Here is a 57,671-nt window from a genome sequence, read left to right on the forward strand (position 1 = left end):
GATGGCGTAGTCACGAATCTCTTTCAGCTTTTGCTCACTCATGGTGGCAAAAAATGCATTATCGTTACTGCTGTCATCAATGTATACGTTAAGTGGGTAACGAGATTCTAAAAAGCGCTCTGCAGCATTTTTATCTTCTTCATTACGCATTTCAACACGCATACGGTCAGAGCCAGCCACGCGACGAACGCTGCGATAACGAAGTTTTTCTTCGCGTAGATCGCTACGGAAATCTTGCTCCATTTGCTCAAGCTGGTTATCAACCGCTGTTGCCATGTCGATTTCCATGGTGAAATGTACGCCACCACTTAAATCTAGACCTAACTTCATTGGATTTCCGCCAAGGGATTTTAACCAAAGAGGTTGAGCCGGCGCCATATTAATGGCTGAAATGTAATCGTCACTTAGCGAGTCACGCAATAAATCTTGTGCTTTTAATTGCTCTTCAACATTTTTAAAACGAACAAGTATTTGCCCGCCTTCAAGCTTGGTTGATTTAACTGCTACGTTATGTTTTTTAAGGGTTGCGTTTACTTTGTCTACTACACTGAGATCAACATCAGCACCTTTAGCGCCCGAAACTTGTATAGCCGGGTCACGGCCATACAAGTTTGGAGAGGCATATAAAAGGCCAATGGCAACCACAGCTAAAACAAGTAAATACTTCCACACTGGAAACTTGTTTAACACGGGGTCGTCCTTATTATTTTTATAGCGACTTCATTGTGCCTTTTGGCAATACAGCAGATACAGACGCTTTTTGAACTGTAACTTCTGCTTGCTCATTTAAAGAGATAACGATGAAATCTTTATCTTCTGCAATTTTAACAATTTTACCTACTAAACCACCTTGGGTTAGTACTTCATCGCCTTTAGCCATCGCATTCATTAAGCCTTTATGCTCTTTAACACGCTTAGCTTGTGGGCGGTAAATTAAAAAGTAAAAAACTAAACCGAAAATAGCTAACATGATTAGCATTTCCATGCCGCCACCGGCTGCAGGTGCGCCAGCTGATGCGTGTGCGTTTGAAATAAATAAACTCATAATACTTCCTCTTTAAATTTAAAGTTTAATTTTTTATATCTGCAAGCTCTGGCACTTCTTGGCCGCGGCGAGCGTAAAAATCTTTTACAAATTCTTCTAGTTTACCTTCGCTAATTGCATTGCGCAGGCCTTCCATAACACGCTGATAGTAACGTAAGTTATGTATTGTGTTTAGTCGTGCACCTAAAATTTCGTTACATTTATCAAGGTGATGTAAATAAGCACGCGAGTAATTTTTACACGTATGGCAATCACAATCAGGGTCGAGTGGACCGGTATCTGTTTTGTGCACTGCGTTACGTATTTTAATAATACCAGTGGTAATAAATAAGTGACCATTACGTGCATTACGCGTCGGCATAACACAGTCAAACATATCTATGCCACGACGTACCGATTCAACCAAATCTTCTGGCTTGCCAACACCCATTAAGTAACGCGGCTTATTTTCAGGCATTTTGTACGCACAATGATCAAGAATATTCATCATTTCGTTTTTAGGTTCACCAACTGATAAACCACCAAGTGCATAGCCGTCAAAGCCAATTTCTTCTAAACCGGCTTGTGATTGTGCACGTAATTCTGGGTACATACCACCTTGAATAATACCAAATAACGCAGAAGGGTTATCGCCGTGGCCTTCTTTTGAGCGTTTAGCCCAACGAAGAGACAGCTCCATAGAGTCCTTAGCTTCTTTTTCAGTAGCAGGGTATGGTGTACATTCGTCAAATATCATTACAATATCTGACCCTAAATCACGTTGCACTTCCATTGATTTTTCTGGTGACATCATTATTTGGTCACCGTTTACAGGTGACTGAAACAAAACACCTTCTTCGGTAATTTTACGCATTGCGCCAAGACTAAATACTTGGAAGCCGCCTGAGTCAGTTAAAATTGGGAAGTCCCAATTCATAAAGTCGTGCAAATCGCCGTGCTGCTTAATAATTTCAGTACCAGGGCGAAGCATTAAGTGAAAGGTATTACCTAAACAAATTTGCGCACCTGTTGCTTTAACTTCATCAGGTGTCATGCCTTTAACAGTACCGTAAGTACCTACTGGCATAAATGCAGGTGTTTCTATTACACCACGGTCAAAAATCAAGCGGCCACGACGCGCTTTACCGTCGGTGCGGTCTAATTCAAATTTCATATCATCCTCAATGTCGGAAAAACAGTCCAACAAGCTATAATTTAACCGCTCGATTCTACCCTTTTTGCACTGCTAATACTATTAGCTGCGGTAAATTCGCTCGTTATAATCATATGCAACTAAAAACCCCAGCAAGTATGCTGGGGTTGAGTGTTAGTTATATTTGATAATAAATAAAACAGCGCTATTTACGTGTTAAAAACATAGCATCGCCATAACTAAAAAAGCGATATTTTTGTTCTATTGCTGTGTTGTAGGCACCCATTATGCTGTCTTGTCCGCTGAACGCACTCACCAACATAATTAACGTTGACTCAGGTAAATGAAAATTAGTGACCATGGCATCAACGACATTAAATTGGTAACCCGGAAAAATAAAAATATCGGTATCGCCAAAGTAAGTATCTAATTTACCGCCATGTATTTTTGCAGCTGATTCAAGCGAACGCATAGATGTGGTACCAACAGCAATCACTCGCCCACCGCTCGCTTTAGTCTGTGCTACAGCGTCCACAACATCTTGTGGTACTTCAATGTATTCTGAGTGCATGACGTGTTCGTCAATGGTCTCTACACGTACCGGCTGAAATGTACCTGCGCCTACGTGTAACGTGACAAAGGCCATGTTTACACCTTTATTTTTAAGCGCAGCCATAAGCGGCTCGTCAAAATGTAAGCCCGCTGTAGGTGCTGCCACAGCCCCTGGTTTTTCACCATATACTGTTTGATAACGTTCGCGGTCAGCTTCGTCATCTGGTCTATCGATATAAGGCGGTAACGGCATATGGCCAATATCGTTAAGTGTGTCGAGTACATTTTTGCTGTGATCAAATTCCAGCTCAAATAAGGTGTCGTGACGGGCAATCATAGTGGCTTTAGCTTTGCCTTCTAAAATAACCTCATTGCCTGGTTTTAATGATTTACTTGCACGAACATGAGCAAGCACACGGTGTTCATCCAATACTCGTTCTACAAGTACCTCAACCTTACCGCCCGATGCTTTTTGGCCAAACATACGTGCTGGTATTACTCGCGTATTATTAAAAATGAGTAAGTCGTTTTCGTTAACTAGCTCAAGAATATCACTAAATACTTTATGGCTTATCTCCCCTGTTGGACCATCGAGGCTTAATAAGCGGCTACTCGTACGATCTTTTTTTGGAAAGCGAGCAATTAATTCATCGGGTAAGTCAAAACTAAAGTCAGCTACGCGCATAGTTGGTAATCCACATCATTAAAAATCGCGCCAAGTGTATATCTATCGTCAATTAAGCTCAAGAAGCCAATCCAACTACTGTAAACCTGAGCATCCTTCTATTCGGGGGGATTATTCAAATCTACTTGTTCTTACTAACAAAACTTATTACCCTTAGTAATGGTAGTAAATTACGATTTTTAGGATCTCCTGCGTGGCAGAACAATTAAATTTGCTGATTTTAAATGCAAGCCGTGCTGAGCGCAGGGTGATTAAAGATACTTTAAAAAAGCTTAACGTATTTAGCTTTATTGAAGCAAATGATAGCCAGGAAGCTCTTAAAACTCTTAAGCAACAACCGGTTGATATTATTATCACTGGATTAAATGTGGGTAAAATAGACGGTTGGCGTTTTTCTCGTATGATTCGCTCAGGGCTATTAAAAACCCCTAAAAACACCCCTATTTTGTTGATGCCCCCGACTTACTGCGAACGAATTGCAGAAACAACTGCCCGAAGTTATGGAATCGATGCTGTTTTACCGTTTGAAAACCAAGATATGCTACCGCAAGTTCTGGCTAATGTTTTATCTACACATTTAGAAAAAAGCAGTCGACTAAACCTACTTTTGTTAGAGCCCCACGCAAATAAAGCGGAGTCGATAACTGAAGAACTAAAACTAAATTTTGCTATTACACATGTCACAACGTGTAAAGCCGCACTGAACCAGTACAACCAACAACAATTCTCAATCGTTCTACTTGATACCACACAAGAAAAAGCAGATGAATCTAGCCTACTTGTCGAAAATATTTTACAACATAACTCAAAGCAAGCCATTGTTACTATTATAGATAACCCTGATGCAGATTATGCAGAACAGCTTTTGTTATCGGGTGTAACCGATTTTATTCGCGCCCCATACGAACCTTCATTTTTAAATAAGGTATGCGATCATGCCGCTCGCCGAGAAGACTTTATGGTGAGCTACGCTGAATTTGCTCAAAAAGTAGAGCAGTTAAGCGTAAGCGAAGTGAAATACAAAGAGCTATTCTCAGCTCATCAGCGCATATTATTGCATCTTAATACTGTTGTTCTTGAGCTCGACCAGTTAGGAAAAATTCGCTTTATAAATCCAGCTTGGGAAACCTTAAGTGGTTTTGGCGTTAAAACAAGCCTGCAAAAAAGCCTAACGCAATTTTATACTGGTGAATGTCAGATAAAGCTCAAAGCAACCATCGACGATATACTCGGTGGTGGGAACGATCATCAGCAAATAGAAATAAAACTCCAACATAAAAACGGTGGCCAAATTTGGGTTGAATGTAGGTTGCAGCTAATTAAAAACAGACGCAATAATGCAACGATCACTGTCACTATTGATAACATTCACGAGCGTAAGCAAGCCGAACTTCAATTACGCCACCTTGCGCTGCATGACCCATTAACTGGCCTACACAACCGATACCATTTTGACCAAGAGCTAAGTCGTATTTGTAAACCCAAACACACTCACAGCGATGTTGAGCATGCCTTGATTTACATTGACCTTGATCATTTTAAAATTATTAATGATAGCCAAGGCCATCATCAAGGCGACTTGGTGTTAAAAGATGTGGCACAGCTGTTTAAAGACAACATTGAAAAAGAACACTTAGTATGTCGCATTGGTGGCGATGAATTTGCCGTCATTCTAAAAAATATGAACCTACTCGATGCGCACCTTATTGCAGAAGGTGTCTGTAGTGCCATAGAGCAGCATACCTTTAAGTCAAACGAGCAAAGCTACACAATAAGCTGCTCTATCGGCTTAACGCAAATTACAGTAAACAATAACGACCCTAATGAGTGTTTAAAACAAGCCGACATTGCTTTGTATATTGCAAAAAACTTAGGCCGTAACTTAGTACATTGCTATTCAAAAGAAGATGCGCAAAACAATACACTTCAAACAGGTCTTGAGTGGGGACACGAAATCCGCCAAGCACTTCAACAGAATAATATTGAATTGCATTACCAGCCTATATGGGATTTTAAAGCAGAAAAAGTTGCTTACTTTGAGGCACTATTGCGCTTAAAGCATGAAGGCACTCTTATTTACCCTAATCAGTTTATTCCGTCTCTAGAAATGCTTAACGACACCTTTTTAATGGATCAGTGCGTAATTAGAAATGCAATTGCCAGTGTTGCAAAATACCCTCAACTTAGCCAAGTTGCTATTAATCTATCTGCACAATCATTCTTAGATGAACGGCTGCTACCACTCATTGAATCGAACCTTGAAAAGTACAATGTTCCCGCCACACGGATTATTTTTGAGATCACCGAATCCGCAAGCATAAATAACATACAAGCTACACGTAAGATGATTGATAAACTTAACTCTTTAGGGTGTCACTTCTCAATAGACGATTTTGGGACTGGCTTTAGTACCTTTAGTTACCTAAAACAGCTGCCTGCTCAACATGTGAAAATAGATGGCTCGTTTGTTCGCGACATGCTTAATGACCCCATTGACCTTGCTTTGGTAAAAGCAATTAACGACATTAGTCGCTCACTCGATAAATATTCTGTTGCGGAATACGTTGAAAATAAAGAATTATTTACTACTTTAAGGGACATTGGTGTCGACTACGGGCAAGGTTACTTTATTGCTCGCCCCGTTCCTGTTGAAAAAATAAATGATGAGCTTGAAAAAATTTATCAAAATAAAAGTATTTACCAACAGTAGCCTAGGTTAAAACTAACAAATTCGAACAACTTAACGTCACTTTTTTCTTCCATTATTTTCTTTCTTGCCTATACTTTCTTTATCAGATAAAGAGGATGTCATGCAATTTAAAGGATTACGCTGTATAAACATGACATAAACCCCCAGTCAATACATGGTTGATTACAAGTTACAAGGGTTTTAGGGAGGAAGGTATGGCGCAACTAGTTATATTATTACTGATAATTCACCTTATTATTGCGTACCAATGTTACAGGTATTCAAGTTTAAAAGGTTACCCCGTCAAAGTATTTACCGTATTAGGATGCGTGCCCTACTTTAATGTAGTGGTATGGATTTACTTACTTTTTTTACCTGAACTGGAGCCATTTGAAAGCCATGTTCAACGTCAAAAGCAGCCATTGTAGGCTGCTTTAATTTTTTAATAGCGGTTAACTTTAATTGCTTGGCTCATTAAAGTTTAAACTACATTGGCGTTGTAAAAACACCTCAAGCTGCTGGCTAAACAATTTAAAATCGCGAATACGTCCTGTAGTTTTTCGCCAAAGAATACCAATATCTCTGTAAGCATCGCTTTGCGACGGTGTGGCTACCATCTGTTTATTTTCTAAAATACCGGCATTAATGGCCATTTGAGGTAAAAAGGTCACCCCGAGCTGGTGTTCAACCATACTGAGTAATGTATGTAAGCTGGCCGCTTCAAATGGATTAATACAGCTTGAGCGGTTTAAATGGCACGCACTCAGCGCGTGACCCGTCATACAGTGCTCTCGCTCTAGCAAAAACACACTGGCATCAGGTAATAGGTTAAAGTCTTCTACGCCCTTTGCAGGCATATAATCTTTATGGTGCACTAAGCTAAAATGATCTTTTGCTAAAATTTGGGTATGAAACTTGTCGGTTGCATACGGTAATGCCAGTAACGCTAAATCAATGTATCCATGCTCTAGCTTATCCAGTAATTTGTCGCTGGTATCCTCAATTAGTACCAACTCTAATTCACAAAAAGTTTGCTGACAAAAGTGATACAAAGGCGCTGCAATAAAGCTTGCAATAGTAGGGATTACGCCAACGGTTAACTTACCGCTGAGCGGCGTTAAAAAGCTTTTTGTGAGCTCTTTTAAACTGATAGTGTCGTTAATTATTTTTCGTGAACGCTCAACAACCTCTTCACCTATGCTTGTAAACATAAGGCTTCGGTTTTCACGCTCAATAAGTTGACAACCCAGCGTTTCTTCAAGATTTTGAATGGCACTGCTTAGTGTCGACTGGCCAATAAAACAGGCACTGGCTGCACGGCCAAAATGCTGATGCTGATGAACAGCGAGTAAATACTGAAGCTGTTTAATACTTGGAAGATTGGTCATTTTTTCTTTCCACAAATAAAAAGACCCCAATACCTAGGGCATTGAGATCTTTTCAAGCTAAAAGTCTTTTAGTACTTTTTTGTTAAACCCCAAATGCGGTTCTCAGTACGTAGAAGATAACAATAGCAAGGGCAGCACCAACTGGCAACGTTATTACCCAAGAAACTACAATGTTTCTGATAACGCTCATGTTAAGTGCACCAATACCACGTGCCATACCTACACCTAGTACCGCACCCACTAAGGTTTGAGTAGTAGAGATTGGCATACCAGTTCCTGATGCAATAACAACAGTAGAAGCAGCGGCAAGTTCTGCAGCAAAACCACGGCTAGGCGTTAAATGTGTAATGCCTTCACCAATTGTTTTAATTACTTTTTTACCTAAAATGGCAAGACCTGCAACAATACCAAAGCCACCTAGTGGAAGAATCCACCATGCAATTGCTGCTTTCTTAGCAATTTCACCGTTGTTTTCAACAATATTTACAACAGCAGCTAGTGGACCAATTGCATTAGCAACATCGTTAGAACCGTGAGCAAATGCCATACAACAAGCGGTTAACACCATTAATACCGCAAACACTTTTTCTACGTTATTAAATTGCATTTGCTTATCAGCTTTAGGATCGATGTTTAAGCGAGAAATAGCAATTTTACCAATGATGGCAACTAAGACTGCAACACCAATTGAAAGCGCATAGCCTTCAACAGAACCTAGGTTAATACCAACGTGCTTTAAACCTTTTTTGATTGTAACTAAAGCCATGATAAAACCCGCTAAACCCATGTAGATTGGTACGTAGCGTTTAGCGTTCTTTAATGGTGCATCTGTATCAAATATAAGCTTTTGCGCGCTCATGAATATTAGATACGCAATAAAGCCGGATATAGCTGGTGTAATGATCCAGCTTCCTACAATGCCGCCTACTTTATTCCACTGGATTGCTTCTGTACCCACAGCTACTAGCGCAAAACCAATGATTGCACCAATAATAGAGTGAGTTGTTGATACTGGCCAACCTAAAAATGAAGCGATTAGTAGCCATGAACCCGCGGCAAATAGCGCGGCAATCATACCTAAAACCATCAGTTCAGGAATATTCGCAAACGGTGCAGCATCAATTATTCCTTTACGAATAGTTGATGTAACTTCACCACCTGCCAAATAAGCACCTGCAAACTCAAAAATCATAGCTATTAAAATAGCTTGTTTGATTGTTAATGCTTTTGAACCTACAGATGTACCCATGGCGTTCGCAACGTCGTTCGCGCCAATACCATAAGCCATGAAAAAACCAACAGCTGCGGCAATTAAAACTAATACCGTGCCGTAAGATGCAATGATATCCATTGTATAACCTTAATCTTTCGTGTTTGAACTGATTTTAAATTAACGAGCTAACATCAGCTCAAGACGTGATCCTACGCGCTCTGCAATATCTGCAAGCTCACCAACCCATTCAATAATGCTGTATAAAAACATTACATCTACAGGGTTAAGTTCACTTTCTACTTCACGTAGTTGGCGGCGTACTTTAATTTGCATGTCATCCGTGTCTTGTTCTATTGCATCCAATTCAACGAGCATTTTTTCTACTAAGGTCACTTCGCGACCTTTAAAGCCTGTTTCTAATAGCTCTTCTAACTCGTTTATTGCTTTAGATGCTTGTTTTGTCGCATCCACACAACGAGTTAAGTAAGCCAAGAAATCAGCTTGCATTACTGCTGGTATGGTCATTTCACGACCGATTACGCGCCCAGCAATGTCTTTTGCTTTATTAGCAATTTTGTCTTGTTGGGTTACTAACTCGAGCAGATCCGTACGTTCTACCGGCATAAATAAACCGCGTGGTAACTGTAAACGTATGTCTCTTTTCATGTCATCGGCTTCACGCTCTAAATTACGAATAGTGATACGAAGCTCTTCTGCTTGTGTCCACTCTTCTTTAAAAACGTGATTAAAAAAAGGTATCAAAGCTTTACTAGCTTGATGAACTTTTTTGATGTGATCTTCCATTGGTTTGAAAGGAGATTTTGCAAAAACTCCTAAAAACGCGTTTGTAGGCATAACTGACCCTTTAATCAAATTACATGCGTGCAGCATGCGATTTTACAGTATTCACAACAATTGTGAACGGTTTTTATTATTTAACTTATAGCTAAATAAACAAAGCGGCTTATAGCCGCTTTGTTAAAATGCGCTAATGAACTTTAAAGCGATTTTTCAATATCTTCCTGTGATATATGGCGAATATCTTTACCATTTACAAAGTAGATAATGTACTCAGCAATATTCTGACAACGGTCGCCAATTCGCTCTAATGAACGCACTGACCAAACTAAATCCATGATTTTTGGAATAGAACGTGGATCTTCCATCATGTACGTCATAATTTGACGTGTTATGGCTTCATATTCACGATCAACTTTAGCATCTTCTTTGTGTACTTCAAATGCGCGTTGCACATCCATACGTGCAAACGCATCAAGTACATCGTGTAACATTTTTAAAACCTGACGACCCATATTTTCAATATTCACTAACAAATCTTGTTGATCTTTAGTGAAAGAATCGAGAGCCACTTTTGCAATACGCTCAGCTTCATCGCCAATACGCTCGAGGTCAGCAATAGTTTTTGCAATCGCAATCACCAAACGTAAATCGCTAGCTGCGGGCTGACGACGCGCAATAATGCGTGTACATTCTTCATCAATGCTCACTTCCATGGCATTAACTTTGTAGTCGTTTTTACGCACTTTTTCTGCAAGTTCTGCATCGTTTGTGCTTACCGCATCAAGTGCACTACTTAGTTGCTGCTCAACTAACCCACCCATGCTTAGTACATGGTTACGAACATTTTCAAGCTCTTGATTAAAGCGACCAGAAATATGCTTATTAATATTATGTTCCATAATTACCTTCTCTCTAAATCTTGTACAACACGGTACTGTTAATTATTTAGCCGTAACGACCTGTAATATAATCTTCAGTCTTTTTCTTTGTTGGTGTTGTAAATAAGGTATTTGTATCTGAGTACTCAATCAGCTCACCCATGTACATAAAGGCTGTTTGGTCAGACACTCGCGCTGCTTGTTGCATGTTATGCGTAACAATAACCACGGTAAATTTATTCTTTAAATCGTTAATTAGTTCTTCAATAACTAAAGTCGAAATTGGATCAAGTGCAGACGTTGGTTCATCTAGTAATAAAACCTCAGGCTCTATCGCAATAGAACGAGCAATAACTAAACGCTGTTGCTGACCGCCTGATAAACCAAATGCACTGTCATGTAGTCTATCTTTTACTTCATCCCATAAAGCAGCGCCACGTAATGACTGCTCTACTACTTCGTCTAACTTACGCTTTTCTTTAATGCCTTGTAAGCGTAGACCATAGACTACATTTTCATAAATCGATTTTGGAAATGGATTAGGACGCTGAAACACCATCCCAACGTTACGGCGAAGCGCCGCAACATCTACATTTTTATCGTAAATATTTTGTCCATGAAGGAGTATTTCACCTTCAATTCGACAAATATCAACCAAATCATTCATGCGGTTAATACAGCGTAATAGCGTTGATTTACCACAACCTGATGGGCCGATAAACGCCGTTACTTGGCCTTTTGGAATGTTCATATTCACTTTACTAAGCGCTTGTTTATCACCGTAGTAAAGATCGAGATCTTTAATCTCTAACGCTTTTTGCTCGTCTGTTAAATTGTCTAAATCTAACTTCATGCCCAAATTGGCTTGGTTTACTTTTGGAGCGACTGTAATCATGTTTGTTACCTATTAAATCTTTACTAATTAGTGTTCAAGCGATCTGAATTTTTCACGTAAATGGTTACGTATACCAATGGCCGTTATGTTGAGTGTGATAATAACCGACACAAGTAAAAATGCCGTTGCATATACCAGCGGGCGTGCCGCTTCAACATTCGGGCTTTGGAAGCCAACATCGTAAATATGAAAGCCTAAGTGCATGAACTTTCTGTCTAAGTGAAAATACGGAAAGTTGCCGTCTAATGGTAACGTCGGTGCCATTTTAACAACACCTACCAACATCAGGGGCGCAACTTCGCCTGCTGCACGTGCAACAGCCAGTATTAACCCCGTCATAATTGCAGGGCTTGCCATTGGAATTACAATACGCCATAGGGTTTCAACTTTAGTTGCACCCAATGCTAATGAACCGTCACGTACAGTGCTTGGAATACGTGATAAACCCTCTTCCGTAGATACAATAACCACGGGTAACGTTAGTATTGCCAATGTTAGTGCAGACCACATTACACCTGGCGTACCAAATACTGGTGTTGGTGAAGACTCTGGGTAAAATAATTGGTCGATACTGCCACCAAGCATATATACAAAAAAGCCTAAGCCGAATACACCATAAACAATAGAAGGTACACCCGCCAAGTTAATTACCGCGATACGAATCATTTTAGTGACCGCATTTTTAGCCGCGTATTCATGCAAGTAAATAGCAGCAACAACACCAAACGGCGTTACTATCACAGCCATCAACATAACCATAAATACAGTACCAAATATAGCAGGGAATACACCGCCTTCTGTATTTGCTTCGCGAGGATCGTCAGATACAAACTTGCCTAGTTGACCAAAGTAATGGCCTAGCTTTGCAAAAAAGCCCATGTCGTTCGGAAACCACACATCAAGTACTTGATACATAGGGATCGTGACTATTTCGCCGCGCATATCTTTTACCGTAACATGGTCACGTTTTGCCTGTTTACGCAGTGCAAATAACTCTTTTTCAAGTTCGCCGTACTCTGCACGTAATTCGGCACGCGCTTTTGCAAGCTCTGCAACACGTTCATCTGTTAACTGGTTATCAAGTAAGTAGCTTTTCTCTTTTAAGCGTAAGCGCTCAAGTTCATAGTTGATATGACCTATATCACCATTTTGTAAATCCAGTGCTTCATCATTTAAATCTACAGCACGCTCAACAAGGTCATATAAAGCCTCTACTTTATCGCCCTCTACTGGCTTGCCGTCTTTAAATACACTTTCTACATACCCGTAAAAATTACCATTTTTACTACGTTCAAATACTGCAAGCGTAGCGGGTGTAGACTTTGCTTTTATGTCGGTTTCAAGTATCCAACGAAAATCTAGAGCTACGTATTCACGGTTACCTGTTTTTATAAGTAAACGTTCAAATTCTTCTTTATCAAATGCTGAAACATCAACACCTGTCGCTGCCAAACGTTCTTTTGGTACGAGTTCACGGTCGTAAACTTCACCAATAACGGTTTGCTTGGCAATCGAGCCTTCAAGCTCAAACTGTACAACTTGAGAAGGCCAGAAAAAACTCAATCCCTTCCAGGCTATCATCGCTAATATACCTAAAACCGAAATTAAGCTGATGCTCACTGCACCGCCGGTCATCCAAATCCAAGGAGAACCAGACTTAAACCACTGCTTTACCATGTCGTGTCTCTCCACTTACATTGAGCTGTATTTTTCACGTAACTGCTGACGAACAAACTCAGCTAACGTGTTAAATACAAAGGTGAATATGAATAGTACAAAGGCGGCTAAAAACAATATTCTGTAATGCGAGCTACCTACTTCTGATTCAGGCATTTCTACCGCAATATTAGCTGCCAGCGTTCTCATGCCTTGGAAAATACTCCAGTCCATAATCGGTGTGTTACCTGTTGCCATGAGTACAATCATGGTTTCGCCCACGGCACGGCCTAGGCCCATCATTACCGCAGAGAATATACCTGGGCTTGCAGTTAATAGCACAACACGTACGAGTGTTTGCCATTGAGTAGCCCCTAGTGCTAATGAACCATTTGATAAGTGTTTAGGTACACTAAATACGGCGTCTTCCGCAATAGAGAAAATAGTTGGAACAACTGCAAAACCCATTGCTATACCCACTACCAATGAATTACGTTGGTCGAATGTCATACCTAACTCGTTTGTTAGATACTGGCGAACATTACCGTCAAACATCCACAGCTCTACTGTTTCGCTCATTGCGAACGAGAACCAACCAACAACTAACACAACAGGAATCAAAATAATTGAATGAGACCCTTCAGGTATTTTATGGCGAATACTTGCTGGTAATTTCGTCCACGCAAGTGCTGAACCTAAAATACCAATAGGTAATAAAATGAGTAAGCCAACAATCGCAGGTAAGTGCTCTTCAATTAAAGGCGCTAACCAAAGGCCCGCTAAAAAGCCTAAAATAACCGTGGGAAGTGCTTCCATTATTTCAACGGTTGGCTTTACAACCTTACGTAATCCACTCGACATAAAGTACGCAGTGTAAATTGCCGACGAAATCGCAATGGGTACTGCAAATAACATAGCGTAAAAAGCCGCTTTAATTGTACCGAACGAAATAGGCACTAGCGAAAATTTAGATTCAAAGTCATCACTTGCAGATGTTGACTGCCAAATGTATGCAGGCTCTGGGTAACCTTCGTACCACACTTCTTGCCATAACGCAGACCATGTTACTTCAGGATGTTCGTTATGAACCTCTAATACCGTTAATTTGCCATCCGCTAAAATTAACGCAGCATTTGAACGTGGAGCAATAGCAAAGTGTTTAATTTCGCCTTCACTTACTTTACCCTGCCACAACTTAGTTTCGCTTGTTGTGTAGTAAACACCAAGCTCACCGTTGCTGCTGGTAGTAAAGAAAGTACGACGATAAAATTCTGTAAAAATATTTAATTTGCTTTGTTTGGTTGTTTCAAACGCACGAATTTTTTGGAACTGACGACCAGCGTCTGTGTTTACTTCAAACCACTGCGATACTTCACCGTTATCATTAGCAAGCATTAATGAGTTTGCACCCGCAAGTAACTGAGCAGACACTATATTAGCGTTTTCTTCATTAGCCGATAATAACTGGATTTGCTCTACTTCACTCGGATAGCGCGTATCATAAACGTAAATTTGATTAGCTGAACGAATAAACGTACGTGTTGTATCTGGCGAAATTAAAAGCTCATCTACACGACCTTCAACATCAAGCTCTGTTCGCTCAACAACCCACTCTACTTCACCTGTAAACATGTTTTCTTCAGCAACAAAGCTGCTAAACAAAACGCGCTTATCTGCGGTTAATGCAACAACCGCCGTTTTATCTTCATAGTGAGTAAACGCAAAACGCTTAATAGCAGCGCCTTGAGCATCAACTTCTAACGCCATTTCACCAAGCGGGTAATCAACGCGTGGCGTTAATTTGCGTTCGTTATTTGGAAAGGTAACTAAAAATTTAGGTACAACCACCATTACAGTGCCGTTTTCTAAACCATATGCGTATTGGCCCTGAAACGGTGCACTCGTTGCAAAGCTTGTTACTTCGCTTGGAAGAGCAACATTAAGCGTCTTGAGTTTTTTACCAAAACTTGCTTTTTCTACATTGTAAAAATCAACTTGGCCTTGTTGGCTTAGTAAATAAGCAACTTCGGTTTGCTCTTCAACACCTAAGCCAACTATTTGATCTGCGTTACTTACTGTGAAGCTGTCACGCTTTTCAACTTTAGCTGACTCAAAAATTGGCTGTACTACATAAAGAAGGTAGAAAAATATTAACAACAGCGCTATTAATACCATTACTCCACCGGCGGTTATGCCAAATTTGGCAAACCTGTCTTTAAATAGACGGCTTCGATCCGTATTAAAAGACGGTTTATTCGGATTGGAAGTCATCAAAACACCTTTAAATCTTAACGTTCTATAAATTATATTTCATCAAGATGACAGTAATGTTACAACGGTCATAATAAGCACTCTAATTAAAGGTATATCTAAGGTGGCATAAGTTATTGTATTAATTAAGCGTTAGATTAGTCATTTAGAAGGGAACTAAATAACAAAAATAATTGGACAAAGCATTTAACGAGGTTAATACTCAAATGGTAAATTAAGGGATGCGCTTACCTTTCTTTCATTCACGTTAAATTAATTATTAACATAATAAAATCATTTACCTATAAAAGCGCGTCAGCATCAAAACATATTTTATTTAATGCCTACGCATTTACATTCTTCGGGCTTAAAAAGAGGCACAATTTATGAAACAGTTGGTAATAACTATTTTAGGAAAGGATCGTCCAGGCTTAGTAGAAGATATTTCATCGGTAGTTTTAAAAAATCACGGCAACTGGTTATGTAGTAACCTTAGCCATTTATTAGGTCATTTTGCAGGGATTATTCAGTTAGAAGTTGCTGAAGAGCATTTTCAGGAACTGCAAAACGCGCTTACCGCTTTACCAAAACTTGAAGTGCGTATTGAAGCTGGCAATACTGAAATTGAACCTTCACCACGTGAACAAATCAATTTAGTGATCACAGGAAACGATCGCCCTGGTATTGTCCAAGAGCTCGCGAGCGTAATACGACACAAAGGAGCAAGTATTACTCATTTAAATTCTAGACAACAAAGCGCACCTAATTGGGGAGTCCCTATTTTTAGCGCTGTTGCAACCGTTACCTTACCTAACGGAATGGATAAAGACGAAGTAATTGATGCGCTCGAGTCAATAACCAGCGACTTAATAGTAGACACAGAAGAAGCATAATTTTTTATTGCGTGTCATACAAGTGACACGCATGTCATTTTAATGTCATTAAATTGTTCTATATTTAACTCAGCGTTAGGTAATGGAATATAATATGAATGCCCACATAGAACATACTCAAACCGTTGAATACTTTGCTAAAGAGCTTAGTTGGCTGTCATTCAACGAGCGCGTTCTACAAGAGGCTAAAGACAAAAATAATCCAATAATTGAACGCATGCGGTTTTTGGGGATTTTTTCTAATAACCTTGATGAATTTTTTAGGGTGCGTGTTGCCGACGTTAAGCGCCGTATTTTATTAAACAAACTTCCCGATGCTAATTTTGAAGAAGACGAAGCTTTATTAAGTCAAATTCAACAAAAAGTTTTGCAGCTAGGCAAAAAATTTAACCTAATACACCAACAAATTTTAAACGATTTAACCACTCATAATATCCATGTAGATCGCCCCGAAAAATTAACAGACTTTCATCTTAATTGGCTTAAAGCGTATTTTCATGACAAGGTTTTACAGCATATATCACCCATTTTACTTAATGAAAATAAAGATTACTCAGACTATATAAACGACACAATGACTTACTTGTTTATTGAAATGAGTGACGAAAAAAGCCACTACGCTATGCTTGAAGTCCCCACAGACCGAGTACCCCGTTTTATTATATTACCGCCTGAAAAGACACGTCGTCGTAAAACCATTGTTATGCTTGATGACGTTATTTCTTACTTCTTAAATGATGTTTTTAGTAACTTTTTTCACTTTGATAAAATTCAAGGTCATGCAATAAAACTCACACGAGACGCAGAATACAATTTAGACGATGAGCTAGAAGAAGGTCTGCTCGATAAAATGTCTAAGGGCCTTAAACAACGTATTTATGCAGAGCCTGTGCGCCTTGTTTACGACGAGAGCATGCCAGAAAGTATGTTAAAAGTGATGAAAAAACGTTTAAACGTGAGTCATCATGATGCGCTGATACCCGCGGGTCGATACCGTAACTTTAGAGATTTTATTGCTTTTCCTAATGTGGGTCGCCAATACCTTGAAAACAAAACACTTCCAGCCATACAAAGCACAGCTTTTAACAAACACAGCAGCGTATTTGACGCAATAAGCGAGCAAGACATACTGCTTTACTACCCATATCACACATTTAATCATTTACTGGAGTATGTTCGCCAAGCCGCATTTGATCCTATGGTGACGCAGATTAAAGTAAATATTTATCGAGTCGCGAGTAAGTCTCGGCTTATTTCTTTACTCATCAATGCCGCTAAAAATGGCAAAAGTGTCACGGTAATGGTTGAGCTTAAAGCGCGCTTTGATGAGCAGAACAATATTGAATGGGCTAAAGTTCTTAGCAGTGCAGGAATAAAAGTTATTTTTGGTATTCCAGCCCTAAAAGTGCACAGCAAACTGTGTGTTATTCACCGTAAAGAAAAAAACAAAATAGTTAAATACGCCCATATTGGTACCGGAAACTTTCACGAAAAAACAGCTAAAATCTACACTGACTTTAGCCTTTTCACAAAACATAACGGTATTTGTGAAGAATGCGATAGCGTATTTAAGTTTATAGAAAGCAGCTACAAGCCTTTTAATTTTGAATATTTAATGCTCTCCCCTATTAATGCTCGCGACACTTTATTGGATTTAATTGATAAAGAGATTCAGCATGTTGAAGATGGTTTCACAGGAAAAATTACAATTAAAGTAAATAACTTAGTTGATAAACAACTTGTAGATAAACTTTATTATGCCGGTCGTCGTGGAGTAAAAATCCGAATTATTGTACGTGGTATGTGCTCATTAATACCGGGGGTGGCTCACTTTAGCGAAAACATAAAAGTGATCAGTATTGTTGATCGCTTTTTAGAGCATCCTCGCGTAATGGTATTTGGCAATAATGGCAATGATAAGGTGTATATTTCTTCCGCTGATTGGATGACTCGCAATCTTGATCAACGCGTTGAAGTGGGAGTGCCTATTTTAAATAATAAATTAAAACAGCTCATTATGGATATTTTAGAGCTACAATTTAAAGACCGCACAAAAGCTCGGCTAATCGATAGCGAGCAAAAAAATACCTATGTTAGGCGCGGTAACAGAAAAAAAATTCGCTCACAAATAGCAATATACGATCACTTAAAAAAATGGGAGGGTAATTATAATAATGAATGATCACCCATCAATAGCGGCCGTCGATCTAGGTTCGAATAGCTTTCACTTGGTCGTTGCGCGCGAAGTGGATGGCACATTACAAATTCTGCATAAAGAGAAACAGCGTGTTTATTTAGCCGATGGCTTAGACGATAAATTAAGACTAAACCAAGCAGCCATAGACCGTGCACTACTTGTACTTAAGCAGTTTGCAAACACCCTTGAAGACTTTCCTCCTGGTAATGTAAAAGTAGCTGCTACATACACTTTTAGGCGCGCCAAAAATATTCATGCCTTTTTAACTCAGGCGAGTAAGGTATTTCCATTTCATATTGATGTGATCCCAGGGCAAGAAGAAGCTCGGCTTATTTATCAAGGTGTGGCTCATTATGTACATAACGAAGAGAACCGCCTTATTATCGATATTGGCGGAGGCAGTACCGAACTAATTATTGGTAAGCACTTCAAACATAAGCTTCTTACCAGCCGTAATATGGGCTGTGTTAGCTACACAAAACAGTTTTTTAGTGGTGGAGCTATTACGGCTAAGCGTTTTAATCGAGCTGAAATAAAAGCGGAACAAGAAATCGAAGTTATTTTTGCCAACTACATTAACGAAGGTTGGCAAGATGTAATTGGTACATCTGGCACCATAAAATCTATTTTAACCATGGTGTGCGCACAAAACCCGCAACAAACATTTGTAAGTATTGACGATTTACTGGCTCTTAAGCAGCAATGCATTTCCGCTGAACACATCAATAATATAAGTATAGAAGGATTAACGCCTGAGCGTCAGCAGAGTCTATGTGGAGGACTTGCCATTCTTATTGCTGTTTTTAAAGAGTTCTCAATTAATCAGCTCTCTTATAGTGACTTCTCTTTAAGAGAGGGGCTACTTCATGAAATGCAGCAAAAACTCGCCGATAAAGACATTCGCAGCAATACAATCAATAACCTGAGTGAACGATACACCATAGATAAAGCCCATGCCTCACGCGTTGCTAATACAGCTACTTGGATATACGAACGCCTTAGCAAAGCGTGGCAACTAAATGATAATAACGACATAGCGCTTCTTAATTGGGCTGCTAAGCTACACGAAATTGGCTTGTCTATTAACTCTTCAGGTATTAATAAACACAGCGCTTACATTGTGGCAAATAGCCAGCTTCCTGGCTTTACTCAGCAAGAACAACTCATTTTAAGCTCGCTAATTCGCTTTTACCGAAAAAAAATTAAACGTGATGAATTACCAGAGTTCACAACAATCGCACAGCAACATGTAATTAAGCTTATTACTATTTTACGCTTAGCTGTTTTATTTAATCAAAAACGCCAAATTAGCCAGCAACCTAATATGAATATTAGCGCTAATGCCACAGGGCTTTTTATTAAATTTTACGATAATTATTTACAAACACACACGTTACTTAATGCAGATTTAGAACTAGAACAACGTTATTTGAAAAAGGTAGGAATAAGTCTTAACTGCTCATAATATTTTGAAGAGTAAATAATTAAGCAGGGTGCTATTACACCCTACTTTTAGCTAAGTATACTTTAGCTAATTACATATCCATATGGCGATTTGTACTTTGCATCATTTGCTTAAGCCCTTGCTTTTCAAGCTCTAGTAGCTGCCCTAGCTTCTCTTGCGCATTTTGCGTTTCTGCACGCTCAAGAAGGTAATCGTAAAGCGCGATAACTTTTTGATGCTGACTCGATAAGTAATTTTGAATTGCTTTTTCATCTAACTGCTTATCTTTGCTGATATCGTTAAACGTAATAAGTTCGGGGTTACTGGCAAAGTACTCATAGCAAAACGTGTCGAGCGTGTTAATTTCGGTAATCGCTTTAAAACCCACTAAATCTTCAGCGAGTTTTTTTTCGTAATTAAGGTAATAATCCACCAGCATGGCATTACGCTCATCAAGTATTGGTTTAACGCTATGAAAGTTAGCCGCCATTTGCGTATGAAATAATACTGTCCAATCGTATACCTCTTTAATTGTTTTAACTTGCATGTGCATTCCTTACTTAGTTAACTTATGAGTTACTAGTAGCTTGAATCATGCCAATAAAAACCACAATTAAAAACAATGGGTTACACTTTAAAAATAAATTAAAATACAAATTAATAGAATAACTTACAGACAATAGGTAATTTTTATAGGGCAATGATAAGTCATTACCCTATCACTGTTACTTAATAGTCTTTTTTCTCCATAATAGGTAAACCGCAGGAATAACTAATAAGGTCAACATTATTGCGCTTACCATACCACCCACCATAGGCGCTGCAATTCGGCTCATTACTTCACTACCGGTACCCGTTCCATAAAGCACAGGTAATAAACCAATAACAATAGTAGCCACCGTCATCATTACAGGACGCACACGTAACCCGGCACCTTCAATAATTGCTTGCTGTAACTGAGCTAACGAAAGTGGTTTATCAGCTCGCTTAGCAGTTAAGCACATGTTTTTATATGCCTGATTTAAGTAAACCAGCATAATCACCCCAATCTCCACGGCAACACCGGCCAGCGCAATAAAACCAACCCCTACGGCGACTGAAAAGTTAAAACCTTGAAGGTACATGAGCCATACACCACCTATCATAGCCAATGGCAGTGTGCACATAATAATAGTTACTTCAGCAAAGCTTTTAAAATTAAGATAGAGCAGCACAACAATAATGGCCAAGGTGAGTGGCACTACGTAGGTGAGCTTATCTTTTGCACGTTGCATATATTCATACTGCCCAGCCCATGTAATAGAATACCCCGATGGCAGTATCAAACGCTCATCGAGCACGGCTCTCGCGCTTTCAACATAGCTACCAATGTCTACGCCATCTATATCAATATAAACCCAACCATTTAAACGTGCATTTTCACTTTTAATGCCAGACGGGCCGTTTTCAATAAATACATTAGCGACATCTCCAAGCGCAATATGCTGTCCTTGTGGCGTCACAATGGGCATTAACATAAGGGCGTCAGGTGAATCCCTAAAAACTTGCGGATAACGCACGTTAACCGAATAACGAGCCTGCCCTTCTATTGTTTGTGTTACATTTTTACCACCAACTGCCGTTGCTATAATTTGCTGTATATCGCTTATGTTTAAATTATAACGCGCTGCTTTTTCACGATTTATATCAATTTTTACGTAGCGCCCACCAGCCACTCGTTCAGAGTAAACAGATACAGTGCCTTGAATATCAGCAAGTAGCGTTTCTATTTGCTCACCCATTTTTTGAATTTCACTTAACTGTGGACCTGCCACTTTAATACCTATTGGGGTTTTAATACCGGTTGCCAACATGTCTATGCGTGTTTTAATTGGCATAACCCACGCATTAGTTAAACCAGGAAACGTGACTAATGCATCAAGTTCTGCTTTGAGTTTTTCAAGAGTCATTCCCTCTCGCCACTCGTCTTTGGGCTTTAATTGAATAAACGTTTCAATCATTGTCAATGGAGCGGGATCGGTGGCTGTTTCAGCTCGCCCGACTTTACCAAAAACTGTTTTAACCTCTGGCACGGTTGCGATTAATTTATCTGTTTGCTGCAAAATCTCTCGAGCTTTAGCTATTGATATACTTGGGTATGTAGAGGGCATATACATTAAATCCCCTTCATCAAGTGGCGGAATAAACTCGCTACCTATTTTGTTAAGTGGGTAAAAACCTACCAAGGTCATAACAAAGGCAAATATTAAGGTCGTTTTTGGAAAATTAAGCACCCATCTGAGCAAAGGCCGATAAGCCGCTACAAGCAATCTATTTACGGGATTTTTATTTTCAGGTATTACTTTACCTCTTATAAAATAACCCATCAATACAGGCACTAGGGTGATCGCTAATCCTGCTGAAGCCGCCATTGCATAAGTTTTAGTGTAAGCAAGAGGTGAGAACATTCGCCCTTCCTGCGCTTCTAAAATAAATACAGGCAAAAAACTCACGGTAATAATTAATAAACTAAAAAACAGCGCAGGGCCTACTTCGCTTGTCGCTTTAATAACGACTTCCCAACGGTTTTGATCAGTCAGAGGCGTTTTTTCCATATGCTTATGCATATTTTCAATCATTACTATGGCGCCATCGGTCATTGCCCCTATGGCAATCGCAATCCCGCCCAAAGACATAATATTAGCGTTAATTCCTTGCCAATACATCACAATAAACGCCGTTAAAATACCCAGCGGTAAGGTAACAATAGCCACCAAAGATGAGCGCACATGAAACAAAAACACAACACACACAAGCGCTACAACAATCAGCTCTTCAACAAGTTTGCTTGTCAGATTACTTATTGCGTTGTTAATTAAGTTTGAGCGGTCGTAAACGGGAATAATCTCAACGCCCTCTGGTAATCCTTTTTTAAGCGATTCGATCTTAGCCTTAACCAGTTCAATGGTTTTTTGTGCATTTTCGCCGTAGCGCATAACAACAATACCACCGGTAGCTTCGCCTTCACCGTTAAGATCACTCACGCCACGGCGCATTTGTGGGCCTAGGCGAATATTTGCGACATCACGTAACTGCAAAGCCGTGCCATTTGCATTAGTACCTAATGGAATAGCCTCTAAATCGGCAACACTTTTTATGTACCCTGTGCTGGTAACCATGTATTCCGCTTCGGCCATTTCAATAACAGAGGCGCCTGTTTCTTGGTTTCCTTGCTCTATTGCAGTTTGAATAAGACTCAACGGAATGCCGTAAGCACGCAGCTTATTAGGATCTACATTTACTTGATACTGCTTAACCATTCCCCCTACAGAGGCTACTTCAGAAACACCCGGCACAGTTTGTAATTCAAACTTTAAAAACCAATCTTGTAAGTCTCGCAATTGGCTAATATCAAGCGTATTTGTTTTATCAATAAGGGCATATAGGTAAACCCAACCAACACCCGTTGCATCAGGTCCAAGCTCTGGCGTTGCACCTTCAGGCAGGCGGTTTGCAGCTTGGGTTAGGTATTCTTGCACTCGGCTACGCGCCCAGTATAAATCAGTGCTGTCATCAAAAATAATATAAACATACGAGTCGCCAAAAAATGAAAAGCCTCTTACGGTTTTTGCCCCTGGCACCGATAACATAGCAGTAGTAAGCACATAAGTAACTTGGTCTTGAACCACTTGTGGTGCTTGCCCTGGATACGATGTTTTTACAATAACTTGCACATCAGATAAATCGGGCAAGGCATCTACGGGCGTATTTTTAACGGCAAACACACCACCGCCCACTAAAATTAATGTAAGCAACAATACCAGTAACCGGTTATGAACAGACCAGCGGATAACAGCAGTAATCATTTTACTTCCTCGCCCATCGTATGTTGCATTGAGGAGTGATCTATTGCGTCTATATTATTTAAAGCGGTGATCACAAAATCATCATTAATAATACTAAACGTGAAATCAATGGTTTGACCTTTAATAAGAGAGTTAACCTCTATATGCGGTGCCAGAACAAAATTCATTGTTGCTGGACCTCGGTTCCACTTTGGAATAGCTTCACGACTAATATTTACAACTCGAGTTGCTGCATCAATTGTATTTATAACGCCATTTACGGTTGCACTTTGAGAGTTGTCATCGTTACTACTATCAGCAGCTGGCATCTCCATTCGCTTAAAGTCTGAAAGCTTACTCGACTCAGAATCTATTAAAAATTGTGCAGAGGTAACCACGCTATCGTTTACCACCACACCTGATAAAATAATCGTTTCATCAACGCTTGTTTGTCCTACTTGCACTTCAACAGATTTAAAGCGCCCTTCGCCTAATGCTATAACTACGCGGTTTTGATGTTGCGTACGAATTACAGCTTCTTTTGGTACTACAAGCTGAGGTTCACTCGCATTTGTATGAATAGTCACCTGAGCAAACATATTCGCTTTTAGCTTAAGGTCTTTATTTGTAAATCGGAGCCTGACCCGCAGTGTTCTATTTTGAGCATCGAGCGCCGGATAAATATAATCGACCTGTCCTTGCCATATTTTTCCCTTAAAATAATCAAGGGTCATGGTTACCGGTAGGCCAACACTGATAAGCGACGATTGACGTTCAAATATTTCCGCCTCCACCCATACCTCATCAAGCTGAGCAATACTCATCATAGATGTACCCGGCTTTACATAAAAACCTTCTCGCACATTCAGCTCATCAACAATCCCACTTTGACGCGCATAAAAGGTAATATTTTGCATTATTTGCTTATTTTTTTGTAAGCGCTCAATAAATTCAGCAGATACATTTAACGACTCTAAACGTGCCTTTGCAGCACGAATTAGTACATTGTTATTTCTATTTACTGCCAATAAAAACTCTTCTTGTGCATTAACTAGCTGCGGTGAATATAAGGTATACAAAGGTTCGCCGGCGTTTACCTTATCGCCTTGCGCTTTTACATATAAATCTTCAAGCCACCCTTCTACACGAGGGTGAATATGAGTAATTTTGTCTTGGTTATATTGCACATAACCCACTGTATTGATGTTACTTTGCAGTGTTTTTAACTGCACCTTAGTGGTTTTCACTCCTAAATTATTAATTACCACTGGCGAAATAGTAATCGCTCCTTTTTCACTTTCACTATTACCAACTTTGTCGTAAACGGGCACTAAATCCATCCCCATAGGAGAGAGGCCTGGAGCGTCACGCCTATAATTGCTATCCATGGGCGCCACCCAATATAAGGGTTGTTTTACGGCCGGTTTTTCATCAACTATAATTTGCGTAAAACCAGCCCATAAACTAGCCCCTACAATAGCGGCAATGAATAGTTTCAAGTTAGTGTTCATCAGGCTGCTCCTCACGTAGTTCGCCCATAACTTGGGAGTCTAAGCTACTCATATAATAATTTAAGCGTGCAATAATAATGTGTTGATCGACTTGGATGTTAAGCGCGTCAATTTTGGCATTTAACTCACTAATACGTGCTTGCATAACATCAGAAAAGTCACCGTCATCACGCGTATAAGCATTCAAGGTTGCTTGTGATTGCTCAGCCATTTGTACTAATAAAATATTTTGATATAGCGTATTTCGTTTTTGTAACTGGGATAGCTGACTATATTCTTTAAAATACATACCTTTGAGCTTTTGCAAAGCGACCCTTTTTTGTGTTTTAGTCGCTTCCGTAATAGATATAGCCGATTTAACGTGTTGGTCTTGCCTGTTATCCGTAAATAAAGGGAGATCAATGCTAACTCCCACAGAAAGTAAATCGGCTCTTGATTGGCCCATTGGGGTGTCTGCTCGATAGCCATACCCCACATTACCCCCTATCTGTGGCTTATAACTTTGTTTCGCTAAGCTCACTTGTGTTTGCTTTGCCAACACACTTTGCTCTATAGCAACAATAGCTGGATGAGCCATAAGTAATTGCATAAGTTGACTAAATTCAAGGGTATTAAAATCAGTAAGCGCCACAGGAGGTATAAATTTATCGTCTAAAGATTTTACTAACATTGTTATGGGTAACCATTGCGCTAGCCGGTTTTTAGCACTGTGAAGTTGCTGTTCAAGTATGAGTAGCTTATCTTCTAAGCGGGTAAGCTCTAACTGAGCACGAATAATATCTTGCTGGCGTGTTTTACCCTGCGTACTTGCATAGCTGGCCTCAGTTATTTGAATAAGCTGAGTAAATAACTCTTTGTCTTTCTCAATCAAATTAATACTGTACTGAGCCCTATAAGCATTTAACCAAAACTCAGTAACCATCGCTTTGACTTGAGCCAACCTATCAGCTCGCTGCCATGGATATTGCTTAGACGACTGAAAAAGCGACTTTTGTTTCAGTGATAGACTATCACCGCGGCTAAATTTTTGGCTTAGACTCACTTTAAATTGAGTCATCCCTTCTTGGTCAAACGCATAACCATTTGTTGGTAAGTTCATAAGACCAAGCGTTAGTGTTGGGTCGGGTAAAGTACCCGCCATAATACTTTGCGCCATAATGGCTTGCTCTTGGTGGCGGCTTGCCGATAACCACGGATCATTTGCAAGTGCATAGGTAAGGGCGTGAGATAAGTTTAGCGTACGTACAGAGCTATACTCATCTATTGCGCCAGTCGTTTTTTCTTCTTGGGTATTCGCCGCACTGCTGAACAAAGTCAAACAACATAGCACTGCATTTATTTTCAAAGCGTAATTCATCACTTGCTCCATTTAAAAATTAATAAAAATTTAAATTGGCAAGAAAGGTGTTTATATCAGCCGCACCTAATACGAAAACTAATCACGTTTTCAAAAGATAAAAATCAGCTTGAGGTTCCATAAAATTTAGACACACCTATCCTGCTATTTAAGCAAACATTGGAGGTCGGTAAAGTGATTTGGGAGAGGTTGTTTGAGCACGCGATTCGCATGTATTAACTTTTTCAGTACTTGTAACTGTAATAAGTATTAGAATATCGACATTAAGCATTGAGTTAGCCGTACAGCCATTAACAGGGCAACTGCATTCATTTTGAGCAGTCGCTTCCTCATCGCAGCAATCCATTTGCATCATGGAATGGTGAGCGCTGTTATTCTCTGCACTACTTTTGTATAAATTCATGTTAACGTGAACGTTAGACTGATGAGGCATTTCACATTCACTTGCTACAGACGCAAACGACTGACCCACAAACGTGAGCAGTAAAGTAAGCGTAAGTAAAATAGTGTACAAGCGTTGCAAAATAGTACCTCAATCAAAAAAGGGGATTTTAAAGTAACTTATAAACGACTACAAATAATTTAGGGCGTGTTTTGTAGTTTGGTTTGGGTTTTAATTAAATAACTGGCAATAACTGTAAATATACAATAGGCGCTAAAGTACCAAAACCCTTCACCAAATTGTGCATTCATAACAAGCAATTCACCACTTTTACCGTGTGCATTGCCCGCTAAATACGTAACAATTAATGCTATTACAAATACATCAACCATACTCCATTTGCTGAGTGCACAAACAATATTGCCACATACTTGCTTAAGTCTATTCACTGGTAAGCAGCAATACAGTAGCTGTAATAATAGCTTTAAGCTTGGCACCACAACTGAAAAAAGACCAACCAAGGCAGCCACAAGCAAATTATTATTATTTGCTAGGTCTGTGATAGTGCCGTAAATACTTTGCGTTTTGCTATAAGCGCTAATCTCACCGTCTAACTTATCCAGGCCCAACATGTTTGAAAACATCATTAGCATGCTGCGCGTTCGGCCATCGCCTTCTTCAGCTAACATTTCAATCCCCGCTTGAGCAAGTTTTGATTTATCAATATTCCCTTCAATTGTTAGCACGGGTTTTGTAATACCCGGAAATAACAAACATAAAGCAATAACTACACTTACAACAGATAAAAAATTACGCATACTTATTCGCTCATAACTTCTATTACATCATCACTATAAAGCATTGACTCTAATATAAAGCTGTATATTTTTTCTATTTCCATCTCTGGGTTAACCAACTTAAGTTGTGTTTCAACCACTGCCCAGTTTTTAGTTTCAATCGCTTTTGCCAGTAATAAGCAATCACCCAGCAAACCGGTTTGCAGTAGCAAAGCATCTGTTATGCTTTTATCTAGCGTAAACTCTTTTACAATAGTTGCTAGCTCAATATCTAATATCGCATCAAGCATCGAAAACAAACCCACTAAGTAACCTTGCTGAGATAAATTTTTGTTTGTTTCAGCTAATATAAGCTCTATTAACCGAGCGCGTACAAGAGCAAATTTAGTCAACTCTGTTGGTTTATCTATTCCTAAATCGCTAACAGCTAATACACGCACAAATTGACGAATTACGTCCTCACCTAAATAAACAACAGCTTGCGATATGGACGTAATAACTAAATTACTATTATTAGAACGTGCATTTGCCAAACGTAAAATTCGCGCCGTTATTCCTACATCTTTAGCTACACGCTGATGAATTTCTTCAAAGCATAACGATTCTTTTGCTATTGCTTTAAGGAGTTCGAAAACGGTAACTTTTGAAGGATCGACCCCACTGTAAGTTAGCATTTCTGGGCGGGCAAAAAAGAATCCCTGAAAATAATCACAACCTGCATCACGTAAGTTTATAAACTGATCGTAAGTTTCTATTCGCTCTACTATTATTTTGCAATGAGGGTAACTTCGTTTCAGCTTTTTAACCCGCATATTGGTTTTAATAATAGGCTCTTCAGCCTCAATTTTTATATAACTAACAAGGGCGAGTAACGGCTCCCATTTTTCATCGCCGTCATAATCGTCCAGTGCAAATACATAACCCTGACCTTTCAGCGCTTTAATACGACTAGCAACCGCTGCAATATTTACCGTACGCTCCACAATTTCTATTACAGTATGTTCAGGGTTTAATAGTTTAGGGAATTCATCCAGCAAAGCGTCTGTAGAAAGGTTTACAAAAGCAAGTTGGTGAGCTGTAAGCTTTTCTGCACCGACTAGCATTAAGGTATTAAAAAACAAACGGCTGGTCGCGTGCTCATCGCTAGTACCTGCAGGAAACGCATTATTTGCTGAGTTTCGGTAAAGCAACTCATAAGCAAACACTGCTTTGTCTGCATCAAATATTGGTTGCCTAGCAACATATTGTGTCAACGTAGGTGTTAACGACGGAGTGTCAGACACGTTCAATAGAATTCACCTATAAGTTTGTGCAAAATTAAAGCTAATCTTTTGAGTCTAATCTATGTTAAAGATTAAAAGTATAGTAAATGCATCTTAATCGTTGCAAAATTTTGCAAAGTAAATAAAACTAATAAAAAAGTTCGTAGTATAGGAGCGGGTTTGCGTATTTTAAAATGGTTATTGATAACATGTTTAGCATTGAGCTCGCTTCCTAATATTGCAGCACAAAGCAACAATCCTCTAAAGTACAACATTAGCTCATCTGGAAGTCATTACCCTTTCTACACCAACAATCCTAAACGCCCGGGTGTGTTACCAGAAATCATTGAAAAAGTACTGATTGACGCTAATATCTCTGCTTCTCATGAATCGCTACCTGCAAAGCGAATCACTAAATATCTGAATGAAGGTATTATTGACTTTGATGTGATCTCGCTTGATTGGCTACCTCAAAGCGAAAGAAACAACACCAAATATGTATTTTCTGACCCATTAATTACAGTAACAGAAATGCTTGTAACGCTGCCCGAAAACACAAAAAAATGGCAACATGTGTCCAATATTGAGGGTAAAAATGTAGGCACAGTATTGGGTTATTATTATCACAATGCTGATACATTTAAACGCGTTGATTTTCCTTCGGAAAAAGAACTCATTGAGGCGCTAGTACGAAAAAGAGTAGATGTTGCCATAATAGGTGACTCACCAACCTTATATTGGTCACAAAAACTTAATATCAACATTGGTTTTGGTGCTCAATATTCTCATGGTTTTTTGAGAATTCGCCTGCTTAGCAAACATAAGCACTTAATGCCTATCATTAATAAAGTAATAAAAAACCTCCACGACATTGGTTATATAAACAACATAGCTGAAAAATACATGAAAGAAATACCCATACAAAACTAAGGGATTTATAACACACACCCAGTGCGCTGAGTTATACTATGCAAAAATATTAACCCGACCAAAAAAGTAGTCCTATGAGTATTGAAAAAGCCTTAATTGAACGCAGCAGCAACCAGTGTGAATTGTGTACAGCTACCAATGACTTATCTGTTTATGAAGTCCCACCTGTAACCGAAACACATTCAGACAAATGCATTTACACTTGCAAAACATGCAAAGAACAAATTGAAAACACCGTAGATGTAACGCCGACGCATTGGCATTGTTTAAATGACAGCATGTGGAGCCAAACACCTGCTGTTCAAGTTATTGCCTATAGAATGCTATCGCGCTTAGCACCTAATAACGGTTGGGCACAAGATGCGTTAGACATGGTATATCTAGAAGAAGAGACTCTGGCTTGGGCTAATAAAGCACTTGCTGAAGATGACGATGTTAAACATATCGATAGTAATGGCGTGGTTCTTCAAGCTGGCGATACCGTGACACTCATAAAAGATTTAGATGTAAAAGGCAGTAGCCTTACAGCAAAACGTGGTACTGCGGTGCGTAATATTGGTTTAACCAGTAACCCAGAACACATTGAAGGGCGTGTTGATGGCCAGCGCATTGTCATTTTAACTAAGTTTGTTAAAAAGTAGGCAGCAAATAACTCACACTATCTTCGCTTTTAACTGTGAGTAATAAGTTAGAACAAAAATGCCCAGATCTGCTGGGCATTTTCGTAAGTAGTGGTTATTCGTCAACCAGTTGCTCACACCTATAAAAGCCAGTAGGTTCACTTAACAATGACACTAGATCAGGCAATACATTATCCATAGTTTGTTTAAGCTTCCATGGCGGATTAATCACTATCATACCTGATGCAGTCATGCCATGAACGTCAGTATCTGCCTCGGTTCCCAGCTCAAATAACTGAATATTTCGCATACCGGAATCAATTAAACCCTGCTCCATATTGTTAATGCGCTCCCGATCAACAACCGGATACCAAATCATATAAGTACCCGTTGCAAATCGTTGATGTGCTTTAATTAATGTTTTTACAACGCGTTCATAATCATCTTTAATTTCGTATGGTGGGTCGATTAATACGCACGCTCTTCGAGACGCAGGTGGCAGTAGCCCTACCAAACCAGTGAACCCGTCTTCACCGCGCACTCGAATAGAGCGCTTACCCTGCATATTACTTTCTAGCAAGACTAAGTCTCTTGGGTGCAATTCAAAAAACCAACCTTTATCTTGACGACGTAAATAATGTTCAGCAATTTTTGGTGAACCCGGATAAAAATCGAGGTCACTCGTATTATTGAACGATTTAATTAGGTCAATGTATTCGTTAAGTGCCTCATGCTCACTTGTGTGCGCCCACAACTTTTCAATACCGTCTTGGTATTCTTGCGTTTTTTGAGCATCAGCTGCTGCGAGTTCAAAAAAGCCTGCGCCAGAGTGCGTATCAATGTAATCTAGCGGCTTATCCTTAACTGTTTGATATTTAAGCACCTCAGCCAATACAAGATGTTTTAGAACATCGGCCGGATTACCCGCATGAAATGAGTGTCTGTAACTAAGCATTATTTATTTTCGCCATACGCAATTTAATATCGCAAGTGAACCATAAGCACTGGGCTTTAGCAACTTGCACTAGGGTCTGTTAACCGTTCAAGGTTAAAGTTTAAGCGACCTGTTTGATATTTAGGCAAAGTAGAGCCTACATAGTGCGGTTATACTTACATGAATTTAAGCCGGTAGAATAACGCGGGAGCAGTTACCGAGTCCACTGAGTTACAAACCTCGCGCCACGATTAAATACCCCCTAGTTTGAACAAACTTTAATCCGCAAAATTCAACAACCTCTTGGATAAAGGGTGTTTAAATGAACCATATATGAACAAAAAAGCACGTTGTATGAATTATCCCTTAACAAAGAAGAAAAATCAGCTAAAACTCGCGTAAATGCTAGTAAATTGATGTACTTTGCTTTACATTTGCAAGACATTAATTACAGTTATATGAGCGCCTTATGGACAACAATACTCTTCAACAACTCGAACAACTGATCGATTCACTTATTGAACGCAATAATCAATTACAAACTGACGTTGCTAGCTTAAAAGAACAAAACAGCAAACTTGCTGATGATAATGAGCTTTTACAACTAGAAGCGCTTGAAAACGAAGAAAAGCAAAAAGATGCCAGCACAACATTAACTGGCTTGCTTGATAAATTACAAAGCGCACAACAGGCTAGCTAATGTCTGAGCTGCAAAACCAGCGGGTCACTGTTGAGTTGCTAGGTAAAGAGCAGCAATTTGCTTGTCCGCAAGGACAAGAAGAGGCATTGATAGCAGCAGCTAAAAATCTAAACGACTTAGTTGAACAAATGAAACAGCGTTCAACCGTTCGAAACGATCAAAAAGCATTGCTTATGGCAGCACTTAATTTAAGCCACGATTTGCTTGAAGCAAAAACACAAGCAACTGTTGAGCAGCAACACCAAGACCAACTTGTTGATAAACTCAGCCAACATTTGGCAAGTGACCCCGAACAAAAAAAATAAAAAGCGCAACCTGCGCTTTTTGTTTATCATTAGGGTAATAAATGGCCTGCAAGAGATAGCAAATGAAGTACTCCTTACTCACTATTCACTCATCGTTAAAATATACACTCCTGATGATAGGTTTACTTTTTGCCACAGCCAATTCAAATGCAGCTATTAGCTGGCAAACTATTAATAACAATATCCAATTTTTAAAACAACAAGACGATTTACGCTTTTACGACTCAAACCAAGTTTTGATTGAAGGCGCTGAATGCGCCCTACTTGTTGATACCAGCGGGAATTTTGCCGGTGTTGAACAACTTGTCGTTGAACTAAAAAAACGTCTTAAAACGCCTCTTTGTTATTTAGTTGCAACTCATTATCACGACGATCACTTACTAGGAATGGCGGTGGTTCAACACTACTATCCAAACGCTAAACTCATTACCCACCAGCAAGTGAGCGCTGATTTTAAAACCTATCAAAAAGCCTACATCAATAAACTCGACAGCTATGAAAAAAGCATTGAACTGAGTTATCAGCGTTTAGCTTCAATTCCCAAAGAAGGACAAACAGCATGGCGAGAAAAGCTAGAACTGGCTAAAGCACGACTTTTTCGCTGGCGAGAATATAAGCTTAATCCACCAAAAATAGCATTAGCAGTAAGTAAAACGCTTAATTTAGGGAACTTTGAGATAAATATCACACCACACAAAGCGCATACTACGGGTGATTTAACCATTACTACAAACAATGGGAGCACGTTAATTGGTGGTGATATTGTTGATTGGCTGCCTTACCCAGGCCACGGTGAACTTAAAAGCTGGCAAACGTTGCTTAAACAATACATAAGTAATGAAAAGCTATCACTCATTATACCAGGCCATGGTGATACTCTAAATAAACAACAACTAAAGCAACCACTGGCATTTTTAAATGCCCTGACTGAACACGTCAAAAGTAATAAAAACCTAACAACTGAAGCACTCATAGAATCTTTTCCACAAAATGTGCTCGCTCCTTATCAACAAGACACGCTAAACCAAAAGTCGAGCCAGTTTTTTTTACAAGCAGGACTCAATCGCGCTAAAAGCTCACAATAACCCAACACAACGGATTGTGTTAAAATAGTAAAAGGAATTTATTCAAGTGATCACTATGCGCAGTTTGATATTATGCTTTTTAGTACTTTTTTTGTTTGGTTGTGAATCAACTGAGCAAAAGCAGGCAGAGGCACCTCAAATATTTACTCATTTTGAGCCTGATTACGCTAATCACCAAAACGTAGATGAACCGACACCCCAAAAGCAACAAGCACTGCTTATTGAAGAACAAAGCACGCCACTAAAGGTTAAAAATAGAGTCGTAAAAATGCGCCCACCAAAAACGACTGATTTATGGGTGCACATTGCTAACAACTTACACTTTACGGTTTATCAAAATCGGGCTTTAAAAAAACGCATTAAGTGGTATCTAAAACAGCCTAAATACCTAACCACGGTAAGTAAGCGTGCAGCACCCTACTTATACCACATTGTAAAAAAAATAGAGCAAAAAAACCTCCCTATGGAAATAGCGTTACTGCCTTTTGTGGAAAGTGACTTTAGACCTACCGCTGCCTCATCGCAGCAAGCTGTTGGCGTATGGCAACTTGTCGGTGCGACCGCGTATCACTTTGGTATAAAGTCAGATCAATGGTACGACGGACGCCAAGATGTACTTGCTTCAACCGATGCCGCGCTGGATTATCTGAGTTATTTACATAAACGCTTTAATGGTAACTGGCTATATGCATTAGCCGCCTACAATAGCGGTGAAGGACGCGTAAAGCGGGCCATAGAGAAAAATACAAAACGAGGAAAAAGCACTGACTTTTGGTCGCTAAGCTTGCCAAAAGAAACTGCTGATTACGTACCAAAATTACTCGCTTTAAGTTATTTAGTTAAGCATCCACAAAAAGGCATGAAGCAACCAAAACTTGCTTATAAACCACTCACCACACAAATGAATATAGGTCAGCAATTCGATTTTTCGGTTATTGCTAAGCTATCTGGAATTGGCTCAAAGCAGTTACATGCAATTAACCAAGGGTATTTAAAAAATCAAAGTTCGCCAAACGGACCACATACCTTACTACTGCCAATAGGCCAAGAGACACTTTTAAAAAGTCAGTTTTTTAAATCTAACTTTGCTGGTGAATACATAGTAAAGCAAAACGATACACTTTATGGCATTGCAAAGCGTTATAGTATGTCGGTCAAAGCGCTTAAACAGCTTAATAACAAAGCCAATAACTTTATTGGTATAGGCGAAAAGTTATTGGTTGGGCAACCCAAAACCTTACCAAGCTCTTTAACCATAGATTACAAAATAAGCCCTTATCTAGAACCTCAAGAAGATATTGTCATCCCAACAATAGAAATAGACTACACCGTAAAAACCGGAGATAGCCTGTGGAGCATTAGCCAACTTTACGACGTACCACATAGCGATTTAGCTAAGTGGAATAAATTATCAGCCTCAAGTATTTTAAAGCCCGGCAGTCAGCTAGTACTTTTTATTCCTCAAGCTGAAAAACCTAAAGCCAAGCCAATCAAAAAAGACCTACTGCTTGATCTGCAAAAAACACTAAATCAACCACGGTAAGTTTATAAACCAATCTATTTCGCGTAAAATCACGCCCTAACATAGTTATTATTGAAAGAGATCAGCATGCAAATTAGTAAGAATTCGGCAGTAGAGTTTCACTACACACTCAGTGAAGCAGGTGAGCAAATTGAAAGTAGTGTAAATGATGCACCACTTAGCTACATCCATGGTAGCGAAGGCATGCTTCCAGGTTTAGAAAAAGCCCTTGAAGATAAAAGTGCCGGCGATAAATTTAGTGTAACACTTGAACCAAGTGAATCTTATGGTGAGCGTGTTGATGACTTAATTCAACGCATTCCACTAAAGCATTTACAAGGCGATGTTAAAGTGTGGAAACCAGGAATGACCGCAATGGTTCAATCTAACCAAGGCCGTCATCAAGTGACTATTGTTAAAGTTGGCCGTTTTAATGCCGATTGCGACCTAAATCACCCATTTGCAGGTAAAACTCTGACATTTGATGTTGAAGTGGTATCGGTACGCGAAGCAACTAGCGAAGAGATTTCGCATGGCCATGTTCACGCTGAAGGCGGTTGTGGCCACGCTCACTAATTAGCGAAAAAGGAACAAGTATGTCAAAAGTTGCAATTGTAACAGGTGGTACAAAAGGGATTGGCCTAGCGGTAGTAAAACGCTTACTAACCAGTGGCTATGAGGTACATAACCTTGATATCACACCAAGCAATGTAGGTGTTTTTCATCATTGCGATGTAAGTGATGTAGAGGCTGTCCGCCGCTCGATAAGCGCGATACATGAACAATCTCAACGTATTGACGTACTGGTTTCTAATGCTGGAAAACACTTAAGCGCAAATATAGAAAGCACTGATGAGCAAACGCTCGATGCGCTATTTGCGCTTAATGTAAAAGGCGCCTATGCGGCGGTACAAAGCGTACTCCCAACGATGAAGGCAAATAATGCGGGTTCTATTATATTAATAGCATCCGACCAAGCATTAATTGCCAAGCAAAATTCATTTGCCTACAACCTCACTAAACATGCCCTCGCCTCAATGGCAAAAACTACGGCACTTGATTATGCACACTTTAATATTCGTGCTAATGCAGTGTGTCCAGGCACCATTGAAACCCCTTTATTTCATAACGCAATAGACGCTTACTGCAAAAAAAGTGGTGCAAACAAAGCCGATATAGTGGCAGAGGAAGCCAGTCTTCAACCGCTAAACCGATTAGGTCAAGCCGATGAAGTAGCCGCTCTTGTGAGTTTTCTAGCAAGTGACGATGCAAGCTTTATTACTGGCAGCTTACAAAGTATTGATGGCGGCTATACAGCCCAATGAGTACAAATATAATTGACCCGCATGTTCATTTTTTTAATTTACTTGATGGTCAATACACTTGGCTACAAGGAAGCAATCCTCCTGCGTGGCCCAATTTAGAGAAAATAAAACGACCTATTAGCGCACAACAACTTGCCAACAGTACTGACTTTAAATTAAAGGGCCTTGTGCACATAGAAGCAGGCTTTGATAACTCAGCCCCAATTAAGGAGCTAAATTGGCTAAGTAAGCATTTAAGTGAAATGCCATTTAAAGCCATTAGCTTTAACCAAATAGATGCCCCTGCTGAGCAATTTAGTAATGCACTAAATGCGCTTGCTCATTCAAGCTTATGTGGCATTAGAGATATAACCGAAGGAGATGACGCAGTAAGGCTAAAAAGCCCTAGCTGTATTCATAATCTTGATTTATTAGCAGCAAACAAATTGCATTTTGAAGCGCAATTTGAGTTACACAATATTAGTGTGGCCAATCATATTGCTCACTGTGCAAAACAATTACCTCACCTACAAATTATTCTTAACCATACAGGGTTGCCTGATAATTTGATCTCTTGGCAAAAAGGCGTTGAACTACTTGCCCAATATAGCAATATTGCCATTAAGTTTTCTGGCTTTGAGTTATTAGACCTGACACAAGCACAACAAGAAACCTGCTTTAAGTGGCTTTTACAGCATTTTGGCGAGCAGCGTATTATGTTTGCTAGTAACTTTCCGGTATGCCAAATAAACACGCATTACAATGCCCTATGGCATCAGCATTATGCGCTATGTAATAGCCATAGCCTATGGCATAAGCTCAGCTACGCAAATGCAAAGCACTACTACCAAGTGTAAGTAAAAGTCGTTATATTTAAATTTTATTCTGCTTAAAATGGCGTAGATTTTATGAAAAACACATTATTCATTTCGAGCTTAGCTTTGTGCGCTTTATTAAGTGGCTGTGTATCGCAACACGCTGAACCCACTCCAAAATTACAACATGCATTACTTTTAGCGCCTAATCAAAACGCAGTTAACAAAGTAATCAATACCCTTATGAATATGCAAAATATAACGTTAGATGACGATGTATTTACAATAAACAGTGTGGTTACGCTAAATAATTTAAACGAAAATAACATAATAAAAAGTCATCAGCTAAATCCACCCGACCAATTTGAACTGATGATAAAAAACAAACAATGCTTTATACGCCACGTAGATAGCAAAGCAACTCAAGAGCTCAAAGGTGTTGAGTGCGTAATTAACGAATGACCTTAATTCTGCTAATAAAAAGCCGGTAAGTGAATAGTCACTTACCGGCTATTATAATAACAAGCTTAATTATTATTTTATTTCTACACGTTGCGACCGCATTACAATCTCATCGTTTAGCTCAATACCCAAACCTGGCTCTTCAGATACTTCAAAAAAACCATTTTTAGGTTGTGGGTCTTGTAAACACAATTCGCGGTTCCACTTTTTAATTGCGTACGTGTGATGCTCATGAATTAAAAAGTTAGGAATAGCGGTTTCTAGATGCAGTGATGCAGCCGTTGCAACTGGCCCACCACATACGTGCGCCTGAATGCGTACATCAAAAATATCAGCGTAATCACATACCTTTTTAGTTTCAGTAAAACCACCACATAAACCGATATCGGGCTGAAGTACGTCAATACTCTGATCTTCTAAATAAGGACGAACCCCCCAGCGGTTATACAAGCGCTCACCACCTGCAATTGGCACATTAACTTTATCTGCTACTTTGGCATGCAATGAGTGATTTAAGTAGTTCACAGGCTCTTCAAAGTACATACAATCAAATTCTTCGGCTATTTCACCAATTTGAATAGCAGATGTAGCACCCGGTAAACTATGGCATTCAAAAATAATATCCACTTCATCACCCACGGCTTCACGAATAGCTTGCATACGCGCGCGGTATAACTTCATTTCTGGGCGTGAAATAATATTAGTTCGGTCGTAATAGGTATTACCGTCTTTATCATATTGAATTGGATCTACCTTAACCGCATCGTAACCCTCAGCTATGGCTTTTAATGCTGCCTCTGCGTATTCTTGTGGCTGAACTAGCGCTTTAAATTCGCTATCCCAGTCAAACTGCAGTTGCGATGCATAAGTACGAAGCTTGTCGTTAACCTTACCACCAAGTAATTGATATACCGGTAACCCAAGCGCCTTACCTTTAATATCCCAAAGCGCAGTATCAATTGCGCTCATTGCAGCGTACACAACGGGTCCACCACCTAAACCCCAAAAGCTTTCTCGTAACATGCGAGACCATAGCTTTTCGGTCTGAAACGGGTCGTGCCCAATTAAAAAAGCATCTGCCATTTCTTTGATCATGGCGGCAGCTGCGCTATGACCTAAATCATAAGCAAGACCCGCCTCACCCACACCACTAATGCCTTCATCAGTATGAATGCGAACGAATACAGGTGTCCATGCTGGGCGCTCTGGACAATGAATATCAAATACTTCTACGCGATTTACCTTCATAAAAATTCCTTATTAACCTGTTAAGGTTATTTTGCAAAACTGGGATCAAGCCGATACGCTTTACGTAGCATAGCAGGCCAAGCAAGCTGGCCTCCGGTGCTGCCGCTATGAACCACATTGGCTTGATTATAAATATTGTCGATAATTGGTTGAGGCACGGGAATTACCTCTTGCGAGCTAGCTTGCAGCGCTAATTGTATTTCGCAGGCGCGCTGTAAGTCGTAAAAACGCATAAACGCATCGCCTACAGTAGGGCCTACAGTTAACCCACCATGGTTAACTAATAACATGTGATTAGTTGAGCCTAGATCATCCTGAAGGACTTTGCGCTCATCATCATTAACTGCAAGGCCTTCGTAACCGTGATATGAAAGCGACGGCAATGAAAACATAGAATACTGGCTCAATGGTAATAAGCCCTTTTTTTGCGTAGCCACAGCAATGGTTTCTTTGGTGTGCAGGTGAATAACGCAATGCGCATCTTCTCTTACTTCGTGTATTGCACTATGAATAGTAAAACCAGCAGGATTAATGCTAAAAGGAGTGTCGTCGATTATATTCCCATTTAAGTCTACCTTAACCAAGTTTGACGCGGTTACTTCGTCAAATGTTAATCCAAAAGCATTAACAAGATAATGGTCAGTGTCCGGCAAACGCGCTGATAAATGCGTATAAATTAAATCTCCCCAGCGAAAGTGATCCACTAGCCGGTAACAGGCAGCAAGGTCGACACGAAGTTGCCACTCTTGAGCAGATACTTTATTTTTTAAATCGAGTTGGGGTAAATCAAACATAGTAAGCCTTTTAAAATACACACATAACAAGTGCGAATAGATGTTTAGAAGTCTAAAACACTCTGTTCTTTATAGCAATCAACAAACAAAAACAGCCACACGTGTGTGGCTGTTTTTAAAGGGCGAATAACTGCTTTGAGTTATTTTACTTTAGATAAGTAGTCTGCAATAGCTTCAAACTCTTCGTCTGTTACTGTAGCAACCATTGCTTTCATCGCCATAGACATACCATTATTACGCGCACCCGACTTAATGTCTTTCATTTGCGCAACTAGGTAATCTTTGTTTTGGCCATTAAGTTTAGGGTACATACCCATAATTGGTGCTTTACCATCTGCACCATGGCAGGTTTGACAATTTTTTGCAGTGTAAAGAGCGGCGCCATCGGCAGCAGCTGCATTAAACGAGAAACTTGCGGCTAAACTAATGCCCGCGCCTAGTATTAGTGTTTTCATCTTGCTCATTGTATTTACTCTTCTTTTTTGACGGTTAGAAAAAACTGTTCAATTGATTGTAGTCAACAATCAAATAAAAAGCATACGTTAGAAACGATGCTAGACGATCAACTTAATCCTACACTGCTAGCTCGTTTTATGCTCATAATTAGTTTAGCAAATAAATATGAGCAGACGCTTAACTGATTGTTACCATACTAAATCGTCTGGCACTTCAAAATCTGCGTACGGATCGTCTTCATCTTTTGGTTTATTTTCAGCTTCAACATGAAAAACAATGTATTTTTCGTCAACTTCAGCCACCTTGCGAGCGGGTTCGTCTTCTAATACATAAAACTGCCCTTCTAGGACACAAATTGCTAAACGACCACCCGACAATGCTTTTTGAGTGTTTTCATTCACTTCAATACTTTTAACTTTTTTGTCGTAAGTAAAATTAAAGGTTCGCTCACCACGAATAGCATCTTGGTTGTTGTGCTCTAAAATTTGTTTAACGCGCGCTTCTTGCTCACGCTGTTTAAGGCTAACTTGGCGAACTTGGTTAAGCTCTTCTGCTTTTTTCTGCTGCTCAAGTTTAGTTTGTTGAATATGCTTTTGCAGATCACTAGGGTTACTTGTCGCCCCCTTTTTTTGTTTTTTTTGTTGCTTACGTTTTTCTGATTTAGCAACTTTAGCTTTATGCGATGTTGTTAATCCTGCTTGAAGCAATTGGTCTTGTAATGAACCCATGGCATTGTTCCAGTAAAAACTAATATTACGCTCATTTTAATCATCAACGCGTTTAAATGACAGTGCTATTGGTATTAATCTAACAAACTCCTTCATACTAAGCATGATATAAAACAATAATCGTACTTTTAATTATCAATTAGAGTTAACTTTCAATACAATTAAGTAGCCAACTAGCTAACTCATAAGCCAAATAATGCGCTTAATTCATCTACTTGCTTGCTCCATTGTTATATTTTTTGTGCTTTATGCACCTCAACCGTTACTGAACTTATTTGCGAGTGAATATAATGTATCGCCTGCCGTTGCTGGTAGCCTTATGACGGCAACTATGCTGCCACTCGCTATTGCACCATTAGTATACGGCTTGTTTTTAGCTAAACAGAATCCTTTAAAAATACTTCGTATTGCAATGATAGTACTGAGCCTTAGCTGCTTACTATTTATTTGGGTGCCTAGTTTTGAGCTCTTGCTGTTAGTAAGGTTTTTACAAGGCCTTACTCTTCCCGCAGCATTAACCGCCATGACCAGTTTCATAGGGATAAGCTTTAGCGCTGATACACTTCAAAAAAATATGACACTTTATATAGGCAGCAGTATTGCAGGTGGTTACTTTGGAAGAGTACTTGCTGCACTGTTTAGTGACTTATGGCATTGGCAAAGCTTTTATTACTTAATTGCTTTTATGCTTGTTTTTTTAGCCATATTAATAAAGCCCCAGAAATTCAATAACATTAGCACCCATGCTCCAAAATCACCTCTAGATTACATCAAACAACTTAAGGAAGGCCCTCTTTTAAAAGTTTACAGCGCTGTGTTTTGTATGTTTTTTTGTTTTGCTGCTTTACTTAATTATTTGCCTTTTATACTGCAAAAAACATTTTTAATTACCAACACTCGTGATATCGGATTAGTTTATAGCGGCTATTTAATTGGTGCTTTGGCATCTATTGCGACGCCTTGGTTACTAAAAAAAGCACCTTCAGCTTGGCACGTATTAGCGGCGACCTTCATTTTTTATAGCCTTAGTATTGTTGCGCTAATAAGCCACCAGCTAAGCGTATTTTTAACTGCATTCACGCTATTTTGTGCGGCTATGTTTATTATTCATTCAACCGCAGCTCCACTGGTCAATCAAATAAGTAAAGCACCACCAAGCGTGACAAACGGAGGGTATGTCTCGTTTTATTACAGTGGTGGGGCGAGTGGCTCGCTATTACCGGGTTTAGTTTATCAACAGTACGGACAAACAGCATTTATGTTTACCTTACTTGTTGTTTGTTTGTGCGGCTTTTTTCTTATTACCTGGGCTTACCTTGACGGTAAAAACATGACGCGCGGTTGATGATCCGTATAATTAAAAAAGGTTTCTAGGTCTGATTTACTCAAAATCCATGTCAGCGTATTTTCAAAGGGGTGGCAGTGAAATAACTCACCAAACCAAATATCTTGATCTAACCATACTGTTACCGCATTTTGTTTATCGTTTAGTAGCGCAAGCATTGATACACATCCTGGTGCAACTTTTAAATAGGTTGCTAAACGTTCGCTTGAAGCGAACCCTAAACGCGACAAACCTTGCTGTTTAGAGAGCGCTTTTAGGTCCAACTGCTTATTGTGAGCTGTAATTACTAAAAAGTGACGTTTACCTTCGTTATCACGCAAAAATAAATTTTTTAAACGGGTACCTGGGCGTTCAAGCAGTAATTCATCCGCTGCTAAGCTAGTATGTAAAGGTGGGTGTTCGATAACATCGTAATTAATATTTAAATGCGCTAAACACGCCTCTAATTTTGTTTTGTCCGCTAACATAGTTACAAACAACGCCCTCTTAATTGCACGCTTAGATCTCGCCACAGAACGTCTGTTATTTCATGATTATTAGCGCAGTATTCACGCGTTGTAAGCTCTTGCTTTAATAATTCAACGGCCTGGTCTTCTAATTTTAGCTTTAACACACTCGACTCTTCAAAGTGTTCTTGCTCAATATATTCCTTAACTTCACTGCGAGAAGGTCTGTTATTACGTCCACGATCGAGATTAAAGTTCTCACGGTGCTTAGCTTTAACCGATACAACATAAGCAAATACATTATTTCCTTGCTCATCTTGTTTTTCAAAAAACTGTTTGTTGTTTATTTCATAAGGCGGCTCTTCATTTGATGCACAACCCGAAAGTAAAACCATCAGTACCAAAACGCTTTTTTTCATTATTTTCTGTCGTTTTAATGAGTAATTAAGCCGAGTCTATCAAAAATTCATCTAAACTGTGAAAATTAGCGAAAAAATACTTGACCAAATTTATAAAAAAACTTAAAGTTCGTCCCGCTTGGAACTCAGCAGCCAAGCGTCTATGTTATGCATAAACTAGGAATGTGGGGCTATAGCTCAGCTGGGAGAGCGCCTGCCTTGCACGCAGGAGGTCAGCAGTTCGATCCTGCTTAGCTCCACCACTTTCCTACTCCTTCCTTAAATATATTCTTTACTTCAAAAACACTCTAATTCATTCATTTTATTTTGTTTTTCATTTATCTCTATTATCTTGAGTCTTTATCAATTATTAGCTATACATACTTGTATATCTATTAATGCCTTAGGTAAATCATGGACTCTCCAAAACGCTCAACACTTAAAAAACTTGCAGCTATAGGCTTAACTGCAGGCGCTATAACCCATGTTCCTTATGTTTTTGCTCGTAACAAGGTCACAATAAGAGTGCTTGGCACACATGTAACCTTACAGGACCCAATTCGTAAGCAAGCCATGAGTGATTTAGGCATTAATATTGAATTTACGCCCGCTGGTAGTGCCGCTGTTTTGCAAAGAGCCTCAATGGACCCCAGCTCATTTGATTTATACGAGCAGTGGTCAAACAGTATTAATGTGTTGTGGAATGCAGGCTCAATACAACCCATAGAAAAAAAACGCCTTACTTATTTTAACGAAATAAATAGCCTTACAAAAACAGGAAAGTTATCAGAAGATGCCAATATTGGTGCAGGTGACGCTCCCTTTAAAATATTAAATGTACAGCCCGATGGCACACTCAGTGAGCAAGAAAGCGACTTAATAAGCTTTTTACCCTATGTTCATAATGTAGACTCCTTTGGTTATAACACTAAATTTATTAAACCCGGAATTGCCTATGAAACTGAAAGTTGGGGATGGTTACTGGATGAGCAACACAGAGGAAAAGTAGGTATTGTAAATGCGCCTACTATTGGTTTATTTGACTTAGCGCTTGCTGCTAAAGCTAAAGGGCTTGTGAAAATTAACAATATAGGGGCAATGACTCGTATTGAATTGGATAACTTATTTAAGGTACTACTTGAGCTCAAACGCCAAGGCCACTTTAGCGGTTATTGGAACTCAGTGCCTGAATCTGTTCAGTATATGAAAGATGAACGCGTTCATATTGAAAGTATGTTTTCTCCTGCGGTATCTGCGCTAAATGGCCAAGGCATAAATGTGCGTTTTGCTGCTCCTAAAGAAGGTTACAGAGGCTGGCATGGTGTAATGTGCTTGTCGTCACAAACGCATGATAGTGTGAAAGATGCCTCTTACGATTATATGAATTGGTGGTTATCTGGCTGGCCAGGTGCGTTTATTGCTCGCCAAGGTTATTACATAAGCAATCCGCAGCGTTCTAAACCATTACTTTCACAGAATGAATGGGACTATTGGTATGACGGCAAAATCGCAAGCACTGATTTACTAGAAACAAATGGTAATATTGCGGTTAGAAAAGGCGAGCAAAGAAATGGTGGAAGTTACACTAAGCGCTTCAGCAACGTTGCAGTATGGAATACCGTTATGCCAACCTACGACTACAGTTTACAAAAGTGGTATGAGTTAATAAGTCGCTAATGCGTTCTATTAAGTCAAAAATAATTGCGACCTTAGCTGTATTAGCTGGACTGCTTCTTTTACAAAGTTATTTATTTAACCACTTGCAAGAGTCGTTAACCAGCCTGCAAAACATTCAAAACAATGCTATTAGTAAAAGTGAAGCTGTCGTAAAGCTGGAAAGAGATGTCATCGCCTTACAAAGTCATGCCGTTGCATTTATTGATGACGCTAATATAAATAATATTGCAAAGTTTAAAACATATTTAGACCAAGCAAATATTCATTTAGGGCAATTAACATTAAACACGCTAGACAAAACCCCTGAATATAAAAATATGCTTACTCGCCTCAGCGAGCACCTAAAAAACTATGAAACAACATTTGAAAAAGTAGTTATTAACAGACAAAAGCGCGAGCAAATATACTCATCTGGATTTAAACAGCCCATTGAAGAGCTACAAAAAAAGGTAATGGCACTTGAGTCACTATCAAATGAAGATAAAAAAATTCTCTACAATGATATTTTACTAACCATTAGTAACCTTAAGCATGCAGCTGTCAGCTACCTTTATAAACCTAATTTTGATGAAGCTCAAAATGTGAAGCAAAATCTAGAGTTTTTGCACACAAAAATTAACCGTATGTCAGCTATTAATGACTCCTTGCTTGATAAAACAATTAATCTTAAAAAAACACATAACCAACTAATACTGCTAACACGTAGTTACACCTACTCTGTGAATGTTGTGCTGACAGGGATCGAAAACGAACTTTTATACCTAACTAATAAAATTAAAAGCGCTGAAGAAGAAAAATTAAATTTGGTTAAGTCGCAATTTAATAGTGAATTAACGAAAAAAACCAAGCAAAGCAGCCTATTTACCTTTCTAATTCTGATTATTATTTTGCTGCTTTGTTATTTTATTGTTGCTTTTGTTATTAAACCCCTATCACAGCTTACCTTGCTACTTAATAGTATGAATGAAGGTGAGCCAATTACACTAAAAAATAAGCATACAAAGCTGAACGAAATTGCATCTGTGTTAAAAGCGGCTAATACACTTTATTTAAAAAGTGAGGAAACGAAGCAATTACTTGATGAAACACGCGCTTTAAATGTAAAAATGGAAGCCATGAATACAGAGCTTACTCAAGCAATAGAGGAAACAAACAAGGCTAATAAAACAAAAATCGACTTTGTGGCAAATATGAGCCATGAACTTCGCACACCAATGAACGGCATATTGGGTATGCTTCAGCTGCTACAAACAAGCAATATGCCAGTAAAGCAGGAACAATATGCTAAAAAAGCATTTTCTAGTGCGCAGAGCCTGCTGCAAGTTTTAAACAATATTTTAGACTTTTCAAAACTCGATTCTGATAACCTCAAACTTGAGAAAATTCCTTTTACACTCGATACGATCGTATCTAACGTTGAAGATTTATTTTCGATTAATGCACAACAAAAAGGACTAGCTCTAAATTGTGTTGTGCATGCCGACAGACACCTAACTCTGTTGGGCGATCCTATACAGCTAAATCAAATAATTAATAATTGCATTGGTAATGCAATTAAGTTTACCGATAAGGGTGAGGTGTCATTAACCATAGAAGTCATTTTTCAAAAAGAAAACAAAGTACAGTTGCGCTTTAGCATTAGTGATACCGGAATTGGTATGACGCAAGCCCAATCTGATAGGGTGTTTGAATCATTTGCTCAAGGCGACTCAAGTACAACAAGAAAGTACGGAGGTACAGGGCTTGGCCTAACGATTAGCAAACAGCTAACCAAATTATTAGGTGGTGACATACAAGTAAAAAGCGAACTTGGCAAAGGAAGTGAGTTTTTATTTACTCTTCCATTCACCATTGCAGAACAGCAATTAATTAATAACACTGCTAGCAAAAACAACCCTTTACCTGCAAAGGTAGACCTGCCAAAACTAACTGATTTTAAAGCACTTGTTGTGGACGATAACAAACTTAACCAAGAAATAACCTCTGCAATGCTAGGTGAATTTGACCTTAATACAACAATTGCAAACGATGGGCTAGACGCTATAGATAAAGTATCAGCTCAACATTTTGATATTGTATTTATGGATATACAAATGCCCCATATGGATGGCCTTGAAGCCACTAAACAACTAAGAGCTAAAGGCTACAATATGCCTATTATTGCTTTAAGTGCTGCTGTAGAGCCCAGAGATAAAAAAGCAGCCGCTGATGCAGGTATGGATGACTTTTTGGTTAAACCCATTGTATTTGACGCGCTTTACGAAAGCTTAGATAAACACCTAAAAAGTAGAGATAATTTGCAAACAATAAATTTAGTAAAAGCAAAGCAAAACGTTGATAACAATGAAACCTTACTCATGACATTGCTTACTCGGTTTATAGATGGTAATAATAACTTTTCAGCGAAGGCTGATTTATTAATAAACAATAATGATGTTGCTACTTTAAAGCGAACGGTGCATACACTGAAGGGGTTAGCGGGTACATTAGGGCTAGAGAAGCTGCAAAAGTGTGCATTAGAGACTGAAAAAGCACTACTTGAGGAAAGTTCGCTTAATATAGATTTATTAAAAGAAAATTTGGCAGCAACGCTTTTTTCTATTAAAGAATTATTAGCGACACTCAATTTGGAAAATATAGAGCCGAAACGACACAATCTCGAAGATGAGCTGGTAGTGATAAATGAGATTCACTCACTAGCATTAGCGTCTCGTCCTATCCCAAACGACCTAAAAAGGCATTTAGAAGCGAATAGCTATGATACTGAACACGGCTTATCAAAACTAATAGAGGCGATTAATAGTTTCGACTATCCGTCTGTAATTTCGATTATTGAAACATATAAAGCAGACACAAAGCATTAATGATTGAGTGATTCAGAATTTAAATACTATGTAAAAAGGATTAACAGTGCATTTAACTCATTCCACCATAAATAAAAGTGAACAAAAAGCGCAGCGACAAAAGCCTTTAATTCTAATTGTTGATGACGAACCAAGTAACTTACATATTTTGGTAGAAGGGCTTTCAACCGACTACGATGTTCGAATATCGACAAGTGGAGAGCAAGCTCTAACGTTTATTGAGTCTACCCGTCCAGATTTAATTTTACTCGACATAATGATGCCGGGAATGAATGGTTATGAAGTGTGCACTATACTAAAAGGGAAACCCAAAACAAAAGGCATTCCCATCATCTTTGTTACGGCGCTTACAGAAGAAGAGTCTGAAGAAAAAGGCTTTGCTATGGGCGCCATAGATTATATTCACAAGCCTTATAAATTAGCCTTGGTCAGAGCTCGCATTCGTACACATATAACAGCACAAGGTATGCTAGACCGATTAATAGAGAAAAACTTTGACCTACATGACAAGCTGCTTGAAATAGAATCTTTAGCAATGGAGCTGGATGTTAGAGAAAAAGAATTAAAGCAGTTATCATCTAAACATCAACTCTTTTTTCACGCACTAACGAGTACAGCTGACGGTGTTGTGATAACTAACAGTACAGGCAAAATAATCGCGGTTAATCCTTCTTTTTGCCGCATCACGGGTTACGATGAAGCTAATTCGTTAAATATGCATATTCACGATATCAAACAAAATAACCAGCCAAATATAAACTTTGAACAAGTATGGCAACACGCAAGTGAAGCCGGCTACTGGAGTGGTGAGTTAGTTACCCGACGCAAAAGTGGTGAGTTATACCCTGAATTGCTAACGTTGAGCCTTGTAAAAAATGAACACGATACCAACGATCACTACATCGGTGTATTTAGCGATATATCAAGCCTAAAAGTGACCCAGGAGCGAATAGATTACTTAACTTGGCATGACGAATTAACCGCCCTACCTAACCGTAACAGCTTCTTAAAGCAGTTAGAGCAGCAATTACAAAGCTGTTCCACTGACAAAAATTTTGCCTATATTTTTATTATCGATGTAGATGGGTTTCACTCGTTTAATGATGGAATGGGCCTGCTAGCCGGTGACCATGTCCTAAAAGAACTAACTAAGCGTATCCATACAAATACTGATAATAATGATATTATTGCTCGCTTGGGAAGCGATGCCTTTGCAACGTTGTCTGTCCTAGATAAAGGCATTGGCAGAGCAAGAGCCCAAATTATTGCAGAGAAAAAAGCACAAGAAATTCTTACATCCGTAAGACTGCCTTTTTTTGTTGATTTAAAGGAAGTTAGCCTAACAGTAAGTATTGGTATGTACATATTCCCGCAACATGGGCAATGGGAAAGCGCTATCGAGACTATCAGAAACTGTGAAGCTGCCTGCTATAAAGCAAAAGAGAAAGGGGGCAACCGAGTTACATTTTTTGACACCTCATTTGGTGAACAAGCAAAAAGACGTTTCGAAATTGAGCAAGACCTACGTAAAGCAATCGCTTATAACGAGTTATCACTTCATTTACAGTCTCAATATGATAGTGATCAAATTTTAAAAGGAGCTGAGGTTTTACTTCGTTGGAAACACACAACGAAAGGCTTTATTAGCCCCAGTGAGTTTATTTCTATTGCGGAAGAGTCTGACGTTATTTATGACTTAGATTGCTGGGTATGTGAAAATGCCTTAAAAACATTAGCTAAGATTAATCAAACACACCCTCACTTAAGTTTATCAATAAACATAAGTGGTCGACATTTCCATGAGCCACGCTTTTTAGCCTTTTTAGTTGAACAGCTAACAATTAATAATGTTATTGCGTTGCAACTCACTATAGAGATTATTGAAGGTACGCTACTAAATAATATGGACTCTGCTATTGAAGCTGTACATAACCTCAAAAAGTTGGGTGTAAAAGTATCAATTGATGACTTTGGAACTGGCTATTCAAGCCTCACATATTTAAAGCAATTACCAATTCAAGAGCTTAAAATAGACCGTTCTTTTGTGCTCGAAGCGCCAACAAATAAAAATGATAAGTTAATAATTGATATGATTGTGAGTTTGGGACGTTTATTTGAATTAGACGTTGTTGCAGAGGGTGTCGAAAACCAATCACACTTCGATTTACTACAGGAATACCCGGAGGTGATACTACAGGGTTATCACTTGCATAAACCTGAGCCAGTAAACGATTGGCTAGCTAAATTAAAGTGATTTTTATCAAAAATAAAAAGCCGAGCTATGCTCGGCTTTTGTAAAATTAATATAAAATTTATTCGCGAACTTGGCCTTCGCCATTCACTAAATATTTTTCTGTTGTGAGTGATTCAAGCCCCATAGGGCCATACGCATGAAGCTTAGATGTAGCAATGCCAATCTCTGCACCCAATCCTAACTGTGAACCATCAGAAAAACGAGACGATGCATTCACCATCACAACTGACGCATCTACACTACGTTGAAATAACTCAGCTGCGGCTTGGTTTTTAGTACAAATCACTTCTGTATGATTTGAGCCAAATTGAGCAATATGCTCAACAGCGGCTGAAAATGTAGGTACTACGCGTATCGCGATTTCTAAGTCTAGGTATTCTTCACCAAACTCATCATCAGCTAAAACAGTTGCATTATCGAAGTATTTGGCAGCAAAGCTATCAGCATTGATCTTTACACCTTCTTGACGAAGTACTACCGCACATAAATTTAGGAACTCATCTGCGATATCTTCGTGTACAACCAAACCTTCAAGTGCATTACATACACCCGTTCGTTGTGTTTTACCATTAAGTAATAAATTAATCGCAACCTCTAGATCTGCGTCTTTATCGACATACAAATGACATACGCCTTTGTAATGCTGAATAACAGGAATGGTACTGTTCTCGGTAACAAAGTTAATCAACCCTTCACCGCCGCGAGGAATGATTAAATCGATGCTATCACGTTGCTGCATCAACTCCATAAGAAGTGCACGATCGGGATCTGGAATAACCGAGATTAATGAAACGGGTAAGTTGTGCTTTTCAAGTACACTGTGCATTACACTGGCAATCGCTTGTGAGCTTTTAAGCGCCTCTTTACCACCGCGTAAAATAACGCCATTACCCGATTTAAAACACAAAGCACCAGCGTCTGCGGTCACATTAGGGCGTGCTTCATAAATCATACAAACAACACCAAGTGGTACGCGCATTTTACGAATTTTAATACCATTAGGTCGTTCCGTGATTTCACGAAGCTGACCCACTGGATCATCAAGGCTTACTATAACTTCTATCCCTTCAGCCATCGATTCTATGCGCTCATCGTTCAGAGTTAGACGATCAACCATTGCCGCAGGCAAATTGTTGTCGCGCGCAGCGCTTAAATCACTTTCGTTTTCTTGAATTATAAATGCTTTTTGCTCTCTTAATGCCGCAGCCATTTCTGTTAACACTTGGTTTTTTGTCTCGGTGTCGAGTAAAGCAAGTGTATTTGCAGCTTTAGCTGCCTGACGCGAAATATCCGTAATTAAACTCATGACTTCTCCAATAATGCGATATCTTTTTCTGAAATAACAGGTCCAATAGAATCCTGCATTTTTTCACTAAATTCACTTTGTTCGTTGTCTGCAATGAAATTCAACAAACAACTACTGTAATTTGCGGTCGCTTTAGCTAAACGCGTACCATCTTCACTTCTAACGAGTATGGTGTCGCCAATTGCAAACTCACCATGTACTTCAACAATTTCATCGCCGCGAATTATGCCTGTTTCACCTTCGATTGATTCATCAAATGTTCCATCTACCACAACTTCACCTTGCTCATTCGCAGTGTGTGTCATCCAATGCACAGAATCTTGCATTGGTTTTTCGTATGGTAAAAATATTGTTCCAGGGTTGTCACCCTCTAATAAACGATTAAATGTCTCTTCTTTAAAACCATTAATTATATATGTTGCGATTCCGTGTGATGTTGCTTTTTCTGCAGCTTCTATTTTAGTTTTCATACCGCCAGTACCTACCGCGCTAGTAGCACATCCTGCCATGGCGTAAATAGAATCATCAATTGATTTTATTTCAGGTAATAAAACAGCATCGTCATGAAGATTTGGGTTTTTATCGTATAAACCATCTACGTCTGAAAAAATGAGTAAAGCGTCTGCATCAGCGGCTGCTGCAACCATTGCTGATAAATTATCGTTATCACCTACTTTAAGGTCATCAGTAGTTACCGCATCATTTTCATTAATGATAGGTAAAACACCATGCTCTAATAATGTAAACACGGTTTCACGAATACTTTGATAACGCTCTCGGTCGCGCAAGTCACCATGAGTGAGCAAAAGCTGAGCAGATGGAAAGTCAAAAAAGCGGTCCCACATAGCAATCATTTCAGTTTGACCAGCAGCAGCCATTGCTTTTTTTAATACAACTGAACGAGGCTGATCTGATGGAAATAGATGCGAACCTGCTGCAACAGAACCTGATGAAACTAAAATCACTTCAATGCCGCGAGCACGACAACGAACAATAAACTGTGCGATAGTAAGAATATAACGAGAACGACAACCGTCTTGATCCGGTGCAATGAGTGCACTACCCACTTTTAATACAATGCGTCGCCAATTTAACTTTTGCATAAGTCTTCTACTTTCCATTTTATCTGTGCTCAGTTTTAATGAGCTAAACTAAATAGCTACCAATATATGTAGCTTCGAATTTGTGTTTTTTGGCAACACTTTTAAACACACACAAGAAAGCCAAAATCTAAAAGCAAGGCTTTAAATTTAAGCTCAGATATAAAAAGCAGATACCTTGCAATGAAAGTAATGCCTATAAGAAAGTTTAAAAAGTGTTGTTTATGCATCGCTGTAAAAAGCCTTGGTGACTTTTTTATTAACAACATACATAGAGCCTCTAAAGTCTGGTACACCAACAGATAGGGTGAAGACTAAAGGACCGAGATTTAACCGCCACGATGGGGGTTAAACATTGAAAGATATCAATTCAACTCAAACTTTAAATGCTTAAGATAAACCGTATCAAGTAATTAAATAAATTATATTTTAGGCGTTCAAATACTGAACTAGCTTCTAAATAACGATTATACCTAGCAAATATGACCGTAACATTAACGATGATTTTATTTTCCAGATAATTTAATTAGATACCTAACTATTCGAACTCGAAGTATAATACGCTAAATAAGGTCGTAAGATCAAGGCTAAAATTCAAACGACTACATTGAAAAGCGTTTAGTAACAAACTTTTTTACTTTCAAATCATAAAGATAGAAGGTGTTATTGATAATTTATAAAATATTTAGCAACGCTAACCATAATTAATACGTACTAATATTTTGTTAGCGGCTAAAATTAAATAGTAATAGTTGATTTTCCCGTGTATACCCCTTTAATAACAACTAAAATCGTTATACTTTAAATAAAATCATAATAAGGAATTCTTAATCTATGTCAGCAATTTACATAGCCGGTATCGCACTCTGCTCAGTGCTTGCCCAATGGGTAGCGTGGGCATTTAGAGTACCCGCTATTCTTTTTTTATTGCTCACTGGCCTGTTACTTGGGCCATTTAGTGGTGTTTTAGACCCTGATGCACTTTTAGGCGACTTACTCTTCCCTGTCGTATCATTAAGTGTGGCTGTTATTTTATTTGAAGGCGCCCTTACCCTTCACTTTAGGGAGTTAAAGGGAATTGGTAAAGTAGTCAGAAACCTATGCTCCATTGGTATGATTGCAACTTGTGTTGTAATTAGTTTAAGTGCCTATTGGTTACTTGAGCTCAATTGGCGGGTTGCTGCTGTGCTCGGCGCAGTGCTTGTGGTAACAGGCCCGACAGTAATAGCGCCTTTACTAAACTCCATGCGCCCCACACAAGACATAGACCGCATTCTACGCTGGGAAGGGATTGTTATTGACCCTATCGGGGCATTGTTTGCTGTACTGGTATTTGAAGCAGTAATGTTAGTAGGCCAAGGCGAGGTACTAAGCCATACTATTGTTGCTTTAGTTAAAACTGTTGGAGTTGGTCTAACAATAGGGGTAGCAGCAGGCTGGGTTACAACTCAATTAATGCGCCGAGAATGGTTGCCATTTGAATTACATAAGTTTGGTATTTTAGCGCTGGTATTAATTAGCTTTTCTGTATCAAACTACTTAAGCCATGAGTCAGGCTTATTGGCCGTAACGGTATTTGGTATTTGGCTTGCGAATCAAGATGACCTAGAAATAGACTCTGTTTTAGAGTTTAAAGAAGACTTGTCGATGATTCTTATATCAACGCTTTTCATCTTACTCGCAGCCCGTTTGCAGCTTTCCGACTTAATGATGTTAGACAGTGATGTATTTATTTTTTTAGCGATTGTGTTATTCGTAGCACGCCCTTTATGTATTGCTATCTCTACCTTTGGTACCGACTTACCAATTAAATCTCGCTTAGTACTCGCTTGGATTGCGCCAAGGGGTATTGTAGCAGCCGCTGTTGGTTCAGTGTTTGCACTTAGCATGATGGAAGCGGGTGTGGCTGATGCAGAAAAAATGGTTCCACTTATTTTTACAGTTATCATTATAACTGTTGTACTACAAAGCCTAACCGCAATCCCTGTGGCTAAGTTACTAGGTGTACGTCAACCATCACCTAATACTATTTTAATTATTGGGGCTAACCATGTGTCACGTGCTATAGGGCGAGGTTTAAAAGAGCAAAATATTCCTGTCCACCTTTCAGATCCTGCTTGGGAAAACTGCAAAATGGCACGTATGGATGGCTTGCCTTGCTATTATGGTAATCCGCAATCAGAGCATGCTGAACGATACTTACCGCTTACAACTATCCGAAGTGTTTTAGCGCTTTCACCAAACAGGCATCACAATGCATTAGGTGTGCAGTATTTTTCACATTTACTCAATGAAAAAAACGTGTTTTCGCTACGCTCATCAACAACACACGCTAAAGCCAACAAAGACAGTGCGACCTTTTTATCGCGTCAAATATTATTTGGGGATGAAGGTTCGTACGCTCGCTTAAGCAGTGTCATTGCTAAAGGCGGAAAAGTAAGTGCTACACGTATTTCAGATGAGTTTAGCTGGGAGCAATACTTAGAAATGAACCCTGAGGCTATCCCTTTATTTATTCTCAAAGGAGATAAAGACAACGATGACGATACACCAGCTAAAGTAACACCATTCACACTTAATATGGACAAACCGCCTCAAGAAGGTGAGCGTATTGTTGCACTGCACCCCCCTAAAATGTCGTTATTAAAAGACCCACAACCTAAAGACAAAGAATAAAGTTAATTAAAATAACACTCACAAAAAAGCCCTAATTTTATTAGGGCTTTTTTCTAAATTTACAGCAACTCGCTTAGTTAAAGTTTATTCTTGATTAGCATTACATAGGTAACCGAGCGCGCTCTACGACACTATCAGGCATTTTTTGCGCAAGCTTAGTTAGGGCGTTTTCAATTTTTTTATGCGTTGCTTTATCTGCTACCATTGCATTAAACAACCAACGATATGCATCTTCAAAATCCCGTGGGCTACCGTAGCCATCATTAAACAACTTCACTAAACGTAACTGCGCTTTTAAGTTACCTTGTGCAGAAGCTTCACGTAAATACGTAATAGCCATGGCTTTATCTTGTTGAACTAGCCTTCCGGTATCGTAATAGCGACCTAACTGCTCAAGCGCTGCCGCTAAGCCTTGCTCAGCAGACTTTCTCATGTAATACACGCCTAGCTCTACATTTCGCTCAACACACACATTATAAGCAAGCATATCGCCATATAAAAATTGATAGGATGGCAATGCCATTTTATTGGCTCGCGCTTCAATATCTTGAACTAACTGGCAATCATCTGCCTTTACACGCTGCAAATGCACATTTTTATTTATTAACGCGATAAGCTCTGATTCAGTGTATAGCGGTACTGCAGCAGGTGATTCATCTGCTAACGTATTGGAAGATATAAATAAAGACACTGACACTAAGGGCACAGCTAATAACGAACTTTTTAAAAATAGGCGCATGTTCACCACGTACAAAAATTATCTTACTAAATAATATACAAAGATCGTTCCAAGGTGAATTTTAGACACAAAAAAAGCTGCATTTAGCAGCTTTTTTTATATTTATGGTAATCAAGCAAACGGGTTGCGAAGTACCATCGTTTCTACGCGATCTGGACCTGTAGAAATAATATCAATTGGAACACCAGTGATTTCTTCAATACGCTTGATGTAATCAATTGCAGCTTTCGGTAAGCCTTCAAGTGAAGTTACACCCACAGTATTTTCAGACCAACCCGGCATCTCTTCATATACTGGAGTTACTTTCTCGTAACCTTCAGCAGCTAATGGTGTTACGTTTGTAACAGTGCCATCTTCAAGCTGGTAGCCAGTACAGATTTTAAGTGTTTCTAAGCCATCTAAAACGTCAAGCTTAGTTAAACAAAAACCTGAAATACTGTTGATTTGAACTGCACGGCGCATTGCCACTGCATCTAACCAACCAGTACGACGAAGACGACCTGTTGTAGCGCCAAACTCATGCCCTTTATCACCTAAGTGCTTACCAACTGGGTCTTGCTTATCAAGGCCATCATAAAGCTCTGTAGGGAAAGGACCCGAACCAACACGTGTTGTGTACGCTTTGATAATACCTAACACGTAGTCAAGGTTTAATGGACCAAAACCAGCACCAGTTGCAACGCCACCAGCGGTCGTGTTTGACGAAGTTACATAAGGATAAGTACCGTGATCAATATCAAGTAATGTACCTTGCGCACCTTCAAATAAAATGTGCTCACCTGCTAAACGTGTTTGGTCTAAAAGCTCAGTTACATCTACAACCATTGCTTTTAAGATATCTGCAACAGCCATCGCATCATCAAACGTTTTTTGGAAATCTACAGCGTCTACTTTGTAGTAGTTAACTAGCGTGAAGTTATGGTACTCAAGAACTTCTTTTAGTTTAGCTGCAAATAATTCAGGATTAAATAAGTCACCTACGCGTAAACCGCGACGTGCTACTTTATCTTCATACGCAGGACCAATGCCACGGCCAGTTGTGCCAATTGGCTTGTCGCCACGAGCTGTTTCGCGGGCTACATCTAATGCAACATGGAAAGGCAAAATTAGCGGACATGCTTCACTTATTAAAAGACGTTCGCGTACTGGTACGCCTCGCTCTTCAAGCATGCCAATTTCTTTCATTAGCGCTTCTGGTGATAAAACAACACCGTTACCAATCACACATTTAACATTGTCACGTAATACACCCGATGGAATAAGGTGTAGAACCGTCTTTTTACCTTCGATAACTAAAGTATGACCTGCATTGTGGCCACCTTGATAACGAACTACTAAAGATGCTTTGTCCGTAAGGAGGTCAACTACCTTACCCTTACCTTCGTCACCCCATTGGGTGCCTAATACAACAACGTTTTTACCCATTGTAAATTCACTTAGAGAAAATTAGGACGAGATTTTACCAGAAAACCCAAGTAAAGATCACCCCTGTTCAGCTTATTTTTTCTGCGAAGAATTATTAAATTAAAATATGAGTAAATAACCACATATATAACAGTGGTTTAAAGTTGTAGATTGTATTCAACAAAAAGCCCCGCAAGTGCGGGGCTTTAAATTTTAAAAGTACAAATATAGTCTACTGCGCTTTAGCGCCTTTCATATATTGGAAGAAGTCGCTGTCTGGTGAAAGCACCATCACATCTTGCTTACCTTTAAATGTTTTCTTATACGCCTCTAAAGAACGTACAAAGCTGAAAAACTCTGGATCTTTATTATATGCATTTGCATAAATAGCGGCAGCATCTGCATCACCTTGACCACGCACTGAGCGTGAGTTACGTTCAGCGTCTGCAAGCATAACTGTCACTCGACGGTCAACGCTAGCACGAATAGTCTCTGCTTTTTCTTGACCTTCAGAGCGGTGCTCTTTAGCAACGGCAGTACGCTCAGCACGCATACGTTGATAAATCGAACTACTTACTTCTTGAGGCAAATTAATTTGCTTAACACGTACGTCTAGCACTTCAATACCTAACTCGCGGGCACTTTCAGATGCTTGAACTAATGCTTCTTCCATAAGCTCACTACGCTCACCCGATACAATTTCACGAA

The 57,671-nt window shown here is 39.2% G+C and carries 50 protein-coding genes and 1 tRNA gene (2 of these 51 running past the window's edge); 21 read left to right on the plus strand and 30 right to left on the minus strand.

Annotated features, from left to right (window positions below; genetic code table 11):
* From secD to queA, 4 genes are all read right to left on the minus strand, one after another.
* Positions 1-690 carry the start of a protein translocase subunit SecD gene (gene secD, locus AC27JL_RS12190; protein ID WP_006791187.1) on the minus strand. The gene continues 1,170 nt to the left of window position 1, outside the view, so the window shows 690 of its 1,860 coding nt (coding positions 1-690); the start codon lies at positions 688-690; the stop codon falls past the left edge of the window.
* Positions 691-709: 19 nt separating this feature from the next.
* Positions 710-1,045, minus strand: a complete 336-nt coding sequence (gene yajC / locus AC27JL_RS12195) for a preprotein translocase subunit YajC (RefSeq protein WP_006791188.1) — start codon at positions 1,043-1,045, stop codon at positions 710-712.
* 25 nt (positions 1,046-1,070) lie between these two features.
* The gene (tgt, locus tag AC27JL_RS12200) at positions 1,071-2,198 is read right to left on the minus strand and encodes a tRNA guanosine(34) transglycosylase Tgt (protein WP_006791189.1); all 1,128 of its coding nucleotides are present in this window, start codon (positions 2,196-2,198) and stop codon (positions 1,071-1,073) included.
* A 184-nt stretch (positions 2,199-2,382) separates the two neighbouring features.
* Complete coding sequence (gene queA / locus AC27JL_RS12205; RefSeq protein WP_487195716.1) at positions 2,383-3,414, minus strand: tRNA preQ1(34) S-adenosylmethionine ribosyltransferase-isomerase QueA; 1,032 nt, start codon at positions 3,412-3,414, stop codon at positions 2,383-2,385.
* 193 nt (positions 3,415-3,607) lie between these two features.
* On the opposite strand from queA, the gene AC27JL_RS12210 reads away from it, so the two are divergent.
* Both AC27JL_RS12210 and AC27JL_RS12215 read left to right on the plus strand, forming a co-directional pair.
* Positions 3,608-6,124 carry an EAL domain-containing protein gene (locus AC27JL_RS12210; RefSeq protein WP_487195717.1) on the plus strand — a complete coding sequence of 839 codons (2,517 nt, stop codon included), beginning with the start codon at positions 3,608-3,610 and terminating at the stop codon, positions 6,122-6,124.
* 194 nt (positions 6,125-6,318) lie between these two features.
* Complete coding sequence (locus tag AC27JL_RS12215) at positions 6,319-6,531, plus strand: hypothetical protein (RefSeq protein WP_008130474.1); 213 nt, start codon at positions 6,319-6,321, stop codon at positions 6,529-6,531.
* Between the two features lie 30 nt (positions 6,532-6,561).
* Here AC27JL_RS12215 and AC27JL_RS12220 read toward each other — a convergent pair whose 3' ends face one another.
* The 7 genes from AC27JL_RS12220 to AC27JL_RS12250 all read right to left on the minus strand — a co-directional run bounded on the left by AC27JL_RS12220 (position 6,562) and on the right by AC27JL_RS12250 (position 15,205).
* Positions 6,562-7,491, minus strand: coding sequence for a hydrogen peroxide-inducible genes activator (locus AC27JL_RS12220; protein WP_487195718.1), 930 nt, complete (start codon positions 7,489-7,491; stop codon positions 6,562-6,564).
* A gap of 82 nt (positions 7,492-7,573) precedes the next feature.
* Complete coding sequence (locus AC27JL_RS12225; RefSeq protein WP_006791194.1) at positions 7,574-8,842, minus strand: inorganic phosphate transporter; 1,269 nt, start codon at positions 8,840-8,842, stop codon at positions 7,574-7,576.
* Between the two features lie 39 nt (positions 8,843-8,881).
* Positions 8,882-9,559 carry a TIGR00153 family protein gene (locus AC27JL_RS12230; protein WP_006791195.1) on the minus strand — a complete coding sequence of 226 codons (678 nt, stop codon included), beginning with the start codon at positions 9,557-9,559 and terminating at the stop codon, positions 8,882-8,884.
* 143 nt (positions 9,560-9,702) lie between these two features.
* Entirely contained in the window at positions 9,703-10,404 is a 702-nt protein-coding gene (phoU, locus tag AC27JL_RS12235; RefSeq protein ID WP_006791196.1) for a phosphate signaling complex protein PhoU, read from the minus strand.
* A 46-nt stretch (positions 10,405-10,450) separates the two neighbouring features.
* Positions 10,451-11,278: a phosphate ABC transporter ATP-binding protein PstB gene (gene pstB / locus AC27JL_RS12240; protein ID WP_006791197.1), complete on the minus strand. Its 828-nt coding sequence runs from the start codon at positions 11,276-11,278 to the stop codon at positions 10,451-10,453.
* Between the two features lie 27 nt (positions 11,279-11,305).
* A complete protein-coding gene (gene pstA, locus AC27JL_RS12245; RefSeq protein WP_138740502.1) occupies positions 11,306-12,955 on the minus strand; it encodes a phosphate ABC transporter permease PstA in 1,650 nt (549 codons plus the stop codon).
* Positions 12,956-12,970: 15 nt separating this feature from the next.
* Complete coding sequence (locus AC27JL_RS12250; protein WP_487195719.1) at positions 12,971-15,205, minus strand: ABC transporter permease subunit; 2,235 nt, start codon at positions 15,203-15,205, stop codon at positions 12,971-12,973.
* Positions 15,206-15,570: 365 nt separating this feature from the next.
* On the opposite strand from AC27JL_RS12250, the gene AC27JL_RS12255 reads away from it, so the two are divergent.
* From AC27JL_RS12255 to AC27JL_RS12265, 3 genes are all read left to right on the plus strand, one after another.
* The gene (locus tag AC27JL_RS12255; protein ID WP_006791200.1) at positions 15,571-16,077 is read left to right on the plus strand and encodes a glycine cleavage system transcriptional repressor; all 507 of its coding nucleotides are present in this window, start codon (positions 15,571-15,573) and stop codon (positions 16,075-16,077) included.
* A gap of 94 nt (positions 16,078-16,171) precedes the next feature.
* Positions 16,172-18,259, plus strand: coding sequence for a polyphosphate kinase 1 (gene ppk1 / locus AC27JL_RS12260; protein ID WP_305472742.1), 2,088 nt, complete (start codon positions 16,172-16,174; stop codon positions 18,257-18,259).
* Positions 18,252-19,739: a Ppx/GppA phosphatase family protein gene (locus AC27JL_RS12265; protein ID WP_487195720.1), complete on the plus strand. Its 1,488-nt coding sequence runs from the start codon at positions 18,252-18,254 to the stop codon at positions 19,737-19,739. Before ppk1 ends, AC27JL_RS12265 begins: the two co-directional genes overlap by 8 nt.
* A 70-nt stretch (positions 19,740-19,809) precedes the next feature.
* Here the strand turns inward: AC27JL_RS12265 and AC27JL_RS12270 are convergent, their stop codons facing one another.
* From AC27JL_RS12270 to AC27JL_RS12300, 7 genes are all read right to left on the minus strand, one after another.
* The gene (locus tag AC27JL_RS12270) at positions 19,810-20,265 is read right to left on the minus strand and encodes a hypothetical protein (protein ID WP_487195721.1); all 456 of its coding nucleotides are present in this window, start codon (positions 20,263-20,265) and stop codon (positions 19,810-19,812) included.
* A 178-nt stretch (positions 20,266-20,443) separates the two neighbouring features.
* Positions 20,444-23,563: an efflux RND transporter permease subunit gene (locus AC27JL_RS12275; RefSeq protein ID WP_487195722.1), complete on the minus strand. Its 3,120-nt coding sequence runs from the start codon at positions 23,561-23,563 to the stop codon at positions 20,444-20,446.
* On the minus strand, positions 23,560-25,053 hold the full coding sequence (locus tag AC27JL_RS12280) for an efflux RND transporter periplasmic adaptor subunit (protein ID WP_487195723.1): 1,494 nt from the start codon (positions 25,051-25,053) through the stop codon (positions 23,560-23,562). The genes AC27JL_RS12275 and AC27JL_RS12280 overlap by 4 nt, the downstream gene beginning before the upstream one ends.
* Positions 25,043-26,410, minus strand: a complete 1,368-nt coding sequence (locus AC27JL_RS12285; protein WP_487195724.1) for a TolC family protein — start codon at positions 26,408-26,410, stop codon at positions 25,043-25,045. The genes AC27JL_RS12280 and AC27JL_RS12285 overlap by 11 nt, the downstream gene beginning before the upstream one ends.
* 148 nt (positions 26,411-26,558) lie before the next feature.
* On the minus strand, positions 26,559-26,933 hold the full coding sequence (locus AC27JL_RS12290; protein ID WP_487195725.1) for a hypothetical protein: 375 nt from the start codon (positions 26,931-26,933) through the stop codon (positions 26,559-26,561).
* A gap of 59 nt (positions 26,934-26,992) precedes the next feature.
* Positions 26,993-27,610 carry a paraquat-inducible protein A gene (locus AC27JL_RS12295; RefSeq protein WP_487195726.1) on the minus strand — a complete coding sequence of 206 codons (618 nt, stop codon included), beginning with the start codon at positions 27,608-27,610 and terminating at the stop codon, positions 26,993-26,995.
* Positions 27,611-27,612: 2 nt separating this feature from the next.
* Positions 27,613-28,878 carry an EAL and HDOD domain-containing protein gene (locus AC27JL_RS12300; protein WP_487195727.1) on the minus strand — a complete coding sequence of 422 codons (1,266 nt, stop codon included), beginning with the start codon at positions 28,876-28,878 and terminating at the stop codon, positions 27,613-27,615.
* Positions 28,879-29,031: 153 nt separating this feature from the next.
* Here AC27JL_RS12300 and AC27JL_RS12305 point away from each other — a divergent pair, with 153 nt between their 5' ends.
* Positions 29,032-29,781, plus strand: a complete 750-nt coding sequence (locus AC27JL_RS12305; RefSeq protein WP_487195728.1) for a substrate-binding periplasmic protein — start codon at positions 29,032-29,034, stop codon at positions 29,779-29,781.
* A gap of 74 nt (positions 29,782-29,855) precedes the next feature.
* On the plus strand, positions 29,856-30,422 hold the full coding sequence (locus tag AC27JL_RS12310) for a PhnA domain-containing protein (RefSeq protein WP_487195729.1): 567 nt from the start codon (positions 29,856-29,858) through the stop codon (positions 30,420-30,422).
* A 94-nt stretch (positions 30,423-30,516) separates the two neighbouring features.
* On the opposite strand, the gene AC27JL_RS12315 is transcribed toward AC27JL_RS12310, so the two are convergent.
* A complete protein-coding gene (locus tag AC27JL_RS12315) occupies positions 30,517-31,356 on the minus strand; it encodes a 23S rRNA (adenine(2030)-N(6))-methyltransferase RlmJ (protein WP_487195730.1) in 840 nt (279 codons plus the stop codon).
* 448 nt (positions 31,357-31,804) lie between these two features.
* Between AC27JL_RS12315 and zapB the strand changes: the two genes are divergently transcribed.
* The 8 genes from zapB (at position 31,805) to AC27JL_RS12355 (ending at position 37,528) form a co-directional block, all read left to right on the plus strand.
* Positions 31,805-32,035, plus strand: coding sequence for a cell division protein ZapB (gene zapB, locus AC27JL_RS12320; protein WP_006791213.1), 231 nt, complete (start codon positions 31,805-31,807; stop codon positions 32,033-32,035).
* A complete protein-coding gene (locus AC27JL_RS12325) occupies positions 32,035-32,340 on the plus strand; it encodes a cell division protein ZapA (RefSeq protein ID WP_006791214.1) in 306 nt (101 codons plus the stop codon). Before zapB ends, AC27JL_RS12325 begins: the two co-directional genes overlap by 1 nt.
* Before the next feature lie 62 nt (positions 32,341-32,402).
* Positions 32,403-33,425, plus strand: a complete 1,023-nt coding sequence (locus AC27JL_RS12330; RefSeq protein ID WP_487195731.1) for an MBL fold metallo-hydrolase — start codon at positions 32,403-32,405, stop codon at positions 33,423-33,425.
* Positions 33,426-33,480: 55 nt separating this feature from the next.
* The gene (locus AC27JL_RS12335; RefSeq protein ID WP_487195732.1) at positions 33,481-34,968 is read left to right on the plus strand and encodes a LysM peptidoglycan-binding domain-containing protein; all 1,488 of its coding nucleotides are present in this window, start codon (positions 33,481-33,483) and stop codon (positions 34,966-34,968) included.
* A gap of 66 nt (positions 34,969-35,034) precedes the next feature.
* Positions 35,035-35,523 carry an FKBP-type peptidyl-prolyl cis-trans isomerase gene (locus AC27JL_RS12340; protein WP_039037967.1) on the plus strand — a complete coding sequence of 163 codons (489 nt, stop codon included), beginning with the start codon at positions 35,035-35,037 and terminating at the stop codon, positions 35,521-35,523.
* A gap of 20 nt (positions 35,524-35,543) precedes the next feature.
* On the plus strand, positions 35,544-36,272 hold the full coding sequence (locus AC27JL_RS12345; RefSeq protein ID WP_487195733.1) for an SDR family NAD(P)-dependent oxidoreductase: 729 nt from the start codon (positions 35,544-35,546) through the stop codon (positions 36,270-36,272).
* Entirely contained in the window at positions 36,269-37,108 is an 840-nt protein-coding gene (locus tag AC27JL_RS12350; RefSeq protein ID WP_487195734.1) for an amidohydrolase family protein, read from the plus strand. The genes AC27JL_RS12345 and AC27JL_RS12350 overlap by 4 nt, the downstream gene beginning before the upstream one ends.
* 51 nt (positions 37,109-37,159) lie before the next feature.
* Positions 37,160-37,528, plus strand: coding sequence for a hypothetical protein (locus AC27JL_RS12355; protein ID WP_487195735.1), 369 nt, complete (start codon positions 37,160-37,162; stop codon positions 37,526-37,528).
* Between the two features lie 72 nt (positions 37,529-37,600).
* Here the strand turns inward: AC27JL_RS12355 and AC27JL_RS12360 are convergent, their stop codons facing one another.
* The 4 genes from AC27JL_RS12360 to AC27JL_RS12375 form a co-directional block, all read right to left on the minus strand.
* On the minus strand, positions 37,601-38,776 hold the full coding sequence (locus AC27JL_RS12360) for a mandelate racemase/muconate lactonizing enzyme family protein (RefSeq protein ID WP_010556678.1): 1,176 nt from the start codon (positions 38,774-38,776) through the stop codon (positions 37,601-37,603).
* 26 nt (positions 38,777-38,802) lie between these two features.
* Entirely contained in the window at positions 38,803-39,570 is a 768-nt protein-coding gene (locus AC27JL_RS12365) for a class II aldolase/adducin family protein (RefSeq protein ID WP_487195736.1), read from the minus strand.
* Between the two features lie 140 nt (positions 39,571-39,710).
* Positions 39,711-40,034, minus strand: coding sequence for a c-type cytochrome (locus AC27JL_RS12370; protein ID WP_008128263.1), 324 nt, complete (start codon positions 40,032-40,034; stop codon positions 39,711-39,713).
* Between the two features lie 180 nt (positions 40,035-40,214).
* Complete coding sequence (locus AC27JL_RS12375; protein WP_006791224.1) at positions 40,215-40,754, minus strand: DUF2058 domain-containing protein; 540 nt, start codon at positions 40,752-40,754, stop codon at positions 40,215-40,217.
* Between the two features lie 196 nt (positions 40,755-40,950).
* Between AC27JL_RS12375 and AC27JL_RS12380 the strand changes: the two genes are divergently transcribed.
* Positions 40,951-42,099 carry an MFS transporter gene (locus AC27JL_RS12380; protein ID WP_487195737.1) on the plus strand — a complete coding sequence of 383 codons (1,149 nt, stop codon included), beginning with the start codon at positions 40,951-40,953 and terminating at the stop codon, positions 42,097-42,099.
* On the opposite strand, the gene AC27JL_RS12385 is transcribed toward AC27JL_RS12380, so the two are convergent.
* Positions 42,066-42,566 carry a prolyl-tRNA synthetase associated domain-containing protein gene (locus AC27JL_RS12385; RefSeq protein ID WP_487195738.1) on the minus strand — a complete coding sequence of 167 codons (501 nt, stop codon included), beginning with the start codon at positions 42,564-42,566 and terminating at the stop codon, positions 42,066-42,068. The genes AC27JL_RS12380 and AC27JL_RS12385 overlap by 34 nt on opposite strands.
* 2 nt (positions 42,567-42,568) lie before the next feature.
* Positions 42,569-42,964 (minus strand): hypothetical protein, encoded by a 396-nt coding sequence (locus AC27JL_RS12390; protein ID WP_487195739.1) that lies wholly within the window; start codon positions 42,962-42,964, stop codon positions 42,569-42,571.
* A gap of 166 nt (positions 42,965-43,130) precedes the next feature.
* Here AC27JL_RS12390 and AC27JL_RS12395 point away from each other — a divergent pair.
* The 4 genes from AC27JL_RS12395 (at position 43,131) to AC27JL_RS12410 (ending at position 49,738) form a co-directional block, all read left to right on the plus strand.
* Positions 43,131-43,206: transfer RNA gene (locus AC27JL_RS12395), tRNA-Ala, on the plus strand.
* Between the two features lie 151 nt (positions 43,207-43,357).
* On the plus strand, positions 43,358-44,620 hold the full coding sequence (locus AC27JL_RS12400; protein WP_487195740.1) for an ABC transporter substrate-binding protein: 1,263 nt from the start codon (positions 43,358-43,360) through the stop codon (positions 44,618-44,620).
* Entirely contained in the window at positions 44,620-47,484 is a 2,865-nt protein-coding gene (locus AC27JL_RS12405; RefSeq protein ID WP_487195741.1) for an ATP-binding protein, read from the plus strand. The genes AC27JL_RS12400 and AC27JL_RS12405 overlap by 1 nt, the downstream gene beginning before the upstream one ends.
* A 46-nt stretch (positions 47,485-47,530) precedes the next feature.
* On the plus strand, positions 47,531-49,738 hold the full coding sequence (locus tag AC27JL_RS12410) for a two-component system response regulator (RefSeq protein WP_487195742.1): 2,208 nt from the start codon (positions 47,531-47,533) through the stop codon (positions 49,736-49,738).
* Between the two features lie 58 nt (positions 49,739-49,796).
* On the opposite strand, the gene AC27JL_RS12415 is transcribed toward AC27JL_RS12410, so the two are convergent.
* Together AC27JL_RS12415 and proB are read right to left on the minus strand one after the other, a co-directional pair.
* Complete coding sequence (locus AC27JL_RS12415) at positions 49,797-51,044, minus strand: glutamate-5-semialdehyde dehydrogenase (protein WP_008128245.1); 1,248 nt, start codon at positions 51,042-51,044, stop codon at positions 49,797-49,799.
* Positions 51,041-52,147, minus strand: a complete 1,107-nt coding sequence (gene proB, locus AC27JL_RS12420; RefSeq protein WP_006791232.1) for a glutamate 5-kinase — start codon at positions 52,145-52,147, stop codon at positions 51,041-51,043. The genes AC27JL_RS12415 and proB overlap by 4 nt, the downstream gene beginning before the upstream one ends.
* A gap of 831 nt (positions 52,148-52,978) precedes the next feature.
* On the opposite strand from proB, the gene AC27JL_RS12425 reads away from it, so the two are divergent.
* On the plus strand, positions 52,979-54,820 hold the full coding sequence (locus tag AC27JL_RS12425; protein WP_006791234.1) for a cation:proton antiporter: 1,842 nt from the start codon (positions 52,979-52,981) through the stop codon (positions 54,818-54,820).
* A 100-nt stretch (positions 54,821-54,920) separates the two neighbouring features.
* On the opposite strand, the gene AC27JL_RS12430 is transcribed toward AC27JL_RS12425, so the two are convergent.
* From AC27JL_RS12430 to hflC, 3 genes are all read right to left on the minus strand, one after another.
* On the minus strand, positions 54,921-55,559 hold the full coding sequence (locus AC27JL_RS12430; RefSeq protein WP_008128241.1) for a tetratricopeptide repeat protein: 639 nt from the start codon (positions 55,557-55,559) through the stop codon (positions 54,921-54,923).
* A 111-nt stretch (positions 55,560-55,670) separates the two neighbouring features.
* Positions 55,671-56,984 (minus strand): adenylosuccinate synthase, encoded by a 1,314-nt coding sequence (locus AC27JL_RS12435; RefSeq protein ID WP_008128387.1) that lies wholly within the window; start codon positions 56,982-56,984, stop codon positions 55,671-55,673.
* A gap of 211 nt (positions 56,985-57,195) precedes the next feature.
* On the minus strand, positions 57,196-57,671 hold the 3' portion of the coding sequence (gene hflC / locus AC27JL_RS12440) for a protease modulator HflC (RefSeq protein ID WP_006791238.1). 403 nt of this gene lie beyond the right edge of the window; 476 of the gene's 879 nt are visible here — the last part of the coding sequence; its start codon lies beyond the right edge, outside the window; the stop codon is at positions 57,196-57,198.

Source organism: Pseudoalteromonas sp. 4NS20-0020, assembly GCF_057554385.1.

Coding starts and splice junctions, on each gene's coding strand:
- AC27JL_RS12220 (WP_487195718.1), bottom strand. CDS start 7,491: ATGACCAATCTTCCAAGTATTAAACAGCTTCAGTATTTACTCGCTGTT.
- yajC (WP_006791188.1), bottom strand. CDS start 1,045: ATGAGTTTATTTATTTCAAACGCACACGCATCAGCTGGCGCACCTGCA.
- AC27JL_RS12215 (WP_008130474.1), top strand. CDS start 6,319: ATGGCGCAACTAGTTATATTATTACTGATAATTCACCTTATTATTGCG.
- AC27JL_RS12380 (WP_487195737.1), top strand. CDS start 40,951: ATGCGCTTAATTCATCTACTTGCTTGCTCCATTGTTATATTTTTTGTG.
- AC27JL_RS12280 (WP_487195723.1), bottom strand. CDS start 25,053: ATGAACACTAACTTGAAACTATTCATTGCCGCTATTGTAGGGGCTAGT.
- AC27JL_RS12400 (WP_487195740.1), top strand. CDS start 43,358: ATGGACTCTCCAAAACGCTCAACACTTAAAAAACTTGCAGCTATAGGC.
- AC27JL_RS12265 (WP_487195720.1), top strand. CDS start 18,252: ATGAATGATCACCCATCAATAGCGGCCGTCGATCTAGGTTCGAATAGC.
- AC27JL_RS12255 (WP_006791200.1), top strand. CDS start 15,571: ATGAAACAGTTGGTAATAACTATTTTAGGAAAGGATCGTCCAGGCTTA.
- AC27JL_RS12435 (WP_008128387.1), bottom strand. CDS start 56,984: ATGGGTAAAAACGTTGTTGTATTAGGCACCCAATGGGGTGACGAAGGT.
- AC27JL_RS12345 (WP_487195733.1), top strand. CDS start 35,544: ATGTCAAAAGTTGCAATTGTAACAGGTGGTACAAAAGGGATTGGCCTA.
- AC27JL_RS12310 (WP_487195729.1), top strand. CDS start 29,856: ATGAGTATTGAAAAAGCCTTAATTGAACGCAGCAGCAACCAGTGTGAA.
- AC27JL_RS12385 (WP_487195738.1), bottom strand. CDS start 42,566: ATGTTAGCGGACAAAACAAAATTAGAGGCGTGTTTAGCGCATTTAAAT.
- AC27JL_RS12325 (WP_006791214.1), top strand. CDS start 32,035: ATGTCTGAGCTGCAAAACCAGCGGGTCACTGTTGAGTTGCTAGGTAAA.
- pstA (WP_138740502.1), bottom strand. CDS start 12,955: ATGGTAAAGCAGTGGTTTAAGTCTGGTTCTCCTTGGATTTGGATGACC.
- AC27JL_RS12390 (WP_487195739.1), bottom strand. CDS start 42,964: ATGAAAAAAAGCGTTTTGGTACTGATGGTTTTACTTTCGGGTTGTGCA.
- AC27JL_RS12230 (WP_006791195.1), bottom strand. CDS start 9,559: ATGCCTACAAACGCGTTTTTAGGAGTTTTTGCAAAATCTCCTTTCAAA.
- AC27JL_RS12340 (WP_039037967.1), top strand. CDS start 35,035: ATGCAAATTAGTAAGAATTCGGCAGTAGAGTTTCACTACACACTCAGT.
- proB (WP_006791232.1), bottom strand. CDS start 52,147: ATGCAAAAGTTAAATTGGCGACGCATTGTATTAAAAGTGGGTAGTGCA.
- AC27JL_RS12330 (WP_487195731.1), top strand. CDS start 32,403: ATGAAGTACTCCTTACTCACTATTCACTCATCGTTAAAATATACACTC.
- AC27JL_RS12355 (WP_487195735.1), top strand. CDS start 37,160: ATGAAAAACACATTATTCATTTCGAGCTTAGCTTTGTGCGCTTTATTA.
- AC27JL_RS12335 (WP_487195732.1), top strand. CDS start 33,481: ATGCGCAGTTTGATATTATGCTTTTTAGTACTTTTTTTGTTTGGTTGT.
- phoU (WP_006791196.1), bottom strand. CDS start 10,404: ATGGAACATAATATTAATAAGCATATTTCTGGTCGCTTTAATCAAGAG.
- AC27JL_RS12295 (WP_487195726.1), bottom strand. CDS start 27,610: ATGCGTAATTTTTTATCTGTTGTAAGTGTAGTTATTGCTTTATGTTTG.
- AC27JL_RS12360 (WP_010556678.1), bottom strand. CDS start 38,776: ATGAAGGTAAATCGCGTAGAAGTATTTGATATTCATTGTCCAGAGCGC.
- AC27JL_RS12270 (WP_487195721.1), bottom strand. CDS start 20,265: ATGCAAGTTAAAACAATTAAAGAGGTATACGATTGGACAGTATTATTT.
- AC27JL_RS12405 (WP_487195741.1), top strand. CDS start 44,620: ATGCGTTCTATTAAGTCAAAAATAATTGCGACCTTAGCTGTATTAGCT.
- pstB (WP_006791197.1), bottom strand. CDS start 11,278: ATGATTACAGTCGCTCCAAAAGTAAACCAAGCCAATTTGGGCATGAAG.
- AC27JL_RS12375 (WP_006791224.1), bottom strand. CDS start 40,754: ATGGGTTCATTACAAGACCAATTGCTTCAAGCAGGATTAACAACATCG.
- AC27JL_RS12365 (WP_487195736.1), bottom strand. CDS start 39,570: ATGTTTGATTTACCCCAACTCGATTTAAAAAATAAAGTATCTGCTCAA.
- AC27JL_RS12415 (WP_008128245.1), bottom strand. CDS start 51,044: ATGAGTTTAATTACGGATATTTCGCGTCAGGCAGCTAAAGCTGCAAAT.
- tgt (WP_006791189.1), bottom strand. CDS start 2,198: ATGAAATTTGAATTAGACCGCACCGACGGTAAAGCGCGTCGTGGCCGC.
- AC27JL_RS12250 (WP_487195719.1), bottom strand. CDS start 15,205: ATGACTTCCAATCCGAATAAACCGTCTTTTAATACGGATCGAAGCCGT.
- AC27JL_RS12275 (WP_487195722.1), bottom strand. CDS start 23,563: ATGATTACTGCTGTTATCCGCTGGTCTGTTCATAACCGGTTACTGGTA.
- AC27JL_RS12350 (WP_487195734.1), top strand. CDS start 36,269: ATGAGTACAAATATAATTGACCCGCATGTTCATTTTTTTAATTTACTT.
- AC27JL_RS12285 (WP_487195724.1), bottom strand. CDS start 26,410: ATGAATTACGCTTTGAAAATAAATGCAGTGCTATGTTGTTTGACTTTG.
- AC27JL_RS12225 (WP_006791194.1), bottom strand. CDS start 8,842: ATGGATATCATTGCATCTTACGGCACGGTATTAGTTTTAATTGCCGCA.
- ppk1 (WP_305472742.1), top strand. CDS start 16,172: ATGAATGCCCACATAGAACATACTCAAACCGTTGAATACTTTGCTAAA.
- AC27JL_RS12370 (WP_008128263.1), bottom strand. CDS start 40,034: ATGAGCAAGATGAAAACACTAATACTAGGCGCGGGCATTAGTTTAGCC.
- AC27JL_RS12315 (WP_487195730.1), bottom strand. CDS start 31,356: ATGCTTAGTTACAGACACTCATTTCATGCGGGTAATCCGGCCGATGTT.
- AC27JL_RS12425 (WP_006791234.1), top strand. CDS start 52,979: ATGTCAGCAATTTACATAGCCGGTATCGCACTCTGCTCAGTGCTTGCC.
- AC27JL_RS12430 (WP_008128241.1), bottom strand. CDS start 55,559: ATGCGCCTATTTTTAAAAAGTTCGTTATTAGCTGTGCCCTTAGTGTCA.
- zapB (WP_006791213.1), top strand. CDS start 31,805: ATGGACAACAATACTCTTCAACAACTCGAACAACTGATCGATTCACTT.
- queA (WP_487195716.1), bottom strand. CDS start 3,414: ATGCGCGTAGCTGACTTTAGTTTTGACTTACCCGATGAATTAATTGCT.